Source organism: Pseudomonas aegrilactucae (genome assembly GCF_019168305.1).
Classification (GTDB): Bacteria; Pseudomonadota; Gammaproteobacteria; order Pseudomonadales; family Pseudomonadaceae; genus Aquipseudomonas; species Aquipseudomonas aegrilactucae.
This window is the reverse complement of the sequence record NZ_JAHTBI010000032.1, coordinates 1-57273: the sequence shown is the minus strand read 5'-3', so window position 1 is coordinate 57273 and position 57273 is coordinate 1. Positions and strand designations below refer to the sequence as shown.

Here is a 57273-nt window from a genome sequence, read left to right as displayed (position 1 = left end):
GTGGGCGACATGGCCGGCGACGTGTTCGGCAACGGCTTGCTGATGTCCGACAAGCTGCAACTGGTGGCGGCGTTCAACCACCTGCATATCTTCATTGACCCGAACCCGGAGCCTGCCAGCAGCTTCGCCGAGCGCCAGCGCCTGTTCGACCTGCCGCGCTCGGCGTGGAGCGACTACGACACCAGCCTCATGTCCGAGGGCGGCGGGATCTTCTCGCGCAGTGCCAAGAGCATCGCCATCAGCCCGCAGATGAAGGAACGCTTCGCCATCGAAGCCGACAAGCTGACCCCGACCGAGCTGCTCAATGCGCTGCTCAAGGCGCCGGTGGACCTGCTGTGGAACGGCGGCATCGGCACCTACGTCAAGTCCAGCCAGGAAAGCCACGCCGATGTGGGCGACAAGGCCAACGATGCACTGCGCGTGGACGGTAACGAGCTGCGCTGCAAGGTGGTGGGCGAGGGTGGCAACCTGGGCATGACCCAGCTGGGCCGGGTCGAATTCGGCCTGAACGGCGGCGCCACCAACACCGACTTCATCGACAACGCCGGTGGCGTGGACTGCTCCGACCACGAGGTCAACATCAAGATCCTGCTCAACGAAGTGGTGCAGGCCGGCGACATGACCGAGAAGCAGCGCAACCAACTGCTGGGCAGCATGACCGAGGAAGTCTCGGGCCTGGTGCTGGGCAACAACTACAAGCAGACCCAGGCGCTGTCGCTGGCCGCACGCCGGGCCCGCGAGCGGATTGCCGAGTACAAGCGCCTGATGGCCGACCTGGAGAGCCGTGGCAAGCTGGACCGGGCCATCGAGTTCCTGCCGTCCGAAGAGCAACTGGCAGAGCGCATTGCCGCCAACCAGGGGCTGACCCGTGCCGAATTGTCGGTACTGATCTCGTACAGCAAGATCGACCTCAAGGAAGCCCTGCTCAAGTCGCTGGTGCCCGACGACGACTACCTGACCCGCGACATGGAAACCGCGTTCCCGCCGTCGCTGGTAAGCAAGTTTGCCGAGGCCATGCGCCGTCACCGCCTCAAGCGTGAAATCGTCAGCACCCAGATCGCCAACGACCTGGTCAACAACATGGGCATCACGTTCGTGCAGCGGCTCAAGGAGTCCACGGGCATGAGCCCGGCGAACGTGGCCGGGGCCTATGTGATCGTGCGCGACATCTTCCACCTGCCGCACTGGTTCCGTCAGATCGAGGCGCTGGACTATCAGGTGCCGGCTGAAGTGCAGCTGACCCTGATGGACGAGCTGATGCGCCTGGGCCGTCGCGCTACGCGCTGGTTCCTGCGCAGCCGTCGCAACGAGCAGGATGCCGGGCGTGACGTGGCGCATTTCGGGCCGAAGATCGCCGCCTTGGGTCTCAAGCTCGATGAACTGCTCGAGGGGCCGACCCGCGAGCGCTGGATGACCCGCTACCAGGGCTTCGTCGAAGCCGGCGTGCCGGAGTTGCTGGCGCGCATGGTGGCGGGCACTACGCACCTGTACACCCTGTTGCCGATCATCGAGGCGTCGGATGTGACCGGTCAGGACCCTGCCGAAGTGGCCAAGGCGTTCTTCGCCGTGGGCAGCGCGCTGGACCTGACCTGGTACCTGCAGGAAATCAGCAACCTGCCGGTGGAAAACAACTGGCAGGCACTGGCGCGTGAGGCGTTTCGTGATGACATCGACCTGCAGCAGCGTGCGATCACCATCTCTGTGTTGCAGATGGTCGATGCGCCACAGGACATGGATGCACGGGTGGCGTTGTGGCTGGAGCAGCACCGTGTGATGGTGGAACGCTGGCGTGCGATGCTCGATGAGCTGCGTGCGGCCACCGGTACCGATTACGCCATGTATGCGGTGGCGAACCGGGAGCTGGTGGACCTGGCCTTGAGCGGACAGGCGGCGCTGATTCCAGCGTAAATCGGCGGCAGTGAAAAAGAGGCAAGCGGTTTACCGCTTGCCTCTTTTTTTTTGTGCGGGCCCTCTGGGGCAGCCCTTTGCGAACGTTCAGCGCTTGCGCGTCAAAAATCGGCCCTGTACCGTCGGCTGCAGCACGCCGGCACGCCTGAAACCGGGCCGCAGGGTACGACCTGCCTGGCAACGCTGTGTGCAAGGGCACGCTAAGCAAGCTGCCTGCCCTTTTTATCGCCCTGAATTCAACGGTGGGATCACCATGCTCGACGCGCTTCGCCTGTCGCTCAACGCGACGGCAGTATTCGGATTCATCCTCTACATCGTGGTCGCTGTGCTGCTGTTTGCGTTGTTCCAGTTTCTGTACGCGCGCATTACGCCGCACAAGGCGTTCGAGCTGATCCGCGAGAACAACCCGGCGGCGGCCATCGCGCTGGGCGGGTCGCTGATCGGCTTTGCCCTGCCCGCCAGCAGCATCATTTCCTACAGCGTCAGTGTGCTCGACTTTGTGGTGTGGGTGCTGATCGCGGGTGTGGTGCAACTGCTTGCCTTCACGTTCAGCAGTGTGGTGATCAGGGGCCTGTCGGCGCGTATCGCCCGCGGCGAATTGGCCGCAGCGATCTATGCGGCGTCGGTTGCGATCAGCGTCGGCTTTCTCAACTCGGCCTGCATGACCCCGCCGGCCTGATGGACTGAATACCCCAGGTGGGCGCTGGCGCCTGCACAGGAGACACATGCAGTGGATTCTTTGACCCAGGCAGTACTTGGCGCCGCCCTCCAGGGGGTGGTGCTGGGCCGTATACAAGGACGCCGTGCGTTGCTCTATGGCGCGGCCCTGGCGACCTTGCCGGACATGGACGTGCTGATCCGCTACGCCGACCCGGTGTCGCAGATGACCTTCCACCGCGGCTTCTCGCATTCGCTGTTCGTGCTGAGCGGCCTGGCGCTGCTGCTGAGCTGGCTGGTGCTGCGCGTGGCGCGCACACGCTGGCCGCACGCCGGGTATACGCCGGGGCGCGTGTTCCTGGCCTTCTGGCTGGTGTTGTTGACCCATCCGCTGCTCGATGCGTTCACCGTCTATGGCACGCAACTGTTCTGGCCGTTTCAGTTCACCCCGCAAAGCTGGGCGGCGGTGTTCATCATCGACCCGGTCTACACGCTGCCTCTGCTGCTTGGCGTGCTCTACGCGGGCGTTACAGGCATCACCGGCCGCAGTGTGGTCGTGTTGACCGTTGCGTTGCTGTTCAGCAGTGCCTACCTGGGGGTCGGTCTGGTCGGGCGAGAAGTGGCCGAACAGCGCTTCAAGGCCGAGCTGGACGGGCAGGGCATCCAGGTCGGGCAACTGCGCGCGATCCCGATGGCGTTCAACTCGCTGCTCTGGCGGGTGATCGCCAAGACGCCGCAGGGCGACTATTACGAAGGCGCCAGCAGCCTGTTTGATCGCGCCCCGCCCGAGTGGCAGCGCCAATCGCGCGGCCTGGAGCTTGCTGCAGTGTTGCAGGGCGTGGCGCTGCATGAGCGGTTGCGCTGGTTCAGCGATGACTGGTTGCGCTACGACCGTATCGGTGACGAACTGGTGGTGAGCGACCTGCGCATGGGGATTGCTGGCAACTACACCTTCCGTTTCATCATGGCGGCCTGTGTCGAGGGGCGCTGGAGGCCGGTCACGCCGAGGGCGTGGCCCGGTGCCGGCGTGGGTTCAATGAGCAATTCCGATGATCTGAAACGCATCTTCAGGCGCATTTTCCAGCAGCAGCCGGCATTGCCGCTGGCGGACTGGACCGAGCATTATCTGCACGAAGCAGGCCCGTCTTCGCTGGCGAAGGCGTCCTCGTGCGTTATTTGAAGCGCCGCTCCACACCTTTCTCCACCAGGATCTTGGCGGAAATCTCCTCCACCGAAAAATGTGTGGAATTGATGTGGGGGATGTTCTCGCGCCGGAACAGGTTCTCCACCTCGCGTACCTCGAATTCGCACTGGGCGAAGCTGGCGTAGCGGCTGTTGGGCTTGCGCTCGTGGCGAATGGCAGTCAGGCGGTCCGGGTCGATGGTCAGACCGAACAGCTTGTGCTGATGGTTCTTCAGCGCCTGTGGCAACTGCAGGCGCTCCATGTCGTCCTCGGTCAGCGGGTAGTTGGCCGCGCGAATGCCGAACTGCATGGCCATGTACAGGCACGTCGGGGTCTTGCCACAGCGCGAAACCCCCACCAGGATCAGGTCCGCCTTGTCGTAGTAATGGGTGCGGGCGCCGTCATCGTTGTCCAGCGCGAAGTTCACCGCCTCGATGCGCTCCATGTAGTTGGAGTTGCCGCCAATCGAATGCGACTTGCCCACCGAGTACGAGGAGTGCGCGGTCAGCTCCTGCTCCAGCGGCGCCAGGAAGGTCGAGAAGATGTCGATCATGAAGCCGTTGGAGGTGGCCAGGATCTCGCGGATGTCCTGGTTGACGATGGTGTCGAAGATGATCGGCCGCACCCCGTCACGTTCTGCCGCGGCATTGATTTGCTGTACCATGGTGCGCGCTTTGTCCACGCTGTCGATGTACGGACGCGTGAACTTGTTGAACCCGATGTTTTCGAATTGCGCTAACAGGCTTTGTCCCAGCGTCTCGGCCGTGATGCCGGTGCCGTCGGAAATAAAGAAAGCAGATCGTTTCATTTGCGCCTTGGGCCTTAAGCTGGTGACGATTCTTGGATATGATACGTTCGGTTTGCCGAACATCCCTGATCGGCATTCTCACTTATTTTCCAGGTCCAGGCCACACACGCCCGGTACGGTCACCGTGAACCCGCCGGCGTCATGAGCTTTTCCAACACAGTTAGTGGAGAGATCACCTTGGTAGAGTACGTAGTTTCCCTCGATAAGCTCGGCGTCCATGATGTGGAGCATGTGGGGGGCAAGAACGCATCCCTCGGAGAGATGATCAGTAACCTCGCGGGTGCCGGTGTATCGGTACCCGGCGGCTTTGCCACTACGGCTCAGGCGTACCGTGACTTTCTCGAGCAGAGTGGCCTGAACGCCCAGATCCATGCTGCGCTCGACGCGCTGGACGTCGATGACGTCAACGCCCTGGCCCGCACCGGCGCACAGATCCGCCAATGGATCATGGATGCCGAGTTCCCCGAGCGCTTGAACGCCGAAATCCGTACCGCCTTCGCCGAGATGTCCCAGGGCAACCCGAACATGGCCGTTGCCGTGCGTTCCTCGGCCACCGCCGAAGACCTGCCCGACGCCTCGTTCGCCGGCCAGCAGGAAACCTTCCTGAACATCCGTGGCGTGGACAACGTGATCCGCGCCGCGAAAGAGGTATTCGCCTCGCTGTTCAACGACCGCGCCATTTCCTACCGCGTGCACCAGGGCTTCGACCACAAGCTGGTCGCCCTGTCTGCCGGTGTGCAGCGCATGGTGCGCTCCGAAACCGGTACCGCCGGCGTGATGTTCACCCTCGACACCGAGTCGGGCTTCCGTGACGTGGTGTTCATCACCGGCGCCTACGGCCTGGGCGAAACCGTGGTGCAGGGTGCGGTCAACCCCGACGAATTCTACGTCCACAAGGGCACGCTGCAAGCCGGTCGCCCGGCCATCCTGCGCCGCAACCTGGGCAGCAAGGCCATCAAGATGATCTACGGCGACGAGGCCAAGGCCGGCCGTTCGGTCAAGACCGTCGATGTCGACAAGGCCGATCGCACGCGGTTCTGCCTGAGCGACGCCGAAGTCAGCGAGCTGGCCAAGCAGGCGATGATCATCGAGCAGCACTACAAGTGCCCGATGGACATCGAGTGGGCCAAGGACGGTGACGACGGCAAGCTGTACATCGTGCAGGCCCGCCCCGAAACCGTGAAGAGCCGCGCCCAGGCCAACGTGATGGAGCGCTACCTGCTCAAGGAAACCGGCACCGTGCTGGTGGAAGGTCGTGCCATCGGCCAGCGCATCGGTGCCGGCAAGGTCCGCATCATCAAGGACGTCTCGGAGATGGACAAGGTCCAGCCCGGCGACGTGCTGGTGTCGGACATGACCGACCCGGACTGGGAGCCGGTGATGAAGCGCGCCAGCGCCATCGTCACCAACCGTGGCGGGCGCACCTGCCACGCCGCGATCATCGCGCGCGAGCTGGGTATCCCGGCCGTGGTCGGTTGCGGCAACGCCACCCAGTTGCTAAAGGATGGCCAGGGTGTGACGGTGTCCTGCGCCGAAGGCGACACCGGCTTTATCTTCGAAGGCGAACTGGGTTTCGACATCCGCCAGAACTCGGTCGATGCCATGCCCGACCTGCCGTTCAAGATCATGATGAACGTCGGCAACCCCGACCGTGCGTTCGATTTTGCCCAGTTGCCCAACGCCGGTGTCGGCCTGGCGCGCCTGGAGTTCATCATCAACCGCATGATCGGCGTGCACCCCAAGGCGCTGCTCAACTACGCCGGTCTGCCCGCCGAACTCAAGGACAGCGTCGACAAGCGCATTGCCGGCTACAGCGACCCGGTCGGCTTCTACGTCGAGAAACTGGTCGAAGGCATCAGCACCCTGGCCGCAGCGTTCTGGCCGAAGAAGGTCATCGTGCGCCTGTCGGACTTCAAGTCCAACGAGTACGCCAACCTGATCGGCGGCAAGCTCTACGAGCCGGAAGAAGAAAACCCGATGCTGGGCTTCCGTGGTGCGTCGCGCTACATCAGCGAATCGTTCCGTGACTGTTTCGAGCTCGAGTGCCGTGCACTCAAGCGTGTACGCGATGAAATGGGCCTGACCAACGTCGAGATCATGGTGCCGTTCGTACGCACCCTGGGCGAAGCCAGCCAGGTGGTCGACCTGCTCGCCGAAAACGGCCTGGGCCGCGGCGTCAATGGCCTGCGCGTGATCATGATGTGCGAACTGCCGTCCAACGCGATCCTCGCCGACGAATTCCTCGAGTACTTCGATGGTTTCTCCATCGGCTCCAACGACCTGACCCAGCTGACCCTGGGCCTGGACCGCGACTCGGGGATCATCGCGCACCTGTTCGACGAGCGGAACCCTGCGGTCAAGAAGCTGCTGGCCAACGCCATCCAGGCCTGCAACAAGGCCGGCAAGTACATCGGTATCTGTGGCCAGGGCCCGTCCGATCACCCGGACCTTGCCAAGTGGCTGATGGAGCAGGGTATCGAGAGCGTCTCGCTGAACCCCGACTCGGTGCTGGAAACCTGGTTCTTCCTGGCTGAAGGCCAGGCCCCGGCCTGATGCGTTAGAGGGGAGTGGCCGCAGCCAGGAGGCGTCGCGCGGCCATTTCCACGGTCTTTTCAGGGCGTGATCCAGTGATGGGCTCGCCCTTTTTTGTGCAAGTAGACTATGCAAAGCAGCAGTACTCTTTTTCCCGTTGCCCTGCTCAGTGCGGAGCGGCGCGGCGACCTCAGTGAAGATGTCTACCGGCTCAAGGCCGGCAACAGCCCCGACCGTACCGTGGAGCTGGCGCTGACCCGGCTGGGCATGGCCGATCAGAGCGAGGTGCGCGGTGCCCCGGTGATCCTGTTGCATGGCAGCTTTTCCAACCGGCGCTTCTGGTTTTCGCCCCGGGGCGTGGGCCTGGGCGCAAGCCTGGCGCGGGCCGGCTTCGACGTATGGATACCGGAAATGCGCGGGCACGGGCTGTCGCCGCGCAACCGCGACTACCGCCACAACCGTGTGGCTGACTACGCCCGTTACGACCTGCCGGCGATTGCCGCATTCGTGTGCGAAGTCAGCGGCCGTGCGCCGCACTGGCTCGGCCACTCGCTGGGCGGCACGACACTGGCGGCGGCCCTGGGTGGCGCTTACCTGGCGCAGGAGCAGGTGGCCAGCGCAGCATTTTTCGGCACGCAGGTCAGCCGGACCTACTGGCCGTTGAAAATTCCACCGGTTGAATGGAGCGGGCGCCTGTTGCTCAAGCGTTTCGCGCATATTTCCGGTTCGCGCCTCAAGCGCGGCCCCGAGGACGAGCCGATTGGTCTGGCGCTGGAGAGCATGCGCTGGTTCGGGCTGTTCGGCCGCTTTGGCGACAAGCAGCGTGACTGGTGGGCAGGACTTGCCGAGGTGCAGGTGCCGGTGCTGGCCGTGGCCGGGGCGGGCGATCATCAGGACCCGGTGTGGGCCTGTCGCAAGCTGTTCGAACAGGTGGGCAGTGCGCACAAGCGATTTGTACGCCTGGGTCGCGAGGAAGGCTTCGACAATTTCGGGCATGTCGATATGCTGGTGAGCAAACAGGCGCAGGCGCAGGTCTGGCCGTTGGTGGAGCGCTGGTTGAGCGACCCGCTGGCGATGCTGGAGCCCGCAGCGCCAGCAGGTGACCCGCAGGCTGTCGGCGTGTAGCCTTGGCTAAAGCCGAACGGGCGGGCATCGTCTTTGAAGTGAACGTGTGAAATCCGCTTTTCCATTCAGATGGTCATCGACAGGAGTTTCCCATGCATTACCTAACGCCCGATCTGTGTGACGCCTACCCCGAGCAGGTGCAGGTGCTGGAGCCGATGTTCAGCAATTTCGGTGGCCGCGATTCATTCGGTGGCCAGATCGTGACCATCAAGTGCTTCGAGGACAACTCGCTGGTCAAGGCGCAGGCCGAGCTGAACGGCAAAGGCAAGGTGCTGGTGGTCGATGGCGGCGGCTCATTGCGTCGGGCGCTGCTGGGCGACATGATCGCCGAAAAGGCCGCCAAGAACGGCTGGGAAGGCCTGGTGATCTATGGCTGCGTGCGGGATGTCGACGTGCTGGCGCAGACTGACGTCGGGGTGCAGGCCCTGGCCAGCCACCCGATGAAGACCGACAAGCGCGGCATCGGCGACCTCAACGTGGTGGTGACCTTTGCCGGTGTGACCTTCAGGCCGGGCGAGTACGTGTATGCCGACAACAACGGCGTCATCGTTTCGCCAAGCCCGCTGAAAATGCCTGAGTAATTTCTGATAACGGTGCGTGGGGTAGGGATGTTCGAGGAAGAAAACGCGCAGTGGGGCCTGGTGCATGCCCTGGTGCTCGATGGCAAGGGCGGTGCGCAGTCGATTGCTCGAACTGAACTGGACGATCTGGTGCTGCAGCCGGAGCAGAGCCTGTGGCTGCACTGGGATCGCAGTCACCCGCAAACCCGTACCTGGCTGCGTCAGGACAGCGGCCTGAACGAGTTCGCCTGCGACCTGCTGCTGGAGGAGAACACCCGGCCGCGCCTGTTGCCGCTGCCGGATGCGCAAATGCTGCTGTTCCTGCGTGGGGTCAACCTGAACCCTGGTGCAGAGCCTGAGGACATGGTCTCGGTGCGTATCTTCGCCCAGGCGCAACGTGTGATCTCGCTGCGCCTGCGTCCGCTGCGCGCTACTGACGAACTGCTGCAGCAACTGGACGAAGGCCGCGGCCCGAAAACCGCCTCCGAACTGTTGCTGACCCTGGCCCAGTTGCTGACCGAAAAGGTTCAGGCGCTGGTCTCGGACCTGTCCGAAGTGGTGGATGACGAGGAAGAAAAGCTCGAATCCGACGAACGGTACACTCCGGAGCATGGCAGCCTGCAGCAGATGCGCCGCCGGGCAGCGGGCCTGCGCCGTTTTCTGGCGCCGCAGCGGGAAATCTACGCCCAGCTGGCGCGCAACAAATGGTCGTGGTTCGCCGCAGACGATGCCGACTACTGGAACGAGCTGCACAACAGCCTGACCCGCTACCTCGAAGAGCTGGAGCTGACCCGCGAGCGCGTGGCGCTGGTGCTGGAAAGCGAGGATCGGCGCTTGAGCGAGCGCATGAACAAGACCATGTACCGCTTCGGCATCATCACCTGCATCTTCCTGCCCATGAGCTTCCTTACCGGGTTGCTGGGCATCAACGTCGGTGGTATCCCGGGGGCGGACAACCCGTATGGGTTCCTCTACGCCAGCTTGCTGGTACTGACCCTTGCGCTGGGGCAGTGGTGGCTGTTTCGCCGCCTGCGCTGGGCCTGAGGGATGCTGCGTGTGAAATTTCCTACAACATTTGCGGACAGTGTTCATGTGACCCGCCCTACGAGCGTCTCGTCTTTTACAGACATTGCGCGAGGTGCCCATGCACGATCCGTTTGAAGAATCCCTGCGGGACCTGCTCAAGGCTTCGCCGTCCGGTAAAGACCGGGACGACGATGCCTGCCTGGGCCGGGTCCTCAAGACCGCCAACCGTCAGGTTGGCGCGGGCGATCTGTTCAGCTTGCTTGGCCGTTGGAGCCAGGCGCTGATGATCGCCGTGAACAATGGCTCGGCGCATGTTGCGCCGGTGCGTCGTAACGCGTCTGCGCGCAAAGCTGATAAGGCTGATTGATTATGGAACTTGATCTCTGGACCCAGAGCCTGGTGGCGGCCATGACCGCCTTGTGGACCAAAGTCGCCAACTTCATCCCCAACCTGTTCGGTGCGCTGGTGGTGGTGTTGCTCGGCTTTGTGGTCGCCAAACTGCTCGATACACTGTTGTCCAAGCTGCTGGCAAAACTCGGGCTGGATCGTCTGATGGGCGGTACCGGCTTGACCAAGCTGCTGAGCCGGGTCGGCATTCAGGTGCCGATCTCGACCCTGATCGGCAAGATCGTGTACTGGTTCGTGCTGCTGATCTTCCTGGTGTCGGCGGCCGAGTCGCTGGGCCTGGAGCGCGTCTCGGCGACCCTGGACATGCTCGCGCTGTACCTGCCCAAGGTGTTTGGTGGTGCGCTGGTGCTGCTGGCTGGCGTGCTGCTGGCGCAGATCGTCAATGGGCTGGTGCGCGGCGCTGCAGAGGGCATCGGGCTTGAATATGCCGCAGGCGTCGGGCGTATCGCGCAGGGCCTGGTGATCATCATCAGCATCTCGGTGGCGATCAGCCAGTTGGAGGTCAAGACCGACCTGCTCAACCACGTGATCGTGATCGGTTTGATTACCGTTGGTCTGGCCGTTGCCCTGGCAATGGGCCTGGGCAGCCGCGAAATTGCCGGGCAGATCCTGGCCGGAATCTACGTGCGCGAACTCTATCAGGTCGGCCAGCAGGTGCAGATTGGCGAGGTCGAAGGGCAGATCGAAGAGATCGGTACCGTCAAGACCACGCTGCTCACCGACGAGGGTGAACTGGTCTCGCTGTCGAACCGGATTCTCCTGGAACAGCGTGTCAATAGCCGCTAACCGGGCAAATCCTGCTAATGTATGCCGCCGCAAAAATGCCCAGGCAGGGCGAGCGGCGACAATGACCTGACTGTCGGCCAGATTTGTTTTGAATAAAGTTCACTCGCTGCCCATGCGTTACGACCCCCGCGAGCTCACAGATGAGGAGTTGGTGGCGCGTTCGCATGAGGAGCTTTTTCATGTTACTCGCGCCTATGAGGAGCTCATGCGGCGCTACCAACGGACCCTTTTTAACGTGTGCGCACGTTATTTGGGGAACGATCGGGATGCTGACGATGTCTGTCAGGAGGTGATGCTGAAGGTGTTGTATGGCCTGAAGAACTTCGAGGGCAAATCGAAATTCAAGACCTGGCTCTACAGCATCACCTACAACGAATGCATCACGCAGTACCGCAAGGAGCGGCGCAAACGTCGATTGATGGATGCGCTAAGTCTCGACCCGCTTGAAGAGGCCTCTGAAGAGAAGTCGCCCAAGCCGCAAGAGAAAGGCGGGCTGGATAAATGGCTTGTGCATGTGAACCCGATTGACCGCGAGATCCTGGTGCTACGATTTGTCGCAGAGCTGGAATTTCAGGAAATCGCCGACATCATGCACATGGGCCTGAGCGCCACGAAAATGCGCTACAAGCGTGCGCTCGACAAGCTACGCGAGAAATTTGCGGGTCTCACCGAAACTTAGTGAACCGCAAATATCTCTAACGTACCGACAAGGTCTGCTAAACTTGTCGGCGAGTTGTCCCCCGGGTTTGGTGGGACTACTTAACAATCACCAGATGGGGATTTAACGGATGAAATTGAAAAACACCTTGGGCTTGGCCATTGGTTCTTTGGTTGCCGCAGCTTCGTTCGGCGCATTGGCACAAGGCCAAGGCGCGGTCGAAGTCGAAGGCTTCATGAAGAAAGAATACTATGACAGCCAGCGCGACTTCAAAAACGACGGCAACCTGTTCGGTGGTTCGATTGGTTACTTCCTGACCGACGACGTCGAACTGCGTCTGGGCTACGACGAAGTTCACAACGTCCGTGGTAACGACGGCAAGAACATCAAGGGCTCGAACACCGCCCTGGACGCTCTGTACCACTTCAACAACCCAGGCGACATGCTGCGCCCGTACGTTTCCGCTGGTTTCTCTGACCAAAGCATCGGCCAGACCGGTCGTGGCGGCCGTAACGGTTCCACCTTCGCCAACCTGGGCGGCGGTGCAAAACTGTACTTCACCGAGAACTTCTACGCCCGTGCTGGCGTTGAAGCCCAGTACAACATCGACCAAGGCGACACCGAGTGGGCGCCAAGCGTCGGTATCGGTCTGAACTTCGGCGGTGGCTCCAAGCCAGTTGAAGCAGCACCAGCGCCAGTCGCTGAAGTGTGCTCCGACAGCGACAACGACGGCGTGTGCGACAACGTCGACAAATGCCCTGACACCCCAGCCAACGTTACCGTTGACGCTGATGGCTGCCCGGCAGTTGCCGAAGTCGTACGTGTTGAGCTGGACGTCAAGTTCGACTTCGACAAGTCGGTCGTCAAGCCAAACAGCTACGGTGATATCAAGAACCTGGCTGACTTCATGAAGCAGTACCCATCCACCACCACCACTGTTGAAGGTCACACTGACTCCGTCGGTCCTGACGCTTACAACCAGAAGCTGTCCGAGCGTCGCGCCAGCGCCGTGAAGCAAGTTCTGACCAACCAGTACGGTGTTGAGTCCAACCGTGTTGAATCGGTTGGCTACGGTGAGACCCGTCCGGTTGCTGACAACGCCACCGAAGCTGGTCGTGCTGTCAACCGTCGCGTTGAAGCTCAAGTAGAAGCTCAAGCCAAGTAATTGGTCTGACGCTTGAAAAAAGCCCGGCTTAGGCCGGGCTTTTTTTGCCTGCAGGAATGTGATTACGCCCTTCGGGCAGACGCCGTGAGCACCTGCGTTTCTGACGCCATGATGGCGGGGTCGGCCACGGCACCGATCACCATGATCGCCGGGCTGCGCAGCCCGAATTCAGTCGCATCGCGTTGCAAGTGGCGCAGTTGGCTGCGGCATTCGCGTTGCTGCGCCAATGAGGCGTTTTCGATCATTGCTACCGGGGTGTCCGGGGCCATGCCGCCGTCGAGCAGGCCCTGCTGGATCTCCTCGAGTTTGGCCACCCCCATGTACACCACCAGCGTGGTGCCGCCCTGAGCCAAGGCCTGCCAGTTCAAGGGGCTGTCGTCCTGGGTGTGTGCGGTCACCAGCGTTACGCCACGACTCACCCCGCGCAAGGTCAGTGAAATGCCACATTGCGTGGCACCCGCCAGGCCTGCGGTGATACCGTTGACCAGCTCTGCCTCGACCCCGCGCGCCTGCAGCCACAGTGCTTCCTCGCCGCCACGGCCAAAAATGCACGGGTCACCGCCTTTGAGCCGCACGACGCAACGCCCTTGGCGTGCATGGCGCAGCATCAGGCGCTGAATGAAGGCCTGCGGTGTGGAGCGGCAGCCCCCGCGCTTGCCCACCGCAGTGACCCGGGCGTGCGGGCAGTGCTGCAGAATCGCCGGGTTGACCAGGTCATCGATCAGGACCTCGTCGGCCTCGTGCAATGCACGTACCGCCTTGAGGGTCAGCAGTTCCGGGTCGCCAGGGCCTGCGCCCACCAGCCAGACTTTACCTTTCATGGGGCTTCCTCTTTGTCAGGGTGTTCGCCGTCAGCCCTTCAGCAGGGCGATCAGCAGCATCAGGTTGAACAGCAGCGACAGCAGCGCAAGGCCACGCCAGACCTTGAGCGGTTCACGTTCCAGCAGCGGGCGAGGGCGCAGGCGTTCGGTCTGGTACTCGCCTTGCTCGAGTTGCAGCAGGCCGTGCTCGGCGGTTTCGAAGCGCTGCTGCGGGTCGGCGCTGACCGCCTTGGCCAGCCACTGCTCCAGCCACTGCGGCAGGTCCGGGCGGTAACGCGCCGCGCTGACCGGCGCGGTGAAGCGCGGGCGTTGGAAGGCCTCCACTTCGCCATAGGGGTAATGCCCGGTCAGCAGCCAGTACAAGGTCACGCCGGCCGCGTACAGATCCTGCTGCGCACCTGGCGCGACGCCTTCGAAGGCTTCCGGGGCGATGAACGACGGTGTGCCGGGCAGTTCGTGGGCGCGGTCTTCAGACAGCCCTGGGCAGTACGCCAGGCCGAAGTCCAGCACACGCAGCTGGCCGTCGTGCGCCAGGTGCAGGTTTTGCGGCTTGATGTCACGGTGCAGGATGTTGCGCCGGTGCAGCAGGCCAAGCGCCTGCATCAACTGGCGTGCCAGGCCCTGCCATTCGCTGAGCGCCAGCGGCCCGGCCTGCTTGAAGCGCTCGTCCAGGGTCTGGCCGCTGTACTCGCGCATCAGGTAATACAGATGTTGGCGCTGGCTGGCCGGGTGCACCTCGGGGAAGCTGCGCCCGGCCACGCGGCGCAGAAACCATTCTTCAAGCAGCAGGCTCTGCTGGGCGTGCACGTCATCACTGCGGGCGGCGGGCAGGGTCTTGAGCAGCCAGGCCTGCTGCTGGCTGTCGATCACGCGGTACAGCAGTGATTGGCGACTCTGGGCTACCACGCTCTCTACCCGTAGCCCATCGATCAGTTGCAGTGCGCGCAGGGGGGGAGGGAGCGGCCATTGCTGCAGTTGGGCCAGGGTGTCACCGAGTGTGTTGGCGCCCAATTGCTCGACGCGCACCAGCAAGGCACTGGCATTGTCCTGGCTGCCGGCACGGTGCGCGGCGTTGACCAGGGTGCTGGCGGCTGCCTGCAGGTCGGGTTGATCGCGCAGCACGCTGCTGATCTGCAGGTCGCTGAGGGTGGCCCAGACGCCGTCGCTGAGCAGTACGAAGCACTCGCCCGGTTCCAGCGTACCTTCCAGGTAGTCGACCAGCAGGTGCTGGTCCAGACCCAGCGCGCGCTTGAGTACATGCTGCATGCCCGGCTGGTCCCACACATGGTCTTCACTGATGCGCTGCAACTGTCCGGCGCCCCAGCGATACACCCGGCAGTCGCCCACATGCGCCAGGGTAAAGCGCTGGCCGCGCAGCACCAGCGCGCTCAGGGTGGTGAGCAACGGCTGGCCGCCGCCGTTGGCGCGCAGCCAGCGGTTCTGTGCCAGCAGCAGGCGATCCAGCGCCTGGGCTACGCCCCAGGTCTGGGGCGTGGCATAGTAGTCCAGTACCAGCGACTGCAAGCTGGCCCGCGCGGCCAGCCCGCCGTCAGCGCATTGGCTGACACCGTCGGCCAGGGCGAACAGGTAGCCTTTGCTCGCGGCCAGTTCTGCCGCTGGCGTCACCAGGCGCAGGGCGTCCTGGTTCTCGTCGCGCGGGCCGCTGTCACTGGCGTGGGCAAAACTCAGTTGCAGGCTCATGGTGTGCCTCAGACCCGCGCCGCAGTGACGGCCGCCGAGCCCCAGGTGGTGCGCCAGCGCCGTTTGACCCCGTGCAGGCCGAACCACGCCAGTACGCCCAGGCTGGCGAACAGCCACAGGCCCAGCTGGTAGTCACCGGTGTGCTGCTTGATGGTGCCAAGGCCAGCGGCCAGCAGGAAGCCGCCGATACCGCCGGCCATGCCGATCAGGCCGGTCATCACGCCGATCTCCTGGCGAAAGCGCTGTGGCACCAGTTGGAACACCGCGCCGTTGCCGGCACCCAGCCCGAGCATGGCGCTGACGAACAGGGCCAGCGCGGCGATCGAGCTTGGCAGGTTGAACCCCACGGCAGCGATGCAGATGGCGGCAACGCTGTACATGCCCAGCAAGGTGCGGATGCCGCCGAAACGATCAGCCAGCGCGCCCCCGAGCGGGCGCATCAGGCTGCCGGCAAACACGCACGCGGCAGTGTAGTAGCCGGCCGTGACCGGGTTCAGGCCGTATTGGTCGTTAAAGTAACCGGGCAGCGCGCTGGCCAGGCCGATGAAGCCGCCAAAGGTCACGCTGTAGAAGAACATGAACCACCAGCTGTCACGGTCGCCCAGGGCCTTGAAATAGTCGGCCATGGCCTTGGGCTTGGGACGCTCTGGGGCATTGCGCGCCAGCAGCGCGAACAGCACCAGGGTCAGTACCAGCGGGATCAGGGCAAAGCCGAACACGTTGCTCCAGCCGTAGGCGGCGGCCAGCACCGGCGCCAGCAGTGCGGCGAACACCGTGCCCGAGTTGCCGGCACCGGCAATGCCCATGGCCTTGCCCTGGTGCTGGGGCGGATACCATTGCGAGGCCAGCGGAAGCGACACCGCGAACGAGGCCCCCGCCACACCGAGAAATACCCCTAGCAGCAGCGCGTGCTCATAGGTGCGCACGCCGATCGACCAGGCGCAGAACAGCGCAATGATCACGATCACCTGGCCGATCAGGCCGGCGGTCTTGGGTGACAGGCGATCCACCAGCAAGCCCATCACGAAGCGCAGGATCGCACCGGCCAGGATCGGCGTGGCCACCATCAGGCCGCGTTGCTGGGTGGTCAGCTGCAGGTCGGTGGCAATCTGCACCGCCATCGGGCCGAGCAGGTACCACACCATGAAACTCAGGTCGAAATAGAGGAAGGCGGCGAACAGCGTGGGGATGTGGCCGGATTTCCAGAAGCTTGTATTCATCGAACACCTCGCTCAGCGTTTCAACGGAAAATCGTGTGCCCAGTGGGCTTAAACGAAAAAGACGCCGCTTCGCACCTGTGGGTCCAGGGGCAAGAGCGACGTCTTTGTCGGGAATGTGGAGGCAACCGCCGTTGGCTGCCTGTCAATGCATTAGCAAGAGCCGGGCCAGTTGCCGACTCAACCGAGCAGATCGCTCATGGCGATGATCTGCTCGGCCACCTGAATCAGTTTCTGTTGCTTGCTCATGGCCTGGCGACGCATCAGTGTGTAGGCCTGTTCCTCGTTGCAGTCCTTCATTTTCATCAGCAAGCCCTTGGCCAGCTCGATCCGTTTGCGCTCGGCCAGTTGCTGGTCACGCGCGTGCAACTGGGCCTTGAGCGCCTGGTCGCTTTCGAAGCGGGCCATGGCCACGTCCAGGATCGGCTGCAGGCGCTTGGCGTGAATGCCCTCGACGATGTAGGCGCTGACCCCGGCCTGGATCGCCTGGCGCATGACTGTAGGGTCGTGTTCGTCGGTGAACATCACGATCGGACGCGGCAGGTCGCGGCTGACCAGGATCACCTGGTCCATCACATCGCGCCCCGGTGATTCGGTATCGATCAGGATCACGTCCGGACGCACTGTTTCGACGCGTTCGGGCAGGTCGATGGTAAGGCCCGACGTCTCGATCACCTCGAAACCGGCTTCGACCAGCGCGGCCTTGAGGCGGCCGACTTTTTTCTCGGTGTCGTCGATCAGCAGAATACGCAGCATGCCGGCACCTCCCTCAGCGACGGGCATGGGCCACTGGCGCGTCGGCCAGGGCATGCAGACGAAAGCCATGGGCATAGCCGCGCGGGTCGGAGCCGTCCCAGCGCGTGCCATCGATCAACTGACTGCTGCGCATCGACGCCGCCGAACAGGTCACGCCGGCCGCGTTGGCGGCGTCGCGGTACAGGGCCAATTGCTGGACCTGCGTGGCCACGCCAAGGTAGTCCGGGTCTTCGCGCAGCAGGCCCCAGCGACGAAACTGGGTCATGAACCACATCCCATCGGACAGGTAGGGCTGGTTGGCCCGGCCTTCATCATGCAGGCGCAGCGGGTGCGCGTCCTGCCACTGGTTGCCCAGGCCATCGTGGTAGTCGCCGAGCATGCGCGGTTCGATGCACGCCAGCGGCGCATCGAGGTAGTTCTCGGCGCCCAGCAGTTGTGCGGTGGCACGCAGGTTTTCCGGGCTTTGCTCGATAAAGCGGCTGGCCGCGAGAATGGCGGCCACCAGAGCGCGGGCGGTGTTGGGGTACTGTTCGACGAAGGCGCGCGTGCAGCCCAGAACCTTTTCCGGATGATCGGGCCAGATCGACTGGCTGGTGGCCAGGGTAAAGCCCATGTTCTGGTTGACCGCGCTGGCCGACCATGGCTCGCCCACGCAGAACCCGTCGATGCGCCCGGCCTGCAGGTGCGCGAGCATCTGCGCCGGTGGCACCACCACGCTGTCGACGTCGTGCAGGGGGTGGATACCCTGGCTGGCCAGCCAGTAATAGAGCCACATGGCATGAGTGCCGGTGGGGAAGGTCTGGGCGAAGGTCAGTTTTGCCCCGCCTTGGTGCACGTGCCGCTCAAGTGCCTCGGGAGTGATCACGCCGCGGGCCTGCAATGCAGGCGAGAGGTTGATGCTCTGCCCGTTCTGGTTCAGGCCCATCAGGACTGCCATCGGCGTGGCCGGGATGCCGCCGATGCCCAGGTGCACGGCGTAGCTCAGGCCATACAGGCAGTGCGCGGCATCCAGTTCGCCGTTGACCAGGCGATCACGCAGCCCGGCCCACGAGCTCTGCCGCTTGAGGTTCAGGCTCAGGCCGTAGGGCTGGGCAAAGCCCTGCGTGGCGGCCACGACCAGTGAGGCGCAGTCGCTCAAGGCCATGAAGCCGATATTGAGGCTGGGTTTTTCCGGTGCGTCGCTGCCGTTGACCCAGGCCAGCGCGCGTGTAGAGGTCTGATTCATCCGATCGCTCATGGCAACGGCCCGCGCCGAACAGCGGGCAGGCCTGTGGGTCAAGCCAAGCAACGCATATGCCAAGGGTGAACACGGGCCTGTCTTCGGGGCGGCGGCGCCGCTATAATCGCTGCCTTCCCACACCTCGAGCTAAGCCCGCCCATGTATACCCTGGCCCGCCAGCTGTTGTTCAAACTGTCCCCGGAAACTTCCCACGACCTGTCACTGGACCTGATCGGTGCCGGCGGCCGCCTGGGGCTCAACGGGCTGTTGACCAAGGCCCCGGCGTCGCTGCCGGTGACGGTCATGGGGCTGGAGTTTGCCAACCCGGTCGGGCTGGCGGCGGGCCTGGACAAGAACGGCACGGCGATCGACGGCTTTGCCCAGCTGGGCTTCGGCTTTGTCGAGATCGGTACGGTGACCCCGCGCGCGCAGCCAGGCAATCCCAAGCCGCGGCTGTTCCGCCTGCCCGAGGCCGAGGCGATCATCAACCGCATGGGCTTCAACAACCTGGGCGTCGATCATCTGCTGGGCCGGGTGCGTGCCGCCAACTACCGCGGCGTGCTGGGCATCAATATCGGCAAGAACTTCGATACCCCGGTCGAGCGGGCGGTGGATGACTACCTGATCTGTCTGGACAAGGTCTATGACCACGCCAGCTATGTCACCGTCAACGTCAGCTCGCCCAACACCCCGGGGCTGCGCAGCCTGCAGTTCGGCGACTCGCTCAAGCAGTTGCTCGAGGCCCTGGCGGTGCGCCGTGAAGCCTTGGCCCTGGCTCACGGCAAGCGCGTGCCACTGGCAATCAAGATTGCCCCGGACATGAGCGATGAAGAAACCGCACAAGTGGCCGCCGCCTTGCTGGCGACCGGCATGGATGCGGTGATCGCCACCAACACCACCCTGGGCCGTGAAGGGGTCCAGGGCCTGGAGCATGGCGACGAGGCGGGTGGCCTGTCGGGTGCCCCGGTACGCGAGAAGAGCACTCACACCGTGCGTACGCTGGCGGGTGAATTGGGCGGCAAGCTGCCGATCATTGCCGCCGGCGGTATCACCGAAGGCAGGCACGCGGCCGAAAAGATTGCGGCGGGTGCCAGCCTGGTACAGATCTACTCCGGTTTCATCTACAAGGGCCCGGCGCTGATTCGCGAATCGGTGGATGCCATCGCGGCCGTGCGCAGGCGCTGAGCAGGCATAAAAAAGGGCCCCGCAAAAGGGGCCCTTGGGCCGAGGCCCGCCGCTCGGATAGAGCGTGCATGGTAACTAGAATTCAGATCCTCGTTCAGCCAACGGCGTGAAGTTCGTTGAGTCTATGGATACCCGCAGTGCCGGTCATACCGTCCCAGTTGTCGCCACGTCCCTCGCGCCAGCCGTTGACCCAGGCTTGGCGTACTGACGGTAGAGTAAAAGGGCAAAGCTCGCGGGATTTGCCGGTGACCCCATATTGGTAGCCACGTAAAAATGCTCTTTCCAACGGATCACGCTTAAGTCTTCTCATAGGGTGTTGCCCTCACTTGTTGACTGTAATGTCCCGTCGGCCTCGGCTGAGGCCGGGCAGAGTCGTTCTGCCGGTTATGCGCTCGCTGCCGGCGTGGCGAGCTGAAGTGTTGCCCCATTGCAGAGCAACCTGATACGAGTTCTAACCAATGCAGGTCACAGTGTGAATGATCGTTTTGTCATAAGGACGTAACCTTTCATAGGGTCAGGGGATAAGTAAAAAATTGCTTCACGAGCGGATTTGGGGCAAAGCCAGCTATGATCAGGCTTTGCTCGTGCCTGGGGTCACAAGGCCATCGTTGAGAATCACTTCCAACGCCAACTGATAAGGCGACGAAGGGTCACAAAAAAACACTGCAATATCCGAATTTTTAATTCTGCCGTGTGATCAAAGCTGTTTTGCCTTGTGCAAAAAGCCTTCACCCGGTGGCCCGGCACCTCTGTCAGTGCCATTCGAACGTTGCTGGAAGGCGTTCGATCAAACATCGAAAGGGCGACGCGCTTGCCCTTTCACCTATTGCCCAAGGCTTGGATTACTCATGTCGGACCGTTTCGAACTCTATCTCACCTGCCCCAAGGGCCTGGAAGGCCTGCTTGCCGAAGAAGCCCGTGGGCTTGGCCTGGAGGAGGTGCGCGAGCACACCTCGGCGATTCGCGGCGAGGCCGACATGGAAACCGCCTACCGCCTGTGCCTCTGGTCGCGCCTGGGCAACCGCGTGCTGCTGGTACTCAAGCGCTTCAACATGAAGAACGCCGACGACCTGTATGACGGGGTCAATGCCGTTGACTGGCAGGACCACCTCGAGGCTACGGGTAGCCTGGCGGTCGAGTTCAGTGGGCACGGCTCGGGTATCGACAATACCCACTTCGGCGCGCTGAAGGTCAAGGACGCCATCGTCGACAAGCTGCGCAACGCCGCCGGCGAGCGCCCGTCGGTCGACAAGCTCAACCCGGACCTGCGTGTGCACCTGCGCCTGGAACGGGGTGAGGCGATCCTCTCGCTGGACCTCTCCGGCCACAGCCTGCATCAGCGCGGCTACCGCCTGCAGCAGGGGGCTGCACCGCTCAAGGAAAACCTTGCCGCCGCGGTGCTGATCCGGGCCGGCTGGCCGCGCATTGCCGCCGAAGGTGGTGCGCTGGCCGACCCGATGTGCGGTGTGGGCACCTTCCTGGTGGAGGCGGCGATGATCGCCGCCGACATTGCGCCGAACCTGCGGCGCGAGCGTTGGGGCTTCAGCGCCTGGCTGGGCCACGTGCCGGCGCTGTGGCGCAAGTTGCACGACGAAGCACGGGCGCGGGCCGATGCGGGCCTTGCGCGTCCTGCGCTGTGGATCCGCGGCTATGAAGCCGACCCGCGGCTGATCCAGCCAGGGCGCAACAACGTCGAGCGTGCGGGCCTGAGCGACTGGATCAAGATTTACCAGGGTGAAGTGGGCAGTTTCGAGCCACGCCCGGACCAGAACCAGAAAGGCCTGGTGATCTGCAACCCGCCCTATGGCGAGCGTCTGGGTGATGAGGCCAGCCTGCTGTACCTCTATCAGAACCTCGGCGAGCGTCTGCGTCAGGCCTGCCTGAACTGGGAAGCGGCGGTGTTCACCGGCGCCCCGGACCTGGGCAAGCGCATGGGCATTCGCAGCCACAAGCAATACGCCTTCTGGAACGGCGCGCTGCCCTGCAAATTGCTGCTGATCAAGGTACAACCTGACCAGTTCGTTACCGGTGAGCGCCGCGCGCCCGAGCGTGAGCGCGGCAGCGAGCCGAGCGAGCCCGCCGTGTCTGCCGCCAGCGAGCCGGCACGCCTGAGCGAAGGCGGGCAGATGTTTGCCAATCGCCTGCAGAAAAACCTCAAGCAACTGGGCAAGTGGGCCAGGCGCGAGAACATCACCTGCTACCGCGTCTACGATGCCGACATGCCTGAGTACGCGCTGGCCATCGACCTTTACCACGACTGGGTGCACGTGCAGGAATACGCCGCCCCCCGTTCGATCGATCCGGAGAAGGCTCAGGCCCGCCTGTTCGATGCCTTGGCGGCGATTCCGCAAGCGCTGAACATCGACCAGAGCCGCGTGGTGATCAAACGTCGCGAGCGTCAGTCCGGCACCCGCCAGTACGAGCGCCAGAACAGCCAGGGGCAGTTCACCGAGGTCAGCGAAGGCGGCGTCAAGCTGCTGGTCAACCTCACCGACTACCTCGACACCGGCCTGTTTCTGGACCACCGCCCGATGCGCATGCGCATTCAGCGCGAGGCTGGCGGCAAGCGCTTCCTCAACCTGTTCTGCTATACCGCCACCGCCAGTGTGCATGCAGCCAAGGGCGGCGCGCGCAGCACCACCAGCGTCGACTTGTCCAAGACCTACCTGGACTGGGCACGGCGCAACCTGTCGCTCAACGGTTTCTCGGACAAGAACCGCCTGGAGCAGGGCGATGTGATGGCGTGGCTGCAAGCCTGCCGCGAAGACTACGACCTGATCTTCATCGACCCGCCGACCTTCTCAAATTCCAAGCGCATGGAGGGTGTGTTCGATGTGCAGCGCGACCATGTCGAGCTGCTTGACCTGGCGGTAGCCCGCCTGGCGCCGGGCGGCGTGCTGTATTTCTCCAACAACTTCCGCAAGTTCCAGCTCGATGAACATCTGCTGGAGCGCTATGCGGTCGAGGAAATCACTGCCCAGACCCTGGACCCGGACTTTGCACGCAACAGCAAGATCCATCGGGCCTGGCGCATTCAGGCGCGGTGAGGCGTCGCGCAACGGGGGGCGCCAGCAGCGTGGCAAGTAGCTATGATTGCAGATAGCCGCCACGATCACTGCTGGCTGGCGTTGTGAGTTGAATTATGTCGCTGCAATTCTTGCGTCCCACGCTCCTGGGGTCGATCAGCGAGCAGGTCTGCGCCTGGCTGGCTGCGCTGCTGGCACTGTGCGCCGGCGCGCTGCTGACCGCGCTGCTGGCCATGGCCGCTGGTGAGCTTTACCAGCACCAGTTGCGCCAGCGCTTTGAGTTGCTGGCCTCGGAGCGTTACAGCCGGATACAGGAACGCCTGCAGGACCAGGTGCAACGCCTGGACAGCCTGCGGCGTTTCTTTGTGTACGCCGATGCCATCACCCGCGAGGAGTTCGATGGCTATGCACGCCCGTTGCTGCAGCGCACCCAGGCTTTCGCCTGGGCGCCGCGGGTGCTGGGCGCCGAGCGCGACGCGTTCGAGCGGCGGGCGCGGCACAGCCTGGGCAGCGCGTTCAGCATCCAGGAGTTGAGTGAACAGGGCGTGTTGCAGGTGGCACGGCCGCGTGCGCTGTATTACCCGGTGTTGTATACCCAGAGCCAGGGCAGCCAGGTCCAGCCCTGGGGCCTGGACCTGCTGTCACAACCGGCACGACAGGACGCATTGGCCAGGGCCGGCAGGTCGGGTTCGCTGGCGGTGACCGCGCCGCTGGATCTGCTGGGCGTGGCCCCGGCCGATATGCGTGGCATGGTGATGGTCACCCCGGTGTTCGGTGCCAGTGGCGCCGAGGGGCAGCCGCTGGGCTACGTGGTTGCCGTGATCGGCATGCGCCAGTTGATGGCCGATGGCTTGCCCGGTGCCGACCAGGACAACCTCGTGGTGCAGATTCTCGATGACAGCGCCGAGGGCCCGCAGGCTGTACTGTTCCAGTCGGCCAATACCCTGGCGGACTCTACCCTTCAGGCCAGTTTTGCGCTGCACCTGGCCGACCATGACTATCAGTTGCACATTCGCCCCAGCCTCCTGTTCATGCAGGCCAACCAGTCCTCGGTGGTGAGTGCGGTGGTGTTCTTCGGCGGGTTGCTCAGCCTGTTGCTCAGTGCGTTGCTCTACAGCCTGTTAAACCAGCGGCAGCGTGCCTTGGCGCTGGTCGAGCAACGCACCGCGCAATTGCGTGTCAGCGAGCAATCCTTGCGCGATACCCATGGCCAGCTGCGCAGCGTGCTGGATGCGGCGACCCAGGTGGCGATCATTGCCACCAACCTGCACGGGGTCATCAGTACGTTCAATGCCGGCGCCGAGCGCATGCTTGGCTACCGCAGCGACGAGGTGCTGGGGCACCTGACACTGGAAAACCTGGTGTTGCCCCAGGAATTGCAGGCGCGTGCGCAGCGCATGAGCCTGCATTACGGCCGCCAGATCAGCCCGGCGCAGGCGATGTTGACCGATACTGCCACCCACCCCGACAGCGAGCCGGCCGAATGGAGCCTGCTGCGCAAGGATGGCAGCCACCTGCAGGCCAACATGCTGGTGACCGCGGTGCTCGACGAGCAGGGGTTGTGGGTCGGGCACCTGGCGATCTGCATCGACGTGACCGAGCGCAAGCGTGTACATGAAGCATTGGCCGCCCGCGACCGATTGCTGGAGAAGCTCAGCGCCGAAGTGCCCGGCGGCATCTATCAGTTCTGCCGCAGGGCCGATGGCAGCTCCTGTTTCAACTATGCCAGTGAAGGTTTGCGCGATATCTACGAGATCGACCTGGCAGTGCTCAAGCGTGATGCCTCGGCGGTGTTCGAGCGCATTCATCCCGACGACCTGGCGCATTTTCGTGCATCGATCCGCTACTCGGCCGAGCACCAGACGCCCTGGCGCGAAGAGTACCGTGTGCAGTTGCCCACAGCCGGCTTGCGCTGGATACGTGGCGAGGCCACGCCGGAACCTGGGCCGGACGGTGGCACGCTGTGGCATGGCTACCTCAGCGATATCTCCGACCTCAAGCGGGTCGAGGAGGAGTTGCGTGCACTGTCGGTGACCGATGCGTTGACCGGTATTCACAATCGGCGCTACTTCCAGGAACGCCTCAAGGCCGAGCTGGACCGCGCCCAGCGCGATCAGCAGGATCTGGCGGTGATCATGCTCGATATCGACCACTTCAAGCGAATCAACGACCAGTACGGGCATGCCGTGGGCGACCATGTGCTGCAGAGCCTGTGTCAGCGTATCAGCCATCGTCTGCGACGCACCGACGTGTTCTGCCGCCTGGGCGGGGAGGAGTTCATGGTGCTGTGCCCCGGCAGCAATGCCGCGCAGGCGCGCACCCTGGCGCAGGAATTGTGGCAGGGGCTACGCAGTACGCCGGTAGACGGCGTGGGGCGGGTGACCGCAAGTTTCGGTGTGGCGGGCTGGCGCCCGGGAGAGGGCGCCGATGCCTTGCTGCTAAGAGCCGACTCGGGCGTCTATGCGGCCAAGCAGGCCGGCCGCGACCGGGTCGAGGCCGAACTGCGCTGAGCCAGGCTCAGGGCTGCTGCACGGTGGCGTTGCCGGCCAGTTTCGGCTGCCGGTAGAGGTCCAGCAGCACCTGGTCGAGCACTGCCGAGGCGCCCCATGGCTTGGGATCGTTGAGGATCGCCACCACGGCCCAGGTGTTGCCGTTGCTGTCGCGGCTGAAACCTGCGATGGCGCGTACGGTGTTCAGGGTACCGGTCTTGATGTGGGCTTCGCCGGCCATGGCGGTGCGCTTGAGGCGCTTGCGCATGGTGCCGTCCATGCCGGTCAACGGCATCGAACTGATGAACTCGGCGGAGTACGGGCTTTTCCAGGCGGCCTGCAGCAGGGTGGCCATTTCCCGTGCGCTGACGCGTTCTGCACGCGACAGGCCGGAACCGTTCTCCATGATCAGGTGCGGCGCAGTAATGCCTTTTTTCGCCAGCCACTGGCGCACCACACGCTGTGCGGCACGTGCGTCGTCGCCGTCGGCGTCGGTACGGTACTGCGCGCCCAGGCTCAGGAACAGCTGCTGGGCCATGGTGTTGTTGCTGTACTTGTTGATGTCGCGAATGACTTCGACCAGGTCCGGGGAAAACGCGCGGGCCAGCAGGCGCGCACTCCTGGGTACTTCGGCGACCCGGTCGGCCCCCTGGATACGCCCGCCCAGCTCACTCCAGATGGCCCGCACGGCACCGGCGGCATAGGCCTGGTGATCGAGCAGCGACAGGTAGGTCTGGGAGTTGCAGCCGTCGGCCAGTTGGCCGCTGACCACCACGCTCACGCCGTCGGCCTGTAGCACCGGGTTGTAGCGCACTTCGCCCTTGCACTGGGTGCCGGGTACGGCCTTGACCTGGTTGTCGATGCGGATGCTGGCGATCGGCGGCTCTACCGACACCCGCACGTTGCCGCCATCGTTGCGTGCCACGAAACGCAGGGCCTTGAGGTTGACCAGCAATGAGTCAGGCTTGACCAGGAACGGCTTGTTCTCGTCACCCCCATCGTCGTTGAACTGCGGCAGTTGCGGCTGCACGAAATGGCTGCGGTCCAGCACCAGGTCGCCGCTGATGGTCTGCACGCCGTTGGCGCGCAGGTCGCGCATCAACAGCCAGAGCTTTTCCATGTTCAGCTTGGGGTCGCCGCCGCCCTTGAGGTACAGGTTGCCGTTGAGGGTGCCGTTGCTCAGGGTGCCGTCGGTGTAGAACTCGGTTTTCCACTGATGGGTGGGCCCGAGCATTTCCAGGGCCGCGTAGGTGGTCACCAGCTTCATGGTCGAGGCCGGGTTCACCGACACATCGGCGTTGAACACCGTCGCAGTGCCCGGGCCGTTGAGCGGCAGCATCACCAGCGACAGCGCATTGTCCTGCAGCTTGTTGGTGCGCAGGGCCTGCTGCACCTTGGGCGAGAGGGTGGTATTGACGGGGGCGGCGTGGGCCGGCATGGCCAGTGGCAGAAACAGGCCGGCGAACAGCAGTGAACGTAGAGATTTGGTCATTTGCACGTGAACCCTGCAGGCGAGGGGTGAAAAAAACCAGAGCGCAATAGGGTGACGGCCCCGGTATGGAAAAATATAGCGCGCATTATGCACCACGCATGGCGCCGATGGGCCGAACAATGCCTGTCGGTGCAGCGATTTGTCGGGTTTTATTCAGGCAGTTTCACGGTGGAACTGGTAAAGTGCCGCGCGTTATTACTTAAGAGGATTGTTTCATGGCGACCAACCGTTCCCGCCGTCTGCGTAAAAAACTGTGTGTAGACGAGTTCCAGGAAGAAGGTTTTGAACTGAACCTGAGCTTCAAGGAAGATCTGTCCGACGAAGCCGTTGACGCCTTCCTCGATGCATTCCTGACTGAAGCCATGGATGCCAACGGCCTGGACTATGTCGGTGGCGACGACTTCGGCCTGGTGTGCAAGGCCAGCCGTGGCTCGGTCACCGAAGAGCAGCGCGCTACCGTCCAAGCCTGGTTGAACGCTCGCCCAGAGCTGACCAAGATCGAACTCAGCCCGCTGGTTGATGCCTGGTACCCAGAGAAGCCGATCAATTCGGCCAACTGATACCTCGCCAGACGGCAGCCTTTGCGGCTGCCGTTTTCGTTTCAGCGGTTCGCTGGCTACCTCGACAACGCATCGAGCGTACGCTGCAACGCCCGCTCCACGCGGGTCATTGCCGCCAGCACCTGGCGCTTGCGACGCCTGAGCACTGGTTCTGCTGCCAATCCTTCGCAGGCCTCCTCCAGCCGTTCACACGCGCGCATCAGCGCGTGCGCCTGTACCATCCGCGCCACCCCCAGCACTTTGTGCGCCGCGTCCCTGAGCACCTCGGGCGAGCCGTGGGTGTCGGCGTCGAGCAACTGCTGACGATCGGCCGGGCCACACCCGAGCAACTGTTCGAGCAGCCGGCACAGCTCGCCGGGATCGTTGCCGATGATCGGTTCCAGCCCCAGCAGGTCGATCAGGTCAGCCTCGGCCGGTGGCGCCTTGGCCTTGGGCGGCGGTACCTCGTTCAAGCGTTGGCTGAGCTCGTGCAGGCTGATGGGCTTGAGCAGGCAATCGTCCATGCCGGCCAATCGGCAGCGCTCCAGCACTTCCGGCTGTGCATTGGCGGTGTACGCCAGAATGGTGCAGGGCGTACGGCCCTGCTGGCGTTCTTCGTCACGCACTGCCTGGGCCAACTGGTAGCCGTTCATCTGCGGCATGTTGCAGTCCACGATCAGAATATCGAACGGCTCCTGGCGCCAGGCCTGCAGTGCGCTCATGCCATTGTCGGCAGTGGTGTGGCGCACGCCCAGGTAGTCCAGCTGCTGGCCCATCAGCAGCAGGTTGGCGGGGTGGTCGTCGACCACCAGCACCTTGACCTGGGGGGCTGGTAGCGTGACCTGCACCGGTTCGAGGATTTTCTCGCAGACGGCGAGCCCGGTCAGCGGCATGCTGATGCGCACTTCGGTGCCTTGGCCGGGTTCGCTGTGCAGCGTCATTTGCCCGCCCATCATGGCGCACAGGTTGCGGCTGATCACCAGCCCCAGCCCCGTGCCGCTGCGCGCCAGGCTGCTATCGGGCGACACCTGGGCGAAGGGTTGGAACAGGCGCTGCTGGTCTGCCTGGCTGACGCCGATGCCGGTGTCGCGTACCGCCAGGGTCAGGTTGAAGGCGTCGGCCCCGCCGGTGGGGTGCAGCGCCAGTTCTACGCGCACCTGGCCCTGTTCGGTGAACTTGATCGCATTGCTGACCAGGTTGGACACGATCTGCTTGAAACGCAGCGGGTCGAGCAGTACGTCACGGTGCGCACTGGCGTCGATGGCCAGGCTCAGGTTCAGCTCCTTCTGTCGCGCCAGGCCCTCGAACACCCGGCCTACCGACCCCACCAGTTCGCCCAGGTGAGTGCGTTGCGGGTGCAGCGTCATGCGCCCCGACTCGATGCGCGCGATGTCGAGAATATCCCCAATCAGCACCAGCAGGTCGCGTGCCGAGCCGTAGGCAACTTCGATGGCGGGGCGGTCCAGGTGCCCGGCGTCTGCGCGTTTGAGGGCCAGCTCCAGCATACCGATCACGGCGTTCATCGGCGTGCGGATCTCGTGGCTCATGGTCGCCAGGAAGGTGCTTTTGGCACGATTGGCGTCGTCGGCCTGCTCCTTGGCCAGGCGCAGGTCCTGGATCAGTTGGCGGCGCTCGCTGATGTCCAGCCAGCCGCCGATGATGCCCTGCACCTCACCCAGTGAATCGCGGTAGGGCAGTACCCAGTGGTAGATGGTCAGTTCGCGGTTCTTGAGCATCAGTGGCCGGTCGACGATCAGCGGCAGGCCCTCGTTCATGACCTGCTGATAGTCGTCCTGGATCTGCTGTGCATTGTTGGTGGCTGCCAGTGGTGCCTCCTGCAGTGACTTGCCGAGCACCTCTTCGGGGCGCGCCTCCACCGCCTGCAGATAGCTTTCGTTGCAGCTTTGCAGCAACCCGTGGCGGTCGCGCACGTAGATCGGGTGCGGGGTGCCGTTGACCAGCGCACGCATGAATGCCAACTGATCGCCCAGGGCGCGCTCGACTTCCTCGCGGTGTTTGATCTGGCGCCGCATCCAGCCGTTCCAGGCCAGCGACAGCACCAGCAGCAGGCACGTGCCGAGCACCATCTGGATGATGAAGCGCTGGTGGCTCTGCCAGTACGAACTGGACTCGCCACTGAAGTCGCGCCAGCGGCTGTTGATCACGCCCATCTCCTGTGGCGCGATGCTCAGCAGGGCTTTGTCGAGGATCGAGGTGAGTTCGTGCGCGTCCCGCGGGGTGGCCATCGAGAACGTCGCCGGGGCGTCGCCGATGGTGGCGCGGATGGTGATCTGTTGCTGGGTGGTGAGATTGAAGTTGGCATTGACCAGCGACATGACCATGCCGTCCACCTGGCGCTGTGCGAGCAGGGCGGCGGAGGCCGCCGTGCTTTCGGTCTCGATCAGCTGGATATCGCTGTAGCGTTGACGCAGGCCCTCGTTGAGGGTGTTGCCCCGTGTCACGGCCATGCGCTTGCCTTGCAACTGGCGCAGCGACGCCGGTTGTGTCTCGCCGGTGCGGGTGACCAGTACATAGGCGCTTTCCAGGTACGGGCGGCTGATGCTCAATGTGGTTTCGCGCTGCGGGCTGGGGGAAATGGCGGCAATCACATCGGCACGGCCCTGCTCAAGTTGCTCGATCATGTCGCTGATGCCGCTGCTGCGCTGGATATCGAAGCGCAGGCCGGTGCGCAGGCGAATCAGTTCGAGCAGGTCGGCCGCGATGCCGCGCAGGTTGCCGGCACTGTCGTAGAAGCTCAGCGGTGCAGCGTTTTCATTGACCACCACGCGCACCACCGGGTGCGCGGCCAGCCAGCGCGCTTCGCCAGGCGACAGTTGCAGCTTGCGGTCCGAAAGCAGAATTCCGTCACCTGCGCTCCAGCGTTGGAAAATGCTGGTGCGCATGGCGTTGGTGACCGCGTCCAGGGTGGCGTTGACCAGTTCCAGCAACGGGTGGTTGTCGGCGCGCAGGGCAAAGCTGAAACCGACCGGTTCATGTTTGCCGAAATTGGCCATCTTGAGGTTTTTCACATAGCCTTGGTTGATCTGGTAATGGGTCGACAGGGTGTCGCCGAGAAACACGTCTGCCTGGTCGAACGCCACGGCATTGAGGGCATTGTGGTAGGAACTGTAGGTTTGCACCTTGGCCTTGGGGTAGGTGGCGCGTACCTCGGCCAGCGGCAGGTAGTGGGCGACCATGCTCACGCGCAAGCCTTCGAGGCCGGTGTCCAGTGCACGGACTTCGTTTTCGCGGGTGACCAGCACCGGCTGGTCGTTGGCGTAGGCGTGCGACAGGGTGATACCGGCACGGGCGGCATCGTAGCCATTGGCGCTGCCCAGCAGATCGATGTCCCCGTCGATCAGCGCCTGCAGGGCCTGGTCGCGGCTGGCATAGCGCTTGATCTGGATCGGCCGCTTCAAGGTGTTGCCGATCAGACCGGCAAAGTCGGCGGTCAGGCCTTCGTAGTCGCGTCCACTGGCGGTCATGTCGAAAGGGGCGTAGTCCGGGGCCGAGGTGCCCAGTGTCAGGGTCGCACGCCCCTGTATCCAGTCGGCCTGGGCCGGTGACAGCGAGACCTCCACCGGGGTTGCCCCGCTGCGGCTGAGCAGCCGGTAGGGAAGGGTGTCGAGGCTGGCGGCAAGGGCGGGCAAACTGAAGCAGGCGCCTGCCACCAGCAGGCAGAGCATGCGCCAGTGGCGACCAGAACGCAGGCTCATACCAGTGCGTTGCGCTTGGCCATTTCGATCAACTCCACCAGCGAGCTGGCCTTGAGCTTTTGCATCAGCCGCTTCTTGTAGGTGCTGACGGTCTTGTTGCTCAGGAACATGCCGGAGGCGATCTCCTTGTTGCTGCGGCCTTGCGCAAACAGTTGCAATACCATCAGTTCGCGGTCGTTGACGGTTTTGAACAGGTCCATCTCGGTAGTGCTGCCGCCTTGCTGGCGCAGTGGATTGATGGCCTGGCTGGGGAAATAGTTGTAGCCGGACAGTACCGCCTTGACTGCACTGAGCAATTCGCTCAGGTCTTCCTGCTTGCACACATAGCCGCAGGCGCCGGACAACATGCAGCGGGTGGCGAACAGCACAGGCGACTGTGCGGTCAATACCAGTACCTTGGAGCGCGACGACATGCTGTTGAAGCGCGACAGCACTTCCAGCCCGTCCAGCTTGGGGATGCCGATGTCGAGAATGATGAGGTCGGGTGGTGATTCGCGGGTCAGTTGCATGGCGTCGACGCCGTTATCGGATTCGCCGACGATCCGATAGCCTTCGTTCTCCAACAACATGCGAACTGCCAGGCGAATGACGGGATGATCATCGACAATTAATACTGAGTGCATAGTCACCTTCCGGGTCGGGGCCATATAGAAGCGGCACCTTAGCCCAGATAGAAGGCGGGCACATAAGTAGACCCGGGCTCAAACTTGATATGGGAAAACTCCTACATAAAGTTGAGTATCGGGCTACAAAAAGTTTGAGAGTTGAAACTAATTGATTCAAGTTTACGCGTTATCAAGTGCGCAGTTACTTGCATGCCGAGGGCATGGAAGTTACTGCGCTCGCATAATACGACCTTTCAGCTTGGGCTGGTACGCCCGGTCATTTCCCGCGCCATTTCGCTGGCATAGCTGTCGGTCATGCCGGCGATGAAATCGATCATGCGCAGGAACGCGCTGTGCAGCGAGCTGGACGGGTCTGGCGCATTGTTGCCCAGCAGGTCGAGGATGCGCCGGTGCTTGAACGACGGGGTGCGCCCGCCATGCTGCTCCAGGGCGGCACCGCAGAAGGCATTGAGCAGGATCTCCAGCGTGGTATAGGCGCCGATCTCGTGCAGGGTCTTGCGTTTGTCCTGGAAGATCTTCTTGCGTGCCATGTCCTTGGCCTGCAGTACACAGCGCTTGGCCGGGCCATGCATGTGCTCGACCAGATCGCCTGACAGGGTGCCGGCCAGCAGGGCGTGCTGCTGTTCGACGAATGCCCGCGCAGCGGCGTTGGTCAGGTGCTCGATGGCCTTGCCGCGCAAGATCGCCAGCTTGCGTCGGCGTGAATCGCCAGGGCCCAGCTGACGGTAGGTCTGCGGCAGATCATCGCCCACCAGACCGAGCAGCAGCGCCTCGACTTCGGCATAGTCGAGCAGCTCCATTTCCAGGCCGTCCTCCAGGTCGATCAGCGCGTAACAGATGTCGTCGGCGGCCTCCATCAGGTACACCAGCGGGTGACGTGCCCAGCGCTGCGGCTCGAGCTGCGGCATGCCCAGCTTGCGCGCGATCTGCTCGAGCAGCGGCAGTTCGCTCTGGTAACAGCCGAACTTGTGCTTCTTGTAGCCCAGCGCATCGGCGTGGCGGGCGGTCCAGGGGTACTTGAGGTAGGTGCCCAGGGTGGCGTAGGTCAGGCGTGTGCCGCCGTCGAACTGGTGGTATTCCAGTTGGGTGAGCACGCGAAAACCCTGGGCGTTGCCTTCGAAATTGAGGAAGTCGCCACGTTCGGCATCGCTCATCGCGTCGAGCCAGCCGCGTCCGGCCGCCTGCTGGAACCAGTGGCGTATTGCATCTTCGCCCGAGTGACCGAACGGCGGGTTGCCGATGTCATGGGCCAGGCAGGCCGATTGCACGACCATGCCCAGATCACTCGGGTCGCACCAGTGCGGCAGGCTCTCGCGCAGGGTCTCGCCGACGCGCATGCCCAGCGAGCGGCCCACGCAGCTGACTTCCAGCGAGTGGGTCAGGCGGGTATGGATATGGTCGTTGCTGGTGACCGGGTGCACCTGGGTCTTGCGCCCCAGGCGGCGGAAGGCACCCGAGAAGATGATCCTGTCGTGGTCCTTGTGAAACGGGCTGCGCCCCAGTTCTTCGGGGCTGTGCAGGGTCTTGCCGAGACGTTCGCGGGTAAGCAGGGTATGCCAGTCCAAGGCCGGTTCTCCAGTGCGGGGGCTGGCGCCTAGCTTCCCGTGTCGCGGCCCTGGCCGCAAGCCTCAGAGGCCGTCGGCATCCAGGTCGATCAGCAGCAGGCGCTGGCCATCATCGAAGCATTGCCCTGCGGTCAGGCAGTACTGGTTGGTGGTGGCGTCGCGGTAGGTGCTGGAAAGTATCAGCCGGCGCTCATCCCAGCCTTCGGCCAGCAGGTGGTAGAAATACGGTCGCCAGGACCAGTTGTGGCCCAGATAACGTGCATCCACGTGCCAGCGCTGATCACGCCACTCCAGGTTGGGGGTGAGCTGGGTGCCGTGCCGGTCGCACAGAAAAAAGCGCAGTACCCAGGGATAGGCGGCCAGGTTCGGCAGGTGCTCCAGCGGCGCGTTGGCCAACGCCCACGCCTGCAGTTGCGGCATCAGTTCACTGAGCTGATGGCGACGCTGCATCAGGCGCCCGCGCTCCGCCAGCTTGGCCTGCACATAACGCTGACGCAGTTCGGCAAAGTGCGCGACAAATGCATCGGCGGCAAAGAACCCGGCCTGGGCCTGGGCGAACAGGTGGCCCTGCAGATAACGCGCACCGCATTCCAGGGCAAAGTTGAGTTCAGCTTCGGTCTCGACGCCTTCAGCGATGATCCAGCACCCGGTTTTTTCGGCCATCTGCGCCAGGGCCTTGACCACTTCGCTGCTTGGCCCGCCGCGTGCGGCGGCCTGAAACAGGCGCATGTCGAGCTTGAGAATGTCGGGCTGCAGCGCCAGTACCCGGTCCAGTTGCGAGTAGCCGGCGCCAAAATCGTCGATGGCGATCCGGGCGCCGGCCTGCCGGTAGCGCGCCACCACCTCTGCAAGACGCTGCAGGTCGCCCCCCAGCTCGGTGATTTCGAACACCAGCCGGCGCGGGTCCACGCCCGCCTGCTGCACTTGCAGCAGGCTGGGCAAAGGCTGCCCAGCCTCCAACTCGCTGATCCAGCGTGGTGAGATATTGAGGCTCAGGAACCAATCGTCCGGCGCCTGCCGGAAGCGCCGCAGGGCCTGGCCGCGCAGCTCGCGGTCGAGCGCACGCAAATCTTCGGACGGCTGCTGTGGGTCGGCGAACAACGGGCCCACGGAAAGCGGCTGGCCGTCGGCCTGCACCAGGCGGCCGAGCGACTCGATGCCGGCAATAAGGCCGGTGGCCGTATCGATAAAGGGCTGATAGCAGGCGAGCGGTTGCCCGTCGAACACGGCGACTCCTTGGCTTGAACGTGACGACTGGCCGGGCGGCCAGCAACGGCGGGCCACACCCGCCGCCTCGTTTTGCAAGAATGCAGCCAGCTTTCGCCTAGCGCTTGCCTGACTGCATGAACAGCCTGATCAGCGGCGCCAGGCTGCTGCCCAGGCCCGCCAGGCGGGTCAGGCTGCCGCTGCGCGCGCCCTTGCCGGTCAGGAACCCGAGCAGCACCACGGCGCCGATGCCCCACAGTGGCCCGTGCTTGATGCCCAGGCCACCTTGCAACCCGCCTTGCAAGGAGTCACCCATGCTGCGCAGGCGGGTCAGCGGCTTGAGCACCTGGCCGGACTCATGCCGGATCTCCTGGCGGTGCATTTCCAGGCGCAGGCGTATCAGCGCCTTGCGCAGTTCGCGTCGATCGGTGGTTTTCGGCAGTTCAGGCAGGCTCATGGCAACAGGCGCTCCCGGTCCTTGGCGAGTTCTTCGAGGGTGGCATGGAACGGCGACGATTCGTCGAACACTGCCGCTTTCAGGCGCAGGCCGCAGAACGCTGCCGCCAACCCGTAGAACACACACAGGCCGATGATGCCGGCCAGGCGGTAGCTGTCCCACAGCAGGATCAGCAGCAGCGCCGACAGGCCGGTGAGCAACAGCAGGGCGAACACCAGGGCCAGCCCGGCGAACAGCAGCAGGCTCAGGGTGCGTGCCTTCTGCTCCTGCAGTTCGATGCCGAACAATTCGACGTGGCCGTGCAGCAGGCCGAGGATCGCCGCGCCCAGGCGCCGCGAGGACGAGCCGGTGGTTTCGGTTTCCATACCAGGGGCCTCAGCGACGGCTGGCCAGCAGGCCGATCAGAAAGCCGACGCCCGCCGCGATGCCGACGGACTGCCAGGGGTTGGTCTGTACGTAGTCCTCGGTGGCGCTGAGTGCCGCCTGGCCGCGTTCACGCACCGACTCCTGGGTCTGCTGCAGGCTTTGGCGGGCGCGCAGCAGGCTGTCATGGATCTGCGTGCGCAGCTCGTCGGCCTGGTCGCCTGCCAGGGTGGCGCTGTGTTCCAGGAGCTTTTCGGTGTCGCGCACCAGGGTCTGGAAGTCAGCCATCAGAATGTCTTGAGCAGTCTTTGCCGTTTTGCTGGCCATGGGTCTCTCCGTGTCGAGTGGGCGTTTGGGATTTCGAGTGCAGGGCGGCGCGGAAGGTTCAGTGAAATCGGCACTGGTACAGCATTTGCTTTGCCCTGGTGCAACCGAACGGGTGCGCGCGCCAAATCCGGGCGTCGGCGCACAACCGCTCGGTCAACCTTAACCCAATCCACGACAAACCCAGGAAAAAACTCCAGGCCGGCGCAATCAGCGTCCGCGAGAAGACAGCAATGCGGTCCAGGATGGTGCGCGCGTGGTGTGTTCGAACCGCTTTGGTGCTTTTTTCGTACAGCAGGCCTGCCCAACACATGGAACATTTGCAATCCGCGGTGGACTCACTGGTCCAAGGCTCCAACACCCTGTTCATCCTGCTTGGTGCCGTCATGGTGCTGGCCATGCATGCCGGTTTCGCTTTTCTCGAGGTGGGCACGGTTCGGCACAAGAACCAGGTCAATGCGCTGTCCAAGATTCTCAGCGATTTTGCCGTCTCGACCCTGGCGTACTTCTTCGTCGGCTACTGGCTGTCGTACGGCGTGCACTTCCTGCACCCGGCCGCGACGCTGGGGGCTGATCACGGCTACGGGCTGGTGAAGTTTTTCTTCCTGCTGACCTTTGCGGCGGCGATCCCGGCAATTATCTCCGGTGGTATCGCCGAGCGTGCGCGCTTCGCCCCGCAGTTGTGCGCCACGGTGCTGATCGTGGCGCTGGTCTACCCGTTCTTCGAGGGCATGGCGTGGAACGGCAACTTTGGCGTGCAGGCATGGCTGCAGGCGCGCTTCGGTGCTGGCTTCCATGATTTTGCAGGGTCTGTGGTGGTGCATGCCATGGGCGGGTGGCTGGCGCTGGCGGCGGTGCTGCTGCTGGGGCCGCGCAATGGTCGCTACCGTGACGGCAAGCTGGTGGCCTTCGCCCCGTCCAACATTCCGTTCCTGGCGCTGGGTTCATGGATCCTGATCGTCGGCTGGTTCGGCTTCAACGTGATGAGCGCACAGACCCTGCAGGGTGTCAGCGGGCTGGTCGCGGTCAATTCGCTGATGGCCATGGTCGGCGGTACGGTGGCCGCGCTGGTGGTCGGGCGCAATGACCCGGGCTTCTTGCACAACGGCCCGCTGGCCGGGCTGGTGGCGATCTGCGCCGGCTCCGACCTGATGCACCCGGTCGGTGCGCTGGCCACCGGCGCGATTGCCGGGGCCTTGTTCGTGTGGTGTTTCACCGCCACCCAGAACCGCTGGAAGATCGACGATGTACTCGGTGTGTGGCCACTGCACGGGGTGTGCGGCGTGTGGGGCGGGATCGCCTGCGGGATCTTCGGCCAGGTGGCATTGGGAGGGCTGGGCGGGGTCAGTCTGGTCAGCCAGCTTGTCGGTACCCTGGCCGGAATAGCGGTGGCGCTGCTGGGCGGGCTTGCCGTGTATGGCGGTATCAAGTGGGCGTTGGGCCTGCGCCTGAGCCAGGAGCAGGAGTACTACGGCGCCGACCTGTCGATCCACAAGATCGGCGCCACCAGCCACGATTGAGTGGCCTCAGCGCCCGTGCAGCAGGCGTGCCTGGCAGGCTTCGATGGCTGCGGTGGGGCCACTGAGCAGCACTGCATCGCCGGCGTGCAGGCAGGTGTCGGTGGCCAGCGCCAGGTCCTCGCCGTCGCGCTGCACGGCCTGCACCTCGACGCCCAGCAGGTCCAGCGCCAGTTCTGTCAGTGGGCGCCCGCAGGCATACGCTTCGGCGCCAAGGTTGACCGCGTGCAGCATCACCTTGGGCAGGCCCTCGCTGTCCACCGGGCTGGTCTGTGCACCCTGGTAGAAACCGTGCAGCAGCCGGTAACGGCTGTGGCGCACTTCGTCGATACGCTGTTGCACACGTTCCTGCGGCACGCCCAGCATCACCAGCGCGTGGGAGGCGAGCATCAGGCTCGACTCCAGCAGTTCCGGTACCACTGCCGTTGCGCCGGCCGCGCGCAGTTCGTCGCGCAGGCTGTCGTCGCGGGTGCGCACCAGGATCGGCACCTGGGTGTTGAGGTGGCGCGCGGCCTTGAGCACGCTGATGGCGATGTCGGTCTTGTCCACTGCGATCACCAGCAGGCGTGCACGTTCCAGGCCGATGGCCGCCAGCAGTTCGCCGCGCCGCGAATCGCCATAGTGCACGCAGTGTTCGCCGGCAGCGGCTTCCTGAACCCGCACCGGGTCATCGTCCAGGGCGATGAAGGCGTGCTGCTCGCGACGCAGGAAGCGCCCGATGGACTGCCCCACACGGCCGTAGCCGCAGATCAGCACGTGGCCGCTGAGTGCGGCGCTCTGCGCCTGGATCTCTTCGAGCTGCACCTCCTGGTTGGGCTTGCGGTGCAGGCGGGCGGCGAGGGCGGGGGCGCCACGCAGCATCAGCGGGGTGACCAGCATCGAGCAGAAGGTGGCGGCCAGCAGCAGGTGCCCGAGGGCGTCGGGCAGCAGGTGGGTCTGCTGCATCTGGGCCATCAGTGCAAAGCAGAATTCGCCGCCCTGGGCCAGGGCCAGGCCACTGCGCCAGGCGGTTTCGCTGTCGCTGCCGCGCAGCTTGACCAGCACGGCCACCACCGTGCCCTTGACCGCCAGCAAGGCCAGGGTCAGGCCGAGGATGGCCAGGCCATGGCTGGCAAACAGCTGCAGGTCGATCAGCATGCCGATACTGACGAAGAACAGCCCCAGCAGGATGTCGCGAAAGGGCCGGATGTCGGCTTCGATCTGGTGGCGATAGTTGCTTTCGCCCAGCAGCATGCCCGCCAGGAACGCCCCCAGCGCCGGTGACAGGCCCAGCAGGTGGGTGAGCCAGGCGGTGAGCAGCACGATCACCAGCGCCAGCAGCACGAACAGCTCGGCCGAGTGCGAGCGGGCCACCTCATGGAACAGGCGCGGCAGCAGCCATCGGCTGGCCAGCAGCAGGCCGACGAACAGGATCACGGTCTTGCCCAGGGTCAGCGGCAGTGCCCAGTACCAGGCCTGGCCGCTCTGGCCGGCGAACACCGGCACCAGGGTCAGCAGCAACACCGCGACCACGTCCTGGAACAGCAGCACGCCGATGGCGTTCTGGCCATGGCTGCTGAAGATTTCGCCCAGGCTGCTCAGCTCCTTGCTGACGATGGCGGTCGATGACAAGGCCAGCCCCGCCCCCAGCAGCAGCGCTGCGCCGGTGGACATGCCGAGCAGTGAAAGCAGGCCGGCCAGCAGGACGCTCGAACAGATCACCTGCAGGCTGCCCAGGCCGAACACCACACGGCGCAGGGCGAGCATCTTGCTCAGGGAGAATTCCAGGCCCAGGGAAAACAGCAGGAACACCACGCCCATTTCCGCAAGGTCGGGCAGCTCCTCGCTTTCGTTCACCCAGTCCAGCGCCGTGGGGCCCACGAACAGGCCGACGCACAGGTAGCCCAGTACCGGGGGCAGTTGCAGGCGCCTGAACAGGGCAATGACGACCAGTGACGAGGCCAGGATGATCAGCAGGTTGGCAAACACTCGATACGCTCCATGGGGCAAGGCGGGTCTTTCGTGCAGTTGGTAGCGGGCAGTGGGCAAAAAAAACGCTCAGGCTACAGTGTGTTCGGTGGTGCTCGATTGATCTGTGTCAGGCTGCCGGCCATTGTCGTGGATACCTCGACTGGGCCCGTATCCAGACCTAGAATGGTGATCCGTTTCCAGCCTTTGCGGTACTGTCCCATGCCTCCTGAAACACAACTGTTCGGTACCCTGGGCTGTCACCTGTGTGAAGTGGCCGAGGCTATCCTCATGCCGTTCGTTGAGCACGGGCTGCTGGTCGAGCTGGTCGATATTGCCGACCGCGAGGAGAATGTCGACCGTTATGGCTTGCTGATTCCCGTGCTGCGTCGCTGCGATACCGGCGCGGAGCTGAGCTGGCCGTTCGACGCGGACCAGGTGGTGGCTTTCCTGCGCTGAGCCCTCGGGACGTTTACATGCGCATGCACAAATACAGGTGCAGTGGCGCGGTTGGCGTTGGAGAATCGTCCTCGCAGCCTATGGCTGCGACGAATTCTCAACCGCCAAGGAGTGGCGAACATGAACCTGAGTCCGCATTTCACACTAGAAGAACTGACGGCTTCCGACACGGCCCTGCGTGAGGGCCTCGACAACACCCCAGCGCCCGATGCCCTGGCCAATCTGTGCCGCTTGAGCCAGTGCCTGGAGCAACTGCGTCACAAGGTCGGGCGCCCAATCCGAGTCAGCAGCGCCTACCGCAGCGCCGAAGTCAACCGCCGGGTCGGCGGGGCACCCGGCAGTGCGCACACCCTGGGCCTGGCCGCCGACATCATGGTCTCGGACATGCCCGCCCGCGCGCTGGCACAACAGGTGATCGACAGCGGCCTGGCCTTCGATCAACTGATCCTCGAGTTCGACCGCTGGGTCCACCTGGCGCTTGCCGAAGGGGCGGGGCGCCAGCAGGTGCTGACGGTGCGCGAAGGCACCGGTTATCTGCCGGGCTTGCAGTGACTACTGTTCATTCATACACTGTATGTAAATACAGTTATCGAGTGAGCGCTTGCGCCAGAGGGACCGGACGATGGTCAACGTCGAACAATTGAAATACAGCGTCAACCGCATGTCCGTCGAGCAGGTGCGCGAAGCTGTCCTCGAACTGCGCCTGGACGGCCTGGTGACCGAGGGAAAAACGCCCTTCAGCAAGGTGCATTTCAACACCTGCTTTGCCGAGATCGAAGCGCTCTTTCAGCGTGCCGGCTATCACCGTCCGCTGGATGTGGTGGGGTATCAGGGCTTGCTGTATGCGCTCTACGACCCAGGCCGCTGGGAGGCGGTGGAGGTGCTGCGCTGGCTCAAGGAGTTCACCGAGGCGGCGGCAAGCCAGGCTGGCTGAGCGGGCGGCCATGCAGGATAATGGCCGCCCAACCCCAGGCGAGCGTGTTCATGAGTGTCCCCTTCGATCCGGCCCAGCATCAGGCCAGTACCGTGTGCCTGCCACCAGGTAACTGGGCCACCGTGCTCGATTGCCTGTGCGATCACTTCAAGGCCATCAGTCGCGAACAGTGGCTCGACCGTATTGCGCGGGGGCGGGTGCTGGACGCACAGGGGGCGCCGATCATGCTGGGGTTGGCCTACAAGCCCGGCTTGCGCATCCACTATTTTCGCGAAGTGCCCAACGAGAAGCCGATCCCGGTGCAGGAGCACATCCTGCACATCGATGAACACCTGGTGGTGGCCGACAAACCGCACTTCCTGCCGGTGACGCCAACGGGTGAGTACGTCGAGCACACCCTGCTGCGTCGCCTGATCCGACGCCTCGACAACCCGCACCTGGTGCCGTTGCACCGTATCGATCGGCATACTGCCGGGCTGGTGCTGTTTTCCGCCAACCCGCAGAGCCGTTCGGCCTACCAGCAACTGTTCCCCACCCGCCAGATCGACAAGCACTACCAGGCCATCGCCCGTGCCTTGCCTGAGCGGGCGTTCCCCCTGGTGCACAAAAGCCGGCTGGTCAATGGCGAGCCGTTCTTTCGCATGCAGGAAGTGGAGGGTGCCAGCAACAGCGAGACGATTGCCCAGGTGCTGGAGAAGAACGGCGAGTGGTGGCGCTATGGCCTGTCGCCGGTGACCGGCAAGACTCATCAGTTGCGCGTGCACATGACCGCACTGGGCGCGAGCATCTGCAACGATCCGTTCTACCCTGAGGTACTGCAGGGCGCGGACGACTACGCAAAGCCGCTCAAGTTGCTGGCCCACAACCTGCGCTTCAAGGATCCGCTGATGGGCGAGGAGCGTTACTTCGAAAGCCGGCTGACGCTCGACTGGTAGGCCGCTGTCGGCGCACAACCGGCAGGGTTGTGCGCCACAGGGTTTAGCGGTTGAAGCGTTCCACCAGCGAGTACTGGGTGGTGGCGGTCAAGGTCAGCTGTTCGCTGAGCAGCGCGGAATGCTGAGCCTGCTCCGAGGTCTGGTCGGCCAGTTCGGCAATGGTGCTGATGTTGCGGCTGATTTCATCGGCCACGGCGGTCTGCTCTTCGGTGGCGGCGGCAATCTGGGTGGTCATGTCGGTGATGTTGGCCACCGCTTCGCTGATGCCCACCAGTGCCTGGTCCGCTTCCATTACCCGCGCCACACCTTCCTCGGCCTGGCGATGGCCGGCTTCCATGGTTTGCACGGCGTTGCTGGCAGTCTGCTGCAGCTTGGCGATCAGGCCGTGGATCTGCCCGGTCGATTCGCTGGTGCGCTGCGCCAGCTGGCGCACTTCGTCGGCCACTACCGCAAAGCCGCGGCCCATCTCGCCGGCGCGTGCCGCCTCGATGGCAGCGTTGAGCGCCAGCAGGTTGGTCTGGTCGGCAATACCCTTGATCACATCGACCACGCCACCGATCTCGTCGCTGTCGCGGGCCAGTTGGGTCACGGTCAGGCCGGTCTCGCCAACGGCGGTGGACAGGCGCTGGATCGCGTCGCGGGTTTCGCCGGCAATGTCACGACCGCGGCCGGTCAGGCGGTTGGCTTCCTGGGTGGCATCGGCGGTGCGCTGCACGTGGTTGGCCACTTCCTGGGTAGTGGCGGCCATCTGGTTGACAGCGGCGGCGACCTGTTCGGTTTCGACGCGCTGACGTTCCAGGCCCGAGGAGCTGTTGTGGGCCAGTACGTCGGATTGACGTGCTTGCTCGTTGAGGTGCTCGGCGGTGTCCTGCAGACGGGTCAGGCAGGTCTTGAGGCGGGCATCCTGGCTGAGCATGGCCATCTCCAGGCGCGCCTGTACACCGCGGCTGTCGGTGTACATCTGTGCGATCAGCGGGTCGGAGGTGGTCTGTTCAGCCAGGCGCAGCAAGCGCTTGAGGCCGCGCTGCTGCCAGCTCAGGCCCAGCAGGCCCAGCGGTACCGACAGGCCGGCGGCCACGGCGAAGCCCCACGAGTGGCCCAGCCAGCTGCCGATCAGGAAGCCGACCTGGCTGACCAGGATGAACGGCAGCCAGTCCTGCAGTACCGGCAACCAGCGGTCGCGGCGCGGGATGGCCGGCTTGCCCTGGTTGATGCGCTGGTACAGCTCTTCGGCGCGGCGGACCTGCTCGGCGCTGGGCTTGACCCGCACCGACTCATAGCCGACCACCTGGTTGTTTTCGAACACCGGCGTCACGTAGGCGTTCACCCAGTAGTGATCACCCGACTTGCAGCGGTTCTTGACAATGCCCATCCACGGCAAGCCTTGCTTGAGGGTGCTCCACATATGCGCAAACACGGCCGGCGGCACATCCGGGTGCCGAACCAGGTTGTGTGGCGCACGAATGAGCTCCTCCCGCGAAAAGCCGCTGATCTCGACGAAGGCATCGTTGCAATAGGTGATCACACCCTTGGCATCGGTGGTCGAAATCAGGCGTTGTTGTGCAGGGAAAGTACGTTCGCGCTGGGTAATCGGCTGATTGTTACGCATAAGCTGTTCTATCCGGGAGGCTTTCGTGAGGTATCGGCAGATAGGCGTTTTTATTGAATGGATATTTAAGGAATATTGATCCGGCTCAAGGTGCGCTTTCTGGTCGTGGTGTAGTTGAAGTGTGCAAAGTTCTGAAAATTATCGGCATTCTTTCATAGGTTTGTCACATTAGTCAGCTAATGACCAGTGGTTCACGGTATCGCCAGCTGAGGGTAGGTAAAGCCTGAAAAATGGATCAGGTTGACGCCGAAATGCGTGACCACCGCTGCCAGCAGGCCGCCATATCGGTAGGCCAGGCCGTAGCCGATACCGGCCAGGCTCCCCAGCAGCATCCAGTGCCAGCCCGCCCCCAGGTGCGCCAGGCCGAACAGCCCGGCGGCCAGCACCAACGCCAGGCTATCGCCCCGGGGGATGCGTGCGAACCAGCGTTGCAGGCCGCCCTGCAGGTAACCGCGAAACAGTGCCTCTTCGGCCAGGCTCACCAGCAGCAGGTTGTTGAGCGCCCACAGCCACGCGGTGGCCGGCCATTTCGGCGCCCAGGCCAGCATGCCCAGCAGCCAGGCACCGCCCAGGCAAACCGTCGCCGTCAGCGGCAGGGCCAGCGCCACGCTGGCCCAGCCATGGCGCAGGCCGCGTGCCCGCACGATCCACGGGCACGCCAGCAACAGCCATAGCGCGATCAGTGGCTTGTCGAGGTTGAGGTACATCGAGAAGGGTGTGGCATCCGCCGTCAGGCGCTGTGCGTCGATCACCAGGGCGTTGTGAAAACCGGGCAGGGCATGCACCGCCAGACCGGTCGCCACGGCGACGAACAGGCCGTGGCCCAGTCCTGTGAGCCAGCGTCGGCAGGGGCGCCGCACCAGCCAGCCGGCACCGAACAGCGCGATGAAGCTGCAGGCCGCCGCAGGGCCGAGGCTGCCGTAGGCCAAGGCCAGGGCATAACCGCAGGTGAACAGAAACAGCCCGATCCATTGGGGCGCAAGCATGGTCAATCCTTAAAGGTACAGCGCAGGGTCGGCAGCGCGACTGGCCAACCCTGCGCCAGGGCACGTGCTAGCCCGCGATCAGTTGTCTGAGCACGTAATGCAGGATACCGCCGGCCTTGAAGTATTCCACTTCGTTGAGCGTATCGATACGGCACAGCACCTGAATCTGCTCCTGTGCACCGTTTTCGCGGGTGATGCGCAGGGTCAGGTTCATGTGCGGGCGTATCTGGGTGTTGCTCAGCCCAACGATGTCCAACTGCTCCCGGCCGTTCAGGCCCAGGGTCTTGCGGCTCTGGCCCTCGGCAAACTGCAGCGCCAGTACGCCCATGCCTACCAGATTGGAGCGGTGGATGCGTTCGAAGCTTTCGGCCAGCACGGCCTTGACCCCGAGCAGGTTGGTGCCCTTGGCGGCCCAGTCGCGGCTGGACCCGGTACCGTATTCCTGCCCGGCAATCACCACCAGTGGCGTGCCTTCAGCCTGGTAGCGCATGGCCGCATCGTAGATCGCCAGCTTCTCGCCGCTGGGCACATGCACGGTGTTGCCGCCTTCTTCGCCGCCGAGCATTTCATTGCGGATGCGGATGTTGGCGAAGGTGCCGCGCATCATCACTTCATGATTGCCCCGGCGCGAGCCGTACGAGTTGAAGTCGCGTGGCTCCACGCCCTTGTCGCGCAGGTAGCGCCCGGCCGGGCTGTCGGCCTTGATGTTGCCGGCGGGAGAAATGTGATCGGTGGTCACCGAGTCGCCCAGCAGGGCCAGCACGCGGGCGCCCTGGATATCCTGGATGAGCGGCAACGGTTCGGTGATGTCGTCGAAGAACGGCGGGTGCTGGATATAGGTGGAGTCTTGCTGCCACACATAGGTGGCTGCCTGCGGCACCTCGATGGCCTGCCATTGGGCGTCGCCGGCGAACACTTCGGCGTACTCCTTGTGGAACATCGCGGTGTCGACCTTGGCCACGGCGGCGGCAATCTCCTGCTGGCTGGGCCAGATGTCGCGCAGGTACACCGGCTGGCCGTCCTTGCCGGTGCCCAGCGGCTCGCTGGTCAGGTCTACACGTACGCTGCCGGCCAAGGCGTAGGCCACCACCAGCGGTGGCGATGCCAGCCAGTTGGTCTTGACCAGCGGGTGCACACGGCCTTCGAAGTTGCGGTTGCCCGACAGTACCGAGGCCACCGTGAGGTCTGCCTGGGTGATGGCTTTCTCGATCGGTTCGGCCAGCGGGCCGGAGTTGCCGATGCAGGTAGTACAGCCGTAGCCCACCAGAGCGAAGCCCAGGGCATCGAGATAGGGGGTGAGCCCTGCGGCATTGTAGTAGTCGGTGACCACCTTGGAGCCGGGCGCCAGCGAGCTCTTGACCCAGGGTTTGCGCTGCAGGCCCTTTTCCACGGCCTTTTTCGCCACCAGGCCGGCAGCCATCATCACGCTGGGGTTTGAGGTGTTGGTGCACGAGGTAATGGCGGCGATCACCACCGCACCGTCCTTGAGCAGGTGATTGGCGCCCTCGTATTCGAAGCTTGCCTCGCCGGCCTGATCGGCGTTGCCGACCGCAACGCCGCCGCCACCTTCGCTTTCCAGGCGGCCGACCTCCTTGCTCGAGACTTTGGGTTGCAGGCTGATGAAGCTGTTGAACGCCTGGCTGACCTGCGACAGCGCCACGCGGTCCTGGGGGCGCTTGGGGCCGGCCAGGCTGGCCTCGACTTCATCCATGTCCAGCGCCAGCGCGTCGGTGAACGCCGGCTCCTGGCCGGGCAGACGCCACAGGCCCTGGGCCTTGCAGTAGGCCTCGACCAGTTGCACGGTGTCCGCCGGGCGCCCCGACAGGCGCAGGTAATCCAGGGTCACGTCGTCCACTGGGAAGAAGCCACAGGTGGCACCGTATTCGGGAGCCATGTTGGCAATGGTTGCGCGGTCGGCCAGGGGCAATTGGGCCAGGCCGTCACCGTAGAACTCGACGAATTTGCCGACCACGCCTTTCTTGCGCAGCATCTGCGTCACCGTCAGCACCAGGTCGGTGGCGGTGATGCCCTCGCGCAGCTTGCCGCTGAGCTTGAAGCCGATCACCTCGGGGATCAGCATCGACACCGGCTGGCCGAGCATGGCCGCCTCCGCCTCGATGCCGCCCACGCCCCAGCCCAGCACGCCGAGGCCGTTGATCATGGTGGTGTGTGAGTCGGTGCCCACCAGCGTGTCGGGGAAGGCGTAGGTGCGCCCGTCTTCCTCACGGGTCCACACGGTGCGGCCCAGGTACTCCAGGTTGACCTGGTGGCAGATGCCGGTGCCGGGCGGTACCACGCTGAAGTTGTCGAAGGCATTCTGCCCCCAGCGCAGGAACGCGTAGCGCTCGCCATTGCGCTGCATCTCGATGTCGACGTTTTCGCCGAAGGCCTGCGGGCTGGCGTAGCGGTCGACCATCACCGAGTGGTCGATCACCAGGTCCACTGGCGACAGCGGGTTGATCCGCTGCGGGTCGCCGCCGGCCTTGGCCATGGCGGCACGCATGGCCGCCAGGTCGACCACGGCGGGTACGCCGGTGAAGTCCTGCATCAATACCCGCGCAGGGCGGTACTGGATCTCGCGGTCCGAACGATGCTGCTGCAGCCAGTCGGCCAGCGCGTGCAGGTCCTGGCCGGTGACGGTCTTGCCGTCTTCCCAGCGCAGCAGGTTTTCCAGCAGCACCTTGAGCGACATGGGCAGGCGCTGCAGGTCGCCGAGGCTGCGGGCGGCTTCGGTCAGGCTGTAGTAATGGTATTCACGGTTTTGCACCGTCAGGGTCTTGAGGGTTTTCAGGCTGTCGAGCGAGGGCATCTGCCAACTCCTTCTGCGTCGGTGCCTGGCAATCATCCTTGCAGTCGCCAGTTCACCGCCTCTGTGACGGTCCGCACGGCACGGACCTGGCTGAACGGTCAGGTTAGCCCTGTTTGGCGGGCCTGACCAAGTACTGGACCGGCGGGGCGTGTCGCCAGTTCCTAAACTGCTTTATCATTCGCCGATTTGTCGGGTGCCTGTGTTGCGCCCGGTCAGGCTTGGTGTACCTGCCAGCCGTTCTGGAGTAATTGATGAATACCCTGTTTATGCATTGCCGGCCCGGTTTCGAGGGTGAAGTGTGTGCCGAGATCGCCGAGCATGCTGCACGCCTGGGGGTTGCCGGTTATGCCAAGGGCAAGCCGCAGAGCGCCTGCGCCGAATTTGTGTGCAACGATGCCGAGGGTGCCGAGCGGCTGATGCGCGAACTGCGTTTCAAGCAGTTGATCTTCCCGCGCCAGTGGGCCCGTGGCAGCTTTGTCGAGTTGCCCGAGACCGACCGCGTCAGCGTGCTGCTCGAACACCTGGCCAGCTACCCGGTGTGCGGCAGCGTGTGGCTGGAGGTGATGGACACCAACGACGGCAAGGAACTGTCGACCTTCTGCCGCAAGTTCGAGGCGCCACTGTGCAAGGCGTTGACCAAGGCGGGTCGGCTGGTCGAGGACGACAGCAAGCCACGCCTGCTGCTGACCTTCGTCAGTGGCAGGCGCGTGTTCGTCGGCCTGGCGGCGGCGGACAACTCGGCGATGTGGCCGATGGGCATCCCGCGCCTGAAGTTTCCGCGCGAGGCGCCGAGCCGTTCGACGCTCAAGCTCGAGGAGGCCTGGCACCATTTCATCCCGCGCGACCAGTGGGAACAGCGCCTGTCCGGCGACATGACCGGGGTCGACCTGGGGGCGGCGCCGGGTGGCTGGACCTACCAACTGGTCAAGCGCGGCATGCTGGTGACCGCCATCGACAACGGGCCGATGGCCGAGAGCCTGATGGACACCGGGTTGGTGCAGCACCTGATGGCGGACGGCTTTACCTTCAAGCCCAGGCAGACCGTTGACTGGATGGTGTGCGACATCGTCGAGAAGCCGGCGCGCAGCGCGGCGCTGCTCGAGACCTGGCTGGGCGAGGGGCTGTGCCGCGAGGCGGTGGTCAACCTCAAGCTGCCGATGAAGCAGCGCTATGCCGAAGTGCGGCGTTTGCTCGAGCGCATCGAAGAGGGCTTCAAGGCGCGCAAGATCAAGGTGTCGATCGGCTGCAAGCAGCTGTATCACGATCGTGAAGAGGTGACATGCCACCTGCGTCGCCTGGATATGAAGCCGCGTTGAACCCTTCGCTGGCAAGCCAGCTCCCACAGGGTTTTGCGGCGCTCACAGAACCTGTGGGAGCTGGCTTGCCAGCGAAGAGGCCCTCAAGACCAACACCGAATAACCGCAGCCCCCGGAGTACCTGATGACCGATTTCACCCCTGACGCGACCCTGGACGCCACCGGCCTCAACTGCCCCGAGCCGGTCATGATGCTGCACCAGGCCATCCGTGACATGGCGGCCGGCGGCCTGCTCAAGGTGATCGCCACCGACCCCTCGACCCGGCGCGACATTCCCAAGTTCTGCGCCTTCCTCGACCATGAGCTGGTGGGGCAGCAGGAGGACGCCGGTACCTACCTGTACTGGATCCGCAAGAAAGCCGGCTAACTCCGGGCCTGCTGGCGAATGCGCTTGCGCGCACTGCGCGCCAGGCGCACTGAGAGCATCAACGCCGCACAGGTCAAACCGACGATCAGCCCTTGCCACAAGCCACTCGGGCCGCTGGCCGGGCCAAAATGCTCGGTCAGCCCCAGCAGGTAACCCACGGGCAAGCCGATGCCCCAGTAGGCGAACAAGGTCAGGATCATCGTCACCCGGGTGTCCTGATAACCGCGCAGGGCCCCGGCAGCCGTCACCTGGATCGCATCCGAGAACTGGAACAGCGCCGAATATACGATCAGCATCGAGGCAATCTGGATCACTGCCGTATCTGTGGTGTAGATGCTGGCGATCGGTTCGCGCAGCCACAGCATCAGGCTGGCTGAAAAGCACGCGTAGGCCAGCGCCGTGCCCATGCCCACCCCGGCGGCAAAGCGTGCCTGGCGCGCATCGCCGGCCCCGATGGCCTGGCCGACACGCACGGTCACGGCCATGCCCAGCGAGTAGGGGATCATGAACACCAGCGAGCTGACGTTCAGGGCAATCTGATGCCCGGCCACCACGGTCGCGCCAAGGCTGCCGATCAACAGCGCAATCACCCCGAAGATGCTCGATTCGGCGAATACCGCGATGCCGATCGGCAGGCCCACGGTGAGCAGGCGCTTGATCACCGGCCATTGTGGCCAGTCGAAGCGGGCGAACACCTGGGCCTGGCGATACGCTGCCGCCCGGCCGACCCACAGCGCCATGGCCAGCGCCATGAACCACATCACGATACCGCTGGCCCAGCCGCAGCCTACGCCGCCCATGGCCGGCAGGCCCAGGTGGCCGTAAATGAACACATAGTTGAGCGGGATGTTCAGCATCAGCCCGCTGAGCCCTATCACCATGCTCGGGCGCGTACGGCCCAGACCGTCGCTGCAGCAGCGCAGCACGTAGTATAGCGCCACCGCCGGCAGGCCGAAGGCGATGCCTTGCAGGTAGCCCATGCACGGCGCGATCAGTTCGGGGTCGACCTTCATCAGGTGCAGCACAGGCTCGGCGCCGAGCAGCAGGGCGCAGCCGCCCAGGCCGACCACCCCCGCCAGCCACAAGGCCTGGCGCACCAGCGGGCCGATCTCGGCGTACTGCCCGGCACCGAAGCGCTGCGCCACCTTGGGTGTGGTGGCCAGCAGGATGCCGGTCATCAGCAGGAACACCGGTACCCAGATCGAATTGCCCAGGGCCACGGCTGCCAGGTCGCGCGGGCCGACCCGCCCGGCCATCACCGCATCGACGAAACCCATGGCGGTAGTGGCCAGTTGCGCGATGATGATCGGCGTGGCCAGGCGCAGCAGGCTGCGTGCTTCGGTGCCCACCCGCGCGGGGCGAGAGAGGCGGGTGGTGTCGGCGTTCAGGTGCGTCAAGGCAGGCGTCCACAATAAAGGCGCGGAAAACCGCCTAGTCTACGCCTTGACGCCTTGGTCAGGAAATACGCGGGCAGGCTTTATCTTGGCTGGATCGGGCCGACCGTATGGGCCTACACTGCGCTCCCCTACAGGAGAGCGCCATGCTGATTGTTGCCGACGAGAATATTCCGCTGCTCGATGCCTTCTTTGCGGGTTTCGGCGAGCTTCGCCGTTACCCCGGGCGCAGCATCGATCGCGCCTGTGTGCAGGACGCCGATGTGCTGCTGGTGCGCTCGGTGACCACGGTTGACCAGGCCCTGCTCGAGGGCAGCCGGGTGCGCTTTGTCGGTACCTGCACCATCGGCACCGACCACCTGGCGCTGGATTACTTCGCCCAGGCCGGCATCCAGTGGTCCAGCGCGCCGGGTTGCAATGCCCGCGGGGTGGTCGACTACGTGCTGGGCAGCCTGCTGACCCTGGCCGAGCTCGATGGCGTGGCGCTGGCCCAGCGTACCTATGGGGTGATTGGTGCCGGCGAGGTGGGTGGGCGCCTGGTCGAGGTGTTGCGCGGGCTGGGGTGGGCGGTGCGGGTGTGTGATCCGCTGCGCCAGGCGGTCGAGGGTGGGGATTACGTGAGCCTGGACCAGGTGCTGGCCGAGTGCGATGTGATCAGCCTGCACACGCCGTTGACCAAGGCTGGCGAACACCCGACCTGGCACCTGCTCGACGCCGAGCGCCTGGCGCGCCTGCGTCCCGGCGCGTGGCTGATCAATGCCAGCCGGGGGCCGGTGGTGGACAATGGCGCGTTGCGCGGCCTGTTGCAGGCGCGCGACGACGTGCAGGCGGTGCTCGATGTGTGGGAGGGCGAGCCGCAGGTGGATGTGGCCCTGGTCGACCTGTGCGTGATTGCCACGCCGCATATTGCCGGCTACAGCCTGGACGGCAAGCAGCGGGGGACCGCGCAGATCTACCAGGCATTCTGTGCCTGGCGCGGGGAGGCCGAGACGGTGCGGTTGGCCGACCTGCTGCCACGCCCATGGCTGGCGCAACTGAGCCTGCAGGCCGAAACCGACCCGGCCTGGGCCTTGGCCACGCTGTGCCGTGCGGTGTACGACCCGCGCCGCGACGATGCCGAGTTTCGCCGCAGCCTGAGCGCCGATTCGCAGGCGCAACGGCTGGCCTTCGATGTGCTGCGCAAGCAGTACCCACCGCGACGCGAGATCGAGGGGCTGGCGGTGCGCATCGAGGGTGATGCGCCCGAGTTGCAGCAGATGGTAAGGGCAGTGGGCGCAGTGTTGGCATAGTGCTTGAGTTGCGTCGCCCCCTTCGCTGGCAAGCCAGCTCCCACAGGTACAGCACCTTCCTCGGGATCGGTGGATGTTCTGTGGGAGCTGGCTTGCCAGCGAAGAGGCCGGGCCAGCCAATGCTGAAATACCAGGCATAAAAAACCCGGCACCAGGCCGGGTTGATTGAATAAGGGGCTCAGTCTTTCTTGGCGAGCTCTACCCGGCTTTTCTCCAGGTCCTCGCAGGCTTTCTTGATCATGTCTTCGGTGATCTCGATTTCCCTGCCCTGGGCATCGATGATCGATCCGCACGCCGGGTTCGGGTGGCCGGAGTGCTTTGCTTCATTGGTGCTGTTCTGCAAGGTCATTTCCTGTCTCCTCATCAGGTTTCGCGCTCAGACTAGATCTGCGACATGACCGCTCTGTGACAGTTCCATCGACGATCCGTGACGGTTACCAGTCCACCAGAAAGTAAGACAAATCGCCAGTGCCACTTTAGAACTAAACGCTCTAGCTACTGCCTTGCATGGGCGTGGCCGCACTTGGTGTAGGCTGTAGTTACCCATGGATAAACAAAAGCCACTTATGCCCAGCCTTCTTTCTTCCCGCCAACGCCAGGCCCTGCAACTGGCCTGGCGTTTCATTCGGCCCTATCGCACCCAGGCCCTGGGCGCGCTGTTGGCGCTGGTGGTCACCGCCGGCATCACGCTGTCGATGGGGCAGGGCATCCGCCTGCTGGTCGACCAGGGTTTCATGACCCAGTCGCCGCACCTGCTCAACCAATCCATCGGCCTGTTCATGCTGCTGGTGCTGGCGCTGGCCGTGGGCACCTTCAGCCGTTTCTACCTGGTGTCCTGGATTGGCGAGCGGTGTGTGGCGGATATACGCCAGCAGGTGTTCGACCATCTGGTGTACCTGCACCCGGGCTTTTTCGAGAGTAATCGCAGCTCCGAGATCCAATCGCGCCTGACCGCCGATACCACCCTGCTGCAGTCGGTGATCGGCTCGTCGCTGTCGCTGTTCCTGCGCAACGCACTGATGGTGCTGGGCGGTATCGTGCTGCTGTTTGTCACCAACCCCAAGCTCACCAGCATCGTGGTGCTGGCCCTGCCATTGGTGCTGGCGCCGATCCTGATTTTTGGCCGACGCGTGCGCAGCCTGTCACGCCAGAGCCAGGACCGGATCGCCGACGTGGGCAGCTATGTGGCCGAAACCCTCGGCCAGATCAAGACGGTGCAGGCCTACAATCACCAGGCCCGTGACCAGCAGCGCTTCGGCCTGACGGTGGAGGCGGCGTTCAGCACGGCGCGCCAGCGCATCGTGCAGCGTGCCTGGCTGATCACCCTGGTGATCGTGCTGGTGCTGGGCGCTGTCGGGGTGATGCTGTGGGTGGGCGGCATGGACGTGATCGCCGGGCGCATTTCCGGCGGCGAGCTGGCGGCCTTCGTCTTCTACAGCCTGATCGTCGGCAGTGCCTTCGGCACCTTGAGTGAAGTGATCGGCGAGTTGCAGCGCGCGGCCGGGGCGGCAGAGCGGATTGCCGAACTGCTGGCCGCGCGCAGCGAGATCCATGCCCCCGCAACGGGGCTGGAGCGCCTGCCGGCACGGGTCAGTGGGCGCCTGGAGCTGCAGGATGTGCACTTTGCCTACCCTTCGCGGCCCACGCCGGCGGCCATCGATGGCTTGAGCCTTAGCGTGATGCCCGGCGAGACGCTGGCGCTGGTCGGGCCTTCCGGGGCGGGCAAGTCGACGCTGTTCGACCTGCTGCTGCGCTTCTACGACCCGCAGCAGGGGCAGATCCTGCTGGACGGCCAGGCACTGACCCGGCTCGACCCGCAGGACCTGCGCCGGCATTTTGCGCTGGTGGCGCAGACCCCGGCGCTGTTCTACGGCAGTGTCGAGGACAATATTCGCTACGGTCGCGCCGATGCCAGCAGCGCCGAGGTCGAGGCGGCGGCGCGCAGTGCGCATGCCCACGAGTTCATCCTGCAACTGCCGCAGGGCTACCAGACCCATCTGGGCGATGCCGGGCTGGGGTTGTCGGGCGGGCAGCGTCAGCGCCTGGCGATTGCGCGGGCGCTGCTGGTGGATGCGCCGATACTGCTGCTGGACGAAGCCACCAGCGCCCTCGATGCGCAAAGCGAGCACCTGATCCAGCAGGCCTTGCCGGCCCTGATGGCAGGGCGCACCACGCTGGTCATCGCGCACCGCCTGGCCACCGTGCAGCACGCCGACCGGATCGCCGTGATCGATCAGGGGCGGCTGGTGGCAATCGGCACGCACCGCCAACTGATCGCCGAAAACCCGCTGTACGCGCGGCTGGCCGCCTTGCAGTTCAATGCGGCATGAAGGAAATGTGACAGGATTTACACGGCTGTCACATTTTTGTAGCAATGCCCTGAGACTATCGAATCAGCTGTTGCGTAATGCTCAATGCAGTTTGGCTGCCGTCGCTCGATGGCAGCTTTTTTTTGCCCGGTGAACGAGGACAAGGACGTCTTTGACTGGTGGCACCTGGTGCTCGCCAGTTCCCCTATCCCTTGTTCCGAGATCCTTCCCGATGTCTCTGCGTAAATCCTTGCGACTGCAAATTCTTGCCCTGCTGGGCGGCAGCCTGCTGGCGATGCTGTTGATTGCCCTGGTGTGCTTCCAGTTCCTGTCGGCCAGTGTGCGTGGCTACGGTCAACTGGTCGAAGGGCCGCTGCAGGCCTCGCAATTGATCGATGAGGCCAACCTGCAGTTCAAGGTGCAGGTGCAGGAGTGGAAGAACGTGCTGCTGCGCGGCAGGCAGCCGGCCGAGCTCGACAAGTACTGGCAGCAGTTCGCGGCTCGCGAGCAGCAGGTGCAGACGCTGCTGGCACAACTGGTGCGTGACAATGGCGCGGATACAGCGCTCAAGGCGCGGCTGCAGGCGCTCAAGGACAGCCATGCGCAGCTTGGCGTCGCCTATGCACGCGGGCGCGATGCATTCGTGGCTGCCGGGGCCGACCCCGCCGCAGGGGATCAGGCGGTCAAGGGCGTGGACCGTGCCACCAGCGAGCAGATGAGCGAGCTGGTCAGCCAGTTGCGCGCCGATGCCCAGGTGCAGGCTGCAGCCATCAGTGCCAGCGCCCAGCGTACGGTGTGGCTGGGCCTGCTGGTGATGCTCGGCTCGGCGCTGGCCATTGCGCTGCTGAGCCTGTGGCTGGTCAACCGTAGCCTGATCGAGCCGATCCGTCGCCTGATCGAGTATGTCGCGCACCTGAGCCAGGGGCGCTTCGATGCCCGTGTGGCCAGTGACCGCCAGGACGAACTCGGGCGTCTGGCCGTGGCCGCCAATACCCTGCGTGACTTTCTGGCCGACACCGTGGGGCGGCTGCAGGGTAATGCCGGAGAGCTGGAGGCGGCCAGTGGCGAGCTGCGCAGCCTGGCTGCCGGCATGGCGCGTGGCACCGACGATCAGTTCCAGCGCACCGACCAGGTGGCTACGGCGATGCATGAGATGTCCGCCACGGCCCAGGAAGTCGCCCGCCATGCCGCCGATGCGGCGCGCGCGGCAGACGACGCCGATCACAGTGCCCAGGCCGGCGAGCAGGTGATGCAGGCGACCATTGCCACCATCGATGCGGTCAACCGGGAGATTGCCGGCACCGCGGCGGTGATCCGCCATCTGGAGCAGGACAGTGCCCGTATCGGCAAAGTGCTGGAGGTGATTCGCGCGATCGCCGAACAGACCAACCTGCTGGCGCTCAATGCCGCCATCGAGGCGGCGCGTGCCGGCGAGGCTGGGCGCGGCTTCGCGGTGGTGGCCGACGAAGTGCGCAACCTGGCCCAGCGCACGGCGGCGTCGATTGCCGAAATCAACCTGATCATCAGTGCCGTGCAGTCGGGCGCGCTCGAGGCGGTCAAGGCCATCGAAAGCGGCCAGGTGCGCAGCGAGGAGGGGGCCGAGCAGGTACAGCGCGCGGGTGAGATGCTGCAGCGCATCACCCACGCGGTCGAAGCGATCCGCGACATGAACCGCCAGATCGCCACTGCTGCCGAAGAGCAGACCAGCGTGGCCGAGGACATCTCGCGCAACCTGGTGCAGATCACCTGCATCGCCACCACCAACCAGGCTGCGGTGCAGCGTACCGAGCAGGCCGGTCATCGCCTGCATGACCTCTCCGGGCAATTGGGCGAAGTCACGGCGCGCCTGAGGGCCTGAGTGGGGGAAATCCGCCACATGCTGGCACGCTTGCCTGGCAATGTGGCGGATTGTCGCCAGTAAAACGGCTAAAGATGGGGTGCGACCACACGTCCTAGCTATTAGTCGTTGGTCTTGCTTGAGTTGGCCCGTTTCATGCTTATGGCGACCCAGGCTTAAGCCTTGCAAGACACCCAGGGTTGCCACGGCAGCCACGGCGTTACGACCGTTCCCCGCTACAACGATACCCCAGCCGCCAGCCAGGCCATTTGCCTGGGCGCCATGCTGAACAAGCCGTGGCCAGCGCGAGCAAAACCATAAGAGACGGGCGTGCACTTAGGGAGTGGCGGTCATTTGCCAACTACTTCACTTCAATTGGATTGAACTATGAAAAAAATCCTGCTGACGCTCCTGTGCCTGAGCGTCGTCGGTTGCTCCAAGCCCAGTGAACCGGAAAAAACCGTCGACGTCCTGTTGATCGGCGGCGGCATCATGAGCGCAAGTCTGGGGACCTACCTCAACGAGCTGGAGCCAGAGTGGTCCATCGACGTCTACGAGCGCATGGACAAGGTCGCCGAGGAAAGCTCCAACGCCTGGAACAACGCCGGTACCGGCCACTCCGCGTTCTGCGAGCTGAACTACACCAGCGAAGCCGCTGACGGCACCATGGACATCAGCAAGGCGGTCGGCGTCAACGAACAGTTCGAGATCTCCAAGCAGTTCTGGGCCTACCAGGTCGAGCAGAAAGTGCTGAACAACCCGACCTCGTTCATCAACAACGTGCCGCACATGAGCTTTGTGTGGGGCGACAAGAACGTCGAGTTCCTCAAGAAGCGCCATGCGGCCCTGCAGCACAGCTCGCTGTTCCGTGGCATGGAGTACTCCGAAGACCACGCGCAGATCCAGAAGTGGGTACCGATCGTGATGGAAGGCCGTGCCGCCGACCAGAAGATCGCGGCAACCCGCATGCCGATCGGCACCGACGTGAACTTCGGCGAGATCACCCGCCAGCTGTTCGCCTCGCTGACCCAGCACGACAACGTCAAGCTGCACACCTCGCACGAAGTGCGTGACATCGTGCGCAACGCCGACAACACCTGGACCGTAGTGGTCGCCGACCTTGCCAACAAGGGTGTCGAGCGCAGCGTCAAGGCCAAGTTCGTGTTCATCGGTGCCGGTGGCGGCGCGCTGAAGCTGCTGCAGAAGTCCGGCATTCCTGAAGCTGACGGCTATGCCGGTTTCCCGGTGGGCGGCCAGTTCCTGATGACCGACAACCAGGACGTCGTCAAGCGCCACAAGGCCAAGCTGTATGGCAAGGCGTCGGTAGGCGCGCCGCCGATGTCGGTGCCGCACCTGGACACCCGTGTCATCGATGGCAAGGAAGTGCTGCTGTTCGGCCCGTTCGCGACCTTCTCCACCAAGTTCCTGAAAAACGGCTCCTTGCTGGACATGTTCTCGGCGCTGACCACCCACAACATCATGCCGATGACCCACGCCGGTATCGACAACATCGACCTGAGCACCTACCTGATGGGCCAGTTGATGCTGAGCTTCGAAGACCGCATGCATAACCTGCGCGAGTACTTCCCGAACGCCAAGAACGAAGACTGGAAACTGCTGCAGGCCGGCCAGCGCGTTCAGGTCATCAAGAAAGACCCTGTACACGGTGGCATCCTGCAGTTCGGTACCGAGGTCGTGGCTGCGCAGGACGGCACCATCGCCGCGCTGCTGGGTGCATCGCCCGGTGCGTCGACGGCTGCACCGATCATGCTGACCGTGCTGGAAAAGACCTTCAAGGATCGCATCAAGACCCCTGAGTGGCAGGCCAAGCTGAAAGAAATCGTGCCGACCTACGGCCAGAAGCTCAACAACAACCTTGAGCTGACCAACCAGACCCGCGAGTGGACCAGCGCGCGTCTGAACCTGCTGTTCGTGCCGGTGCTGCCGGACGAGGCGGCGGTGGCGGTTTCGCAGTAACGTTGCGTCGAGCGCTTCGCCGGTGTTGCCGGCGAAGCTGCTGAGGCAGGCAAAAACCACAAAGCCCGCA

47 protein-coding genes and 1 pseudogene (1 of these 48 only partly in view) are annotated in these 57273 nt (G+C 64.1%); 27 read left to right on the top strand and 21 right to left on the bottom strand.

The features are described from left to right. The 3 genes from KUO17_RS09825 to KUO17_RS09815 form a co-directional block, all read left to right on the top strand. Positions 1–1908, top strand: partial view of an NAD-glutamate dehydrogenase gene (locus KUO17_RS09825; protein WP_217975350.1) — the final stretch only. It extends 2958 nt beyond the left edge of the window; the window shows 1908 of its 4866 coding nt (coding positions 2959–4866); its start codon lies beyond the left edge, outside the window; the stop codon is at positions 1906–1908. Positions 1909–2161: 253 nt separating this feature from the next. Then, positions 2162–2587 (top strand): DUF350 domain-containing protein, encoded by a 426-nt coding sequence (locus KUO17_RS09820; protein WP_217975348.1) that lies wholly within the window; start codon positions 2162–2164, stop codon positions 2585–2587. Positions 2588–2638: 51 nt separating this feature from the next. Further along, positions 2639–3745, top strand: coding sequence for a metal-dependent hydrolase (locus KUO17_RS09815; RefSeq protein WP_217975347.1), 1107 nt, complete (start codon positions 2639–2641; stop codon positions 3743–3745). Here the strand turns inward: KUO17_RS09815 and ppsR are convergent. Further along, a complete protein-coding gene (ppsR, locus tag KUO17_RS09810; RefSeq protein ID WP_217975345.1) occupies positions 3738–4556 on the bottom strand; it encodes a posphoenolpyruvate synthetase regulatory kinase/phosphorylase PpsR in 819 nt (272 codons plus the stop codon). The two genes, KUO17_RS09815 and ppsR, sit on opposite strands and share 8 nt — an antisense overlap. Positions 4557–4733: 177 nt before the next feature. Here ppsR and ppsA point away from each other — a divergent pair, with 177 nt between their 5' ends. The 8 genes from ppsA (at position 4734) to KUO17_RS09770 (ending at position 12816) form a co-directional block, all read left to right on the top strand. Next, the gene (gene ppsA / locus KUO17_RS09805; protein WP_217975343.1) at positions 4734–7109 is read left to right on the top strand and encodes a phosphoenolpyruvate synthase; all 2376 of its coding nucleotides are present in this window, start codon (positions 4734–4736) and stop codon (positions 7107–7109) included. A 108-nt stretch (positions 7110–7217) separates the two neighbouring features. Further along, positions 7218–8213, top strand: coding sequence for an alpha/beta fold hydrolase (locus KUO17_RS09800; protein ID WP_217975341.1), 996 nt, complete (start codon positions 7218–7220; stop codon positions 8211–8213). A gap of 92 nt (positions 8214–8305) precedes the next feature. Next, positions 8306–8794 (top strand): ribonuclease E activity regulator RraA, encoded by a 489-nt coding sequence (rraA, locus tag KUO17_RS09795; protein WP_217975339.1) that lies wholly within the window; start codon positions 8306–8308, stop codon positions 8792–8794. A 27-nt stretch (positions 8795–8821) separates the two neighbouring features. After that, positions 8822–9817 (top strand): zinc transporter ZntB, encoded by a 996-nt coding sequence (locus KUO17_RS09790; protein ID WP_217975337.1) that lies wholly within the window; start codon positions 8822–8824, stop codon positions 9815–9817. A 100-nt stretch (positions 9818–9917) separates the two neighbouring features. Continuing rightward, a complete protein-coding gene (locus tag KUO17_RS09785; protein WP_043864610.1) occupies positions 9918–10166 on the top strand; it encodes a hypothetical protein in 249 nt (82 codons plus the stop codon). A gap of 2 nt (positions 10167–10168) precedes the next feature. Then, positions 10169–10993 carry a mechanosensitive ion channel family protein gene (locus tag KUO17_RS09780; RefSeq protein ID WP_163941687.1) on the top strand — a complete coding sequence of 275 codons (825 nt, stop codon included), beginning with the start codon at positions 10169–10171 and terminating at the stop codon, positions 10991–10993. 112 nt (positions 10994–11105) lie between these two features. Beyond that, entirely contained in the window at positions 11106–11672 is a 567-nt protein-coding gene (gene sigX, locus KUO17_RS09775) for an RNA polymerase sigma factor SigX (protein ID WP_425274844.1), read from the top strand. Between the two features lie 109 nt (positions 11673–11781). Beyond that, entirely contained in the window at positions 11782–12816 is a 1035-nt protein-coding gene (locus tag KUO17_RS09770) for an OmpA family protein (protein ID WP_217975333.1), read from the top strand. Positions 12817–12878: 62 nt separating this feature from the next. Here KUO17_RS09770 and cobA read toward each other — a convergent pair whose 3' ends face one another. The 5 genes from cobA to KUO17_RS09745 all read right to left on the bottom strand — a co-directional run bounded on the left by cobA (position 12879) and on the right by KUO17_RS09745 (position 18536). Next, positions 12879–13637: a uroporphyrinogen-III C-methyltransferase gene (gene cobA / locus KUO17_RS09765; protein WP_217975332.1), complete on the bottom strand. Its 759-nt coding sequence runs from the start codon at positions 13635–13637 to the stop codon at positions 12879–12881. 30 nt (positions 13638–13667) lie between these two features. Further along, the gene (locus KUO17_RS09760) at positions 13668–15338 is read right to left on the bottom strand and encodes a bifunctional protein-serine/threonine kinase/phosphatase (RefSeq protein ID WP_217975331.1); all 1671 of its coding nucleotides are present in this window, start codon (positions 15336–15338) and stop codon (positions 13668–13670) included. An 8-nt stretch (positions 15339–15346) separates the two neighbouring features. After that, positions 15347–16558 carry a nitrate/nitrite transporter gene (locus KUO17_RS09755; RefSeq protein ID WP_217975330.1) on the bottom strand — a complete coding sequence of 404 codons (1212 nt, stop codon included), beginning with the start codon at positions 16556–16558 and terminating at the stop codon, positions 15347–15349. 177 nt (positions 16559–16735) lie between these two features. Continuing rightward, a complete protein-coding gene (locus KUO17_RS09750) occupies positions 16736–17311 on the bottom strand; it encodes an ANTAR domain-containing response regulator (protein WP_217975329.1) in 576 nt (191 codons plus the stop codon). A gap of 13 nt (positions 17312–17324) precedes the next feature. After that, complete coding sequence (locus KUO17_RS09745) at positions 17325–18536, bottom strand: CmpA/NrtA family ABC transporter substrate-binding protein (protein WP_217975328.1); 1212 nt, start codon at positions 18534–18536, stop codon at positions 17325–17327. A gap of 153 nt (positions 18537–18689) precedes the next feature. Here KUO17_RS09745 and KUO17_RS09740 point away from each other — a divergent pair, with 153 nt between their 5' ends. Continuing rightward, on the top strand, positions 18690–19715 hold the full coding sequence (locus KUO17_RS09740; RefSeq protein WP_217975327.1) for a quinone-dependent dihydroorotate dehydrogenase: 1026 nt from the start codon (positions 18690–18692) through the stop codon (positions 19713–19715). Between the two features lie 94 nt (positions 19716–19809). On the opposite strand, the gene rmf is transcribed toward KUO17_RS09740, so the two are convergent. After that, complete coding sequence (gene rmf, locus KUO17_RS09735; RefSeq protein ID WP_078479587.1) at positions 19810–20025, bottom strand: ribosome modulation factor; 216 nt, start codon at positions 20023–20025, stop codon at positions 19810–19812. A 538-nt stretch (positions 20026–20563) separates the two neighbouring features. Between rmf and rlmKL the strand changes: the two genes are divergently transcribed. Then, on the top strand, positions 20564–22762 hold the full coding sequence (gene rlmKL, locus KUO17_RS09730; protein ID WP_217975325.1) for a bifunctional 23S rRNA (guanine(2069)-N(7))-methyltransferase RlmK/23S rRNA (guanine(2445)-N(2))-methyltransferase RlmL: 2199 nt from the start codon (positions 20564–20566) through the stop codon (positions 22760–22762). A gap of 95 nt (positions 22763–22857) precedes the next feature. Beyond that, a complete protein-coding gene (locus KUO17_RS09725; protein WP_217975323.1) occupies positions 22858–25251 on the top strand; it encodes a sensor domain-containing diguanylate cyclase in 2394 nt (797 codons plus the stop codon). A 7-nt stretch (positions 25252–25258) separates the two neighbouring features. On the opposite strand, the gene dacB is transcribed toward KUO17_RS09725, so the two are convergent. Beyond that, complete coding sequence (gene dacB, locus KUO17_RS09720) at positions 25259–26722, bottom strand: D-alanyl-D-alanine carboxypeptidase/D-alanyl-D-alanine endopeptidase (protein WP_217975322.1); 1464 nt, start codon at positions 26720–26722, stop codon at positions 25259–25261. Between the two features lie 215 nt (positions 26723–26937). Between dacB and KUO17_RS09715 the strand changes: the two genes are divergently transcribed. Next, positions 26938–27282 (top strand): YggL 50S ribosome-binding family protein, encoded by a 345-nt coding sequence (locus tag KUO17_RS09715; RefSeq protein WP_217975321.1) that lies wholly within the window; start codon positions 26938–26940, stop codon positions 27280–27282. 56 nt (positions 27283–27338) lie between these two features. Here the strand turns inward: KUO17_RS09715 and KUO17_RS09710 are convergent, their stop codons facing one another. The 7 genes from KUO17_RS09710 to KUO17_RS09680 all read right to left on the bottom strand — a co-directional run bounded on the left by KUO17_RS09710 (position 27339) and on the right by KUO17_RS09680 (position 35521). Next, on the bottom strand, positions 27339–30977 hold the full coding sequence (locus KUO17_RS09710) for a transporter substrate-binding domain-containing protein (protein WP_255263508.1): 3639 nt from the start codon (positions 30975–30977) through the stop codon (positions 27339–27341). Beyond that, positions 30974–31600, bottom strand: a complete 627-nt coding sequence (locus tag KUO17_RS09705; protein WP_217975320.1) for a response regulator transcription factor — start codon at positions 31598–31600, stop codon at positions 30974–30976. The genes KUO17_RS09710 and KUO17_RS09705 overlap by 4 nt, the downstream gene beginning before the upstream one ends. Before the next feature lie 236 nt (positions 31601–31836). Further along, positions 31837–33168 carry a deoxyguanosinetriphosphate triphosphohydrolase gene (locus tag KUO17_RS09700; protein ID WP_217975319.1) on the bottom strand — a complete coding sequence of 444 codons (1332 nt, stop codon included), beginning with the start codon at positions 33166–33168 and terminating at the stop codon, positions 31837–31839. Positions 33169–33231: 63 nt separating this feature from the next. Then, entirely contained in the window at positions 33232–34395 is a 1164-nt protein-coding gene (locus KUO17_RS09695; protein WP_217975318.1) for an EAL domain-containing protein, read from the bottom strand. Between the two features lie 97 nt (positions 34396–34492). Then, entirely contained in the window at positions 34493–34831 is a 339-nt protein-coding gene (locus KUO17_RS09690; protein WP_217975317.1) for a hypothetical protein, read from the bottom strand. Then, entirely contained in the window at positions 34828–35196 is a 369-nt protein-coding gene (locus KUO17_RS09685) for a phage holin family protein (protein ID WP_217975315.1), read from the bottom strand. The genes KUO17_RS09690 and KUO17_RS09685 overlap by 4 nt, the downstream gene beginning before the upstream one ends. Before the next feature lie 10 nt (positions 35197–35206). Next, positions 35207–35521, bottom strand: coding sequence for an ElaB/YgaM/YqjD family protein (locus KUO17_RS09680; protein WP_217975313.1), 315 nt, complete (start codon positions 35519–35521; stop codon positions 35207–35209). A 308-nt stretch (positions 35522–35829) separates the two neighbouring features. Here KUO17_RS09680 and KUO17_RS09675 point away from each other — a divergent pair, with 308 nt between their 5' ends. Then, positions 35830–37038: an ammonium transporter gene (locus tag KUO17_RS09675; RefSeq protein ID WP_217975311.1), complete on the top strand. Its 1209-nt coding sequence runs from the start codon at positions 35830–35832 to the stop codon at positions 37036–37038. A gap of 6 nt (positions 37039–37044) precedes the next feature. Here KUO17_RS09675 and KUO17_RS09670 read toward each other — a convergent pair whose 3' ends face one another. Next, positions 37045–39003 carry a monovalent cation:proton antiporter-2 (CPA2) family protein gene (locus tag KUO17_RS09670; protein WP_217975310.1) on the bottom strand — a complete coding sequence of 653 codons (1959 nt, stop codon included), beginning with the start codon at positions 39001–39003 and terminating at the stop codon, positions 37045–37047. Between the two features lie 201 nt (positions 39004–39204). Between KUO17_RS09670 and KUO17_RS09665 the strand changes: the two genes are divergently transcribed. The 4 genes from KUO17_RS09665 (at position 39205) to KUO17_RS09650 (ending at position 41310) form a co-directional block, all read left to right on the top strand. Next, positions 39205–39441, top strand: a complete 237-nt coding sequence (locus tag KUO17_RS09665; protein ID WP_217975308.1) for a glutaredoxin family protein — start codon at positions 39205–39207, stop codon at positions 39439–39441. Positions 39442–39561: 120 nt separating this feature from the next. Next, the gene (locus KUO17_RS09660) at positions 39562–39993 is read left to right on the top strand and encodes a D-Ala-D-Ala carboxypeptidase family metallohydrolase (RefSeq protein ID WP_217975306.1); all 432 of its coding nucleotides are present in this window, start codon (positions 39562–39564) and stop codon (positions 39991–39993) included. Between the two features lie 70 nt (positions 39994–40063). Then, entirely contained in the window at positions 40064–40375 is a 312-nt protein-coding gene (locus KUO17_RS09655; protein ID WP_217975304.1) for a transcriptional regulator, read from the top strand. A gap of 50 nt (positions 40376–40425) precedes the next feature. After that, positions 40426–41310 (top strand): pseudouridine synthase, encoded by an 885-nt coding sequence (locus KUO17_RS09650; protein WP_217975302.1) that lies wholly within the window; start codon positions 40426–40428, stop codon positions 41308–41310. Between the two features lie 43 nt (positions 41311–41353). On the opposite strand, the gene KUO17_RS09645 is transcribed toward KUO17_RS09650, so the two are convergent. The 3 genes from KUO17_RS09645 to acnA form a co-directional block, all read right to left on the bottom strand. After that, positions 41354–42919, bottom strand: coding sequence for a methyl-accepting chemotaxis protein (locus KUO17_RS09645; protein WP_217975300.1), 1566 nt, complete (start codon positions 42917–42919; stop codon positions 41354–41356). A gap of 191 nt (positions 42920–43110) precedes the next feature. Beyond that, positions 43111–43905 carry a CPBP family intramembrane glutamic endopeptidase gene (locus KUO17_RS09640; RefSeq protein WP_217975298.1) on the bottom strand — a complete coding sequence of 265 codons (795 nt, stop codon included), beginning with the start codon at positions 43903–43905 and terminating at the stop codon, positions 43111–43113. Positions 43906–43972: 67 nt separating this feature from the next. Further along, positions 43973–46714: an aconitate hydratase AcnA gene (gene acnA / locus KUO17_RS09635; protein ID WP_217975297.1), complete on the bottom strand. Its 2742-nt coding sequence runs from the start codon at positions 46712–46714 to the stop codon at positions 43973–43975. Positions 46715–46965: 251 nt separating this feature from the next. On the opposite strand from acnA, the gene rlmM reads away from it, so the two are divergent. After that, complete coding sequence (gene rlmM, locus KUO17_RS09630; protein ID WP_217975295.1) at positions 46966–48030, top strand: 23S rRNA (cytidine(2498)-2'-O)-methyltransferase RlmM; 1065 nt, start codon at positions 46966–46968, stop codon at positions 48028–48030. 124 nt (positions 48031–48154) lie between these two features. Continuing rightward, positions 48155–48397: a sulfurtransferase TusA gene (gene tusA / locus KUO17_RS09625; RefSeq protein ID WP_217975293.1), complete on the top strand. Its 243-nt coding sequence runs from the start codon at positions 48155–48157 to the stop codon at positions 48395–48397. Here the strand turns inward: tusA and KUO17_RS09620 are convergent. Further along, positions 48394–49785, bottom strand: a complete 1392-nt coding sequence (locus KUO17_RS09620) for an MATE family efflux transporter (protein ID WP_217975374.1) — start codon at positions 49783–49785, stop codon at positions 48394–48396. The genes tusA and KUO17_RS09620 overlap by 4 nt on opposite strands. Before the next feature lie 152 nt (positions 49786–49937). Here KUO17_RS09620 and pdxB point away from each other — a divergent pair, with 152 nt between their 5' ends. Continuing rightward, positions 49938–51080, top strand: a complete 1143-nt coding sequence (pdxB, locus tag KUO17_RS09615) for a 4-phosphoerythronate dehydrogenase PdxB (RefSeq protein ID WP_217975291.1) — start codon at positions 49938–49940, stop codon at positions 51078–51080. A 178-nt stretch (positions 51081–51258) separates the two neighbouring features. On the opposite strand, the gene KUO17_RS09610 is transcribed toward pdxB, so the two are convergent. After that, entirely contained in the window at positions 51259–51429 is a 171-nt protein-coding gene (locus tag KUO17_RS09610; RefSeq protein ID WP_217975290.1) for a PA1571 family protein, read from the bottom strand. A 217-nt stretch (positions 51430–51646) separates the two neighbouring features. Here KUO17_RS09610 and KUO17_RS09605 point away from each other — a divergent pair, with 217 nt between their 5' ends. The 4 genes and pseudogenes from KUO17_RS09605 (at position 51647) to mqo (ending at position 57203) form a co-directional block, all read left to right on the top strand. Then, positions 51647–53410, top strand: coding sequence for an ABC transporter transmembrane domain-containing protein (locus KUO17_RS09605; protein WP_217975289.1), 1764 nt, complete (start codon positions 51647–51649; stop codon positions 53408–53410). Between the two features lie 211 nt (positions 53411–53621). Further along, positions 53622–54314, top strand: a pseudogene (locus tag KUO17_RS27120) (methyl-accepting chemotaxis protein); the annotation flags it as partial. Between the two features lie 165 nt (positions 54315–54479). Then, positions 54480–55247, top strand: a complete 768-nt coding sequence (locus tag KUO17_RS27115; protein ID WP_425274845.1) for a methyl-accepting chemotaxis protein — start codon at positions 54480–54482, stop codon at positions 55245–55247. Between the two features lie 366 nt (positions 55248–55613). Further along, positions 55614–57203 carry a malate dehydrogenase (quinone) gene (gene mqo / locus KUO17_RS09595; protein WP_217975287.1) on the top strand — a complete coding sequence of 530 codons (1590 nt, stop codon included), beginning with the start codon at positions 55614–55616 and terminating at the stop codon, positions 57201–57203. Positions 57204–57273 lie beyond the last annotated feature (70 nt).

What these genes read in the sequence shown, in the direction of transcription:
- KUO17_RS09820 (WP_217975348.1), top strand. Translation starts at nt 2,162, where the DNA reads ATGCTCGACGCGCTTCGCCTGTCGCTCAACGCGACGGCAGTATTCGGA.
- ppsR (WP_217975345.1), bottom strand. Translation starts at nt 4,556, where the DNA reads ATGAAACGATCTGCTTTCTTTATTTCCGACGGCACCGGCATCACGGCC.
- KUO17_RS09800 (WP_217975341.1), top strand. Translation starts at nt 7,218, where the DNA reads ATGCAAAGCAGCAGTACTCTTTTTCCCGTTGCCCTGCTCAGTGCGGAG.
- rraA (WP_217975339.1), top strand. Translation starts at nt 8,306, where the DNA reads ATGCATTACCTAACGCCCGATCTGTGTGACGCCTACCCCGAGCAGGTG.
- KUO17_RS09790 (WP_217975337.1), top strand. Translation starts at nt 8,822, where the DNA reads ATGTTCGAGGAAGAAAACGCGCAGTGGGGCCTGGTGCATGCCCTGGTG.
- KUO17_RS09785 (WP_043864610.1), top strand. Translation starts at nt 9,918, where the DNA reads ATGCACGATCCGTTTGAAGAATCCCTGCGGGACCTGCTCAAGGCTTCG.
- KUO17_RS09780 (WP_163941687.1), top strand. Translation starts at nt 10,169, where the DNA reads ATGGAACTTGATCTCTGGACCCAGAGCCTGGTGGCGGCCATGACCGCC.
- sigX (WP_425274844.1), top strand. Translation starts at nt 11,106, where the DNA reads ATGCGTTACGACCCCCGCGAGCTCACAGATGAGGAGTTGGTGGCGCGT.
- KUO17_RS09770 (WP_217975333.1), top strand. Translation starts at nt 11,782, where the DNA reads ATGAAATTGAAAAACACCTTGGGCTTGGCCATTGGTTCTTTGGTTGCC.
- cobA (WP_217975332.1), bottom strand. Translation starts at nt 13,637, where the DNA reads ATGAAAGGTAAAGTCTGGCTGGTGGGCGCAGGCCCTGGCGACCCGGAA.
- KUO17_RS09760 (WP_217975331.1), bottom strand. Translation starts at nt 15,338, where the DNA reads ATGAGCCTGCAACTGAGTTTTGCCCACGCCAGTGACAGCGGCCCGCGC.
- KUO17_RS09755 (WP_217975330.1), bottom strand. Translation starts at nt 16,558, where the DNA reads ATGAATACAAGCTTCTGGAAATCCGGCCACATCCCCACGCTGTTCGCC.
- KUO17_RS09750 (WP_217975329.1), bottom strand. Translation starts at nt 17,311, where the DNA reads ATGCTGCGTATTCTGCTGATCGACGACACCGAGAAAAAAGTCGGCCGC.
- KUO17_RS09745 (WP_217975328.1), bottom strand. Translation starts at nt 18,536, where the DNA reads ATGAATCAGACCTCTACACGCGCGCTGGCCTGGGTCAACGGCAGCGAC.
- KUO17_RS09740 (WP_217975327.1), top strand. Translation starts at nt 18,690, where the DNA reads ATGTATACCCTGGCCCGCCAGCTGTTGTTCAAACTGTCCCCGGAAACT.
- rmf (WP_078479587.1), bottom strand. Translation starts at nt 20,025, where the DNA reads ATGAGAAGACTTAAGCGTGATCCGTTGGAAAGAGCATTTTTACGTGGC.
- rlmKL (WP_217975325.1), top strand. Translation starts at nt 20,564, where the DNA reads ATGTCGGACCGTTTCGAACTCTATCTCACCTGCCCCAAGGGCCTGGAA.
- KUO17_RS09725 (WP_217975323.1), top strand. Translation starts at nt 22,858, where the DNA reads ATGTCGCTGCAATTCTTGCGTCCCACGCTCCTGGGGTCGATCAGCGAG.
- dacB (WP_217975322.1), bottom strand. Translation starts at nt 26,722, where the DNA reads ATGACCAAATCTCTACGTTCACTGCTGTTCGCCGGCCTGTTTCTGCCA.
- KUO17_RS09715 (WP_217975321.1), top strand. Translation starts at nt 26,938, where the DNA reads ATGGCGACCAACCGTTCCCGCCGTCTGCGTAAAAAACTGTGTGTAGAC.
- KUO17_RS09710 (WP_255263508.1), bottom strand. Translation starts at nt 30,977, where the DNA reads ATGAGCCTGCGTTCTGGTCGCCACTGGCGCATGCTCTGCCTGCTGGTG.
- KUO17_RS09705 (WP_217975320.1), bottom strand. Translation starts at nt 31,600, where the DNA reads ATGCACTCAGTATTAATTGTCGATGATCATCCCGTCATTCGCCTGGCA.
- KUO17_RS09690 (WP_217975317.1), bottom strand. Translation starts at nt 34,831, where the DNA reads ATGAGCCTGCCTGAACTGCCGAAAACCACCGATCGACGCGAACTGCGC.
- KUO17_RS09685 (WP_217975315.1), bottom strand. Translation starts at nt 35,196, where the DNA reads ATGGAAACCGAAACCACCGGCTCGTCCTCGCGGCGCCTGGGCGCGGCG.
- KUO17_RS09680 (WP_217975313.1), bottom strand. Translation starts at nt 35,521, where the DNA reads ATGGCCAGCAAAACGGCAAAGACTGCTCAAGACATTCTGATGGCTGAC.
- KUO17_RS09675 (WP_217975311.1), top strand. Translation starts at nt 35,830, where the DNA reads ATGGAACATTTGCAATCCGCGGTGGACTCACTGGTCCAAGGCTCCAAC.
- KUO17_RS09665 (WP_217975308.1), top strand. Translation starts at nt 39,205, where the DNA reads ATGCCTCCTGAAACACAACTGTTCGGTACCCTGGGCTGTCACCTGTGT.
- KUO17_RS09660 (WP_217975306.1), top strand. Translation starts at nt 39,562, where the DNA reads ATGAACCTGAGTCCGCATTTCACACTAGAAGAACTGACGGCTTCCGAC.
- KUO17_RS09655 (WP_217975304.1), top strand. Translation starts at nt 40,064, where the DNA reads ATGGTCAACGTCGAACAATTGAAATACAGCGTCAACCGCATGTCCGTC.
- KUO17_RS09650 (WP_217975302.1), top strand. Translation starts at nt 40,426, where the DNA reads ATGAGTGTCCCCTTCGATCCGGCCCAGCATCAGGCCAGTACCGTGTGC.
- KUO17_RS09645 (WP_217975300.1), bottom strand. Translation starts at nt 42,919, where the DNA reads ATGCGTAACAATCAGCCGATTACCCAGCGCGAACGTACTTTCCCTGCA.
- KUO17_RS09640 (WP_217975298.1), bottom strand. Translation starts at nt 43,905, where the DNA reads ATGCTTGCGCCCCAATGGATCGGGCTGTTTCTGTTCACCTGCGGTTAT.
- acnA (WP_217975297.1), bottom strand. Translation starts at nt 46,714, where the DNA reads ATGCCCTCGCTCGACAGCCTGAAAACCCTCAAGACCCTGACGGTGCAA.
- rlmM (WP_217975295.1), top strand. Translation starts at nt 46,966, where the DNA reads ATGAATACCCTGTTTATGCATTGCCGGCCCGGTTTCGAGGGTGAAGTG.
- tusA (WP_217975293.1), top strand. Translation starts at nt 48,155, where the DNA reads ATGACCGATTTCACCCCTGACGCGACCCTGGACGCCACCGGCCTCAAC.
- pdxB (WP_217975291.1), top strand. Translation starts at nt 49,938, where the DNA reads ATGCTGATTGTTGCCGACGAGAATATTCCGCTGCTCGATGCCTTCTTT.
- KUO17_RS09610 (WP_217975290.1), bottom strand. Translation starts at nt 51,429, where the DNA reads ATGACCTTGCAGAACAGCACCAATGAAGCAAAGCACTCCGGCCACCCG.
- KUO17_RS09605 (WP_217975289.1), top strand. Translation starts at nt 51,647, where the DNA reads ATGCCCAGCCTTCTTTCTTCCCGCCAACGCCAGGCCCTGCAACTGGCC.
- KUO17_RS27115 (WP_425274845.1), top strand. Translation starts at nt 54,480, where the DNA reads ATGGCGCGTGGCACCGACGATCAGTTCCAGCGCACCGACCAGGTGGCT.
- mqo (WP_217975287.1), top strand. Translation starts at nt 55,614, where the DNA reads ATGAAAAAAATCCTGCTGACGCTCCTGTGCCTGAGCGTCGTCGGTTGC.